The sequence below is a fragment of the Sulfitobacter sp. 1A15106 genome (genome assembly GCF_043556995.1).
Classification (GTDB): Bacteria; Pseudomonadota; Alphaproteobacteria; order Rhodobacterales; family Rhodobacteraceae; genus Sulfitobacter; species Sulfitobacter faviae.
In genome coordinates this window covers 57,139-112,882 of the sequence record NZ_JBIFFM010000005.1, presented here as the reverse complement: position 1 = coordinate 112,882, position 55,744 = coordinate 57,139, and the positions used below count along the sequence as shown (strand labels likewise).

Sequence of the window (55,744 nt, the reverse complement as noted above, 5' to 3'; positions counted from 1 at the left end):
TGCCGCGCATGGCGCAGCCCGCGCCAGATCAGCCAAAGCCCGATGAGGGCAATCGCGCCATAGCTTGCCGGGGCCATGATGTCTTCGGTCACGCCGACCAGCGCCTCCCGCCCAAGACCCAAGAGGAGGATACCCGCATAGACCAGAACCACGGCGGTCACCGCTTGGCCCAAGGACGCCGCGAGCGCGATCAGCGAGAGCCGCAGCACCGGCACCGCGCGCGCCAACCCATAGCCGCCGATCACGATCTTGCCGTGCCCCGGCCCCGCCGCATGGACGACGCCATAGGCAAAAGACGCCAAAAGCACCGTCCAGAACGCCGCCGCATCGCCGCCCCGCGTGGCGCGCAGCCCGCTGGCAATGCTGTTTTGAAATCCGCGCTGCTGTCCCGCGGCCCAATGGGCAAGGGCGTTGAATCCGCCCGACCACCACAGCGCCGCCAGCGCCAAAAGGGTCGCCAATGCCGCCAGCGCTATGATGCGTCGCATGTGATCACCACTTCATTGGCCAAGGCCTCGCCGATCTCCGGCAGGCCGACATCGCTTGGATCGGTATTCGCGTCCAACGCGCTCAAGTCCTGCTGAAGAGCGCGCAGATCGGCATTCATATCCGGCATCTTGACCCGCGCGCGGCAGGCATCGCTGCCTTGGATGGTCACTTTCTGGGTCACCTCATAGGCGGTGTAATAGGTCGGATCATAGGGTTTGATGACCAGCCTATCCGCCGCCGGCGCCGGGTCTTCGACCGCGCGCAGATGGCTGGTGATGATCCGACCGTCGGCAAAGCGGGTTTCCACGTCCTGCGGCCCCGACAGCGCGACCTCTTCGTCCCCGTCCAGCAAGACCGTATCGCCGTTGAACCCTTCGATCCACTGCATGTCGAACCCGTTGAGAGAGGCGACTTCCGCCTGCGTCAACACGCCATCGTAATCGGGGTCGAGGCCGCGATCCTCGGTCACCAAGAGAGAGTAGAATTCGTCATAGGCCCATGTGATCCGCAGATGGGTCAACCGCCCCTCGGCATCGACGATCACTTCGAACCCGGTATCGACGAAGATATGCGGATGCGCGCCAAGCGGTGTGGCGCAGGCGAGGAGAGCGGCGGAGACGAGCGGGTATTTCATGGCGCTAGGTCTACGCCCCTTCGCCAAGCGCGGCAATCGCCCGGCGGGCGGCGCACGGCGGGAAGGCGCGCATCGCCGCCCCGCCTGCGGGTCAGTTCGACGGATAGGGCCGGACAAAGACCGGACGCTCAGGCGTGGAGGCATCGGGCTGATAGGCATAGCCGCCGCTGTCGAAATCCTGCAAACCTTCCGGGTCGTTCACCCGGTGCTGCACGATGTAGCGGGCCATGGCACCGCGGGCTTTCTTGGCGAAGAAGCTGACGATCTTCGGCCCCTTGCCATCGCCCTTATCTTCCATGAACTGCGGGGTGATCACCCGCAGTTTCAGCGCCTTGAGGTCCACCGCGCCAAAGTATTCCTGACTGGCGCAGTTCACCAGAACATCGCTGCCGGTCGCCTCGGCCTGTGCGTTCAACGCCTTTGACAGGCTGTCGCGCCAATAGTCATAAAGGTTGCCGCCACGGCGGGTTTTCAGCTTGCTGCCCATCTCCAGCCGGTAGGCTTGGATTGCGTCAAGCGGGCGCAGTACGCCGTAGAGACCCGACAGGATGCGCAGGTGATCTTGGGCATAGGTCATCTCATCGGCATCAAGGCTCGTGGCCTCCAGCCCCTGATAGGTGTCGCCGGCAAAGGCCAGCGCGGCGGGGCGGGTAACCTCGGCTGTGGGCTCAGCCTCGAACGCCTGAAAGCGGTCACGGTTGAGCCGCGCCAGATCGTCACTCAGCCCCATCAGGCTTTTAAGATCGCCCAAGCTGAGATTGCGCGCGGTCGTCGCCAGCCGCACGGCGTCTTCCTGAAAATCAGGCTGGGTGACGGCGACATTGCGCTCGGCCCAATCAAGGCGTTTGGCGGGGGAAATAACGACGAGCATGGCAGTCTCCTTGGGGGCGTTTCGGGGTGATCTAGCCCGCGTCGCGCAGAACGTCCAGAAAGGCGGGGCCAAAGCGTTCGGCGCGTTTGTCGCCGAGCAAGCGTTCAATCGCGGAACTGTCGGCGCTGCGCAGTTGCGCCACTTTCGCCAGCATCGCGGCAGAACAGCTTAGCGGCTTTTCGGTGCCCTGCGCGCCGCGCGCGAGGTCGGCTTGCACCTGCAAGAGTTGGTCATAGACATTGCCCGCCTCGCGCCCCGCCAGCTTGCGCCGCGCCTTATGCATCGGCTGCGCCTCGCCGTTGATGACCTCGAGAAAGGCCGCGCCGTAATTTTCCAGCTTCTTGGCCCCCACGCCGCCGATCCGCGCCATGGCGTCGAGGTCTTGCGGCCGCGCCTCGGCCATCTCGATCAACGTCCGGTCGGTGAAGATGATATAGGCGGGCACGCGGGCCGCCTCGGCCAGCGCGCGACGCTTGGCCTTCAGCGCCGAGAGCAGCGGTGCGTCCTCGTCGCTGACCATGGCCTTGACCGCGGGCCGCCGGTTCGCGCCCGCCGCCTTGATCGTGTCGCGGCGCAGGTTGATGCTGGCCTCGCCACGCAGGATCGGCAGGGCCGCGTCGGTCATGCGCAGGGCGCCGTGACGCTCGGCATCTGGGCGCACGAGGTCATGGCCCATCATCTGCCGGAACACCGCTTGCCATTCGTTGCGGCTATATTCGCCGCCCACGCCGTAGGTCGGCAGCGATTGGTGACCGCGCTGGCGTACCTTCTCGGTCTCGTTGCCCAGCAGGATGTCGATGAGATGGCCCGCGCCGAACCATTCGTCGGTGCGCAGCATGGCCGAGAGCGCCTTGCGCACCGCCGTGGTGCCGTCGAAAACCTCCGCCGGAGTGTCGCACAGATCGCAACGCCCGCAGGTGACCTCGGTCTCGTCGAAATAGCCCAGCAGGGTTTTGCGGCGGCACTCCAGCGCCTCGGCCAAACCCAAAAGCGCGTTGAGCCGCCCGTGGTCGGCGGCGCGACGCTCGGGCGGGGCGAGGCCTTCGTCGATCTGGGCGCGGCGCAGGCGGATGTCGTCGGGGCCAAAAAGCGTCAGCGTCTCGGCCGGGGCACCATCGCGCCCGGCGCGGCCGATCTCTTGATAATAGGCCTCGATCGACTTGGGCAGATCGGCATGGGCGACCCAGCGGATGTCGGGCTTGTCGACACCCATGCCGAAGGCGACGGTGGCGCAGACGATCAGCCCGTCCTCTTGCTGAAAGCGGCGCTCGGCGATGCGGCGGTCCTCGGCCTCCATCCCGCCGTGGTAATGCAGCGCCTCCTGCCCCTGATCGCGCAGCGCCTTGGCCAGCCCCTCGGTCTTGGCGCGGGTGCCGCAATAGACGATGCCCGACTGACCGCGTCGCGCCCCGGCGAAGGCAAGGATCTGGTCGCGCGGCTTGTTCTTGGCGGCGAAGGCGAGGTGGATGTTGGGCCGGTCAAAGCCGCGCAGGAAGGCGCGCGGCGGGGCGCCGTCGAAGAGCTTCTCGACAATCTCGGCCTGCGTTTCGGCATCCGCCGTGGCGGTGAAGGCCGCCAGTGGCACGTCGAGCGTGCGGCGCAATTCACCGATGCGAAGGTAGTCGGGGCGGAAATCATGGCCCCATTGGCTGACACAATGCGCCTCATCCACGGCAATCAGATTGACGCCAACGCGCCGCAGCATCCCCATGGCGGAGCCTGCCGCCAACCGTTCGGGTGCCATATAGAGCAATTTGAGCGTGCCAGCTTCCAACGCCTCCCAAACCGCGTCGGTCTCTTCGGGCGTGTTGCCGGAGGTCAGCGCGCCCGCCGCGACGCCTGCTTCTTGCAGGCTGCGGACCTGATCGCGCATCAGGGCAATCAGCGGCGAGATCACCACCGTCACCCCCTCGCGCATCAGGGCAGGCAGTTGGAAACATAGGGATTTGCCGCCGCCCGTGGGCATGATGGCGAGCACGTTCTCGCCCTCGGTCACGGCCTCAACAATCTCTTGCTGGCCGGGGCGAAACCCGTCGAAACCGAAAACATCACGAAGAAGCGTGGCAGCGCCTGTCATGGAGAACCTGTAAGATTGTCTGCTCTTTTTATGCAGACTCCCACACTAACAAAGCGTGAACAAGGCCAGATGCCCGCGGCATCGGCGCGCGGGCGGGCCCGGGGCACGGGTCAGTAGAAGGCCGCTGCGTTGTTGGTCAGCACGATCCGCGCCATGGCAACGGCGATCAGCACGATCAGGGGGGCGAGGTCCAGACCGCCCATCGGCGGAATCACATTGCGCACGCGGCTATAGACCGGCTCTAGAATGCGGTTCAGCCCGTCCCAGATCTGCGCCACCAGCGGTTGGCGCAGGTTCAGCACCTGAAAGTTTATCAACCAAGACATGATGACATGGGCGATGACGATGAACCAAACGATGTTCAAAAGCAGCATCAGGATCTGGAACAGTGACGTCATGGAATATCCCCTTGGTTTGACGCAAGACAGTTAAGCGCCCCGCCCTCAAAGGGCAAGAGTGCCGCGACGTATATGCTTGACCGCGCAGCGCTTCCGCCGCAGATCCGCGGCGTCACGACAAAGGAAAGCCTCATGTTCCCGATCATCCGCATGGCCAAAGACGTCATCGTCGCCGCGCGGCAGGCGCCGCTGGACAATCTGACCGACACCCATGTCAGCCACCACATCTGCTGGCCGCATGACCTCGATATCTGGATGGAATTGAACAACGGGCGGGCGCTGTCGCTCTATGATCTGGGCCGCACCGCCATGGCGCAGCGCGCCGGGTTGATCACGCTGCTGCGGCAAAACAAATGGGCGATCACCATCGCAGGCTCCAGCACGCGGTTCCGCCGCCGCATCCGCATGTTCGAGAAGTTCGAGATGCGCAGCCGGACACTGTGTTGGGACGACAAGTTCATCTATCTTGAGCAATCCATGTGGAAGAAGAACGGCGAATGCGCGAGCCATGTGCTCTACCGTTCCGCCGTGACCGATCGTAACGGGCTGATCCCGCCGGAAAAGGTCTTGCAAGCGATGGGACGGCAGCAAGCCTCGCCTGAGGTGCCGGGCTGGGTGGCCGAATGGATCCGCGCTGATGCGCACCGCCCCTGGCCGCCGATGCAGGACGCGGCCCCGGCCCCCGATGCGGCAGGGCCGCTTTCAGCCTGAGCCGACCGCCCTCCTCTGCCTCACCCCCGCCCTTACTGACGCTTGCGCCTTGCGCCCTGCCCTGCTCTAACTTGAAAAAGGGCAGGCCGCGAAAGGGCGCAACATGGCACAGACAGGCGGGCGCAAGCGCATCTGGGGATGGTATTTCTTTGACTGGGCCAGCCAGCCTTACAACACCCTGCTTCTGACTTTCATCTTCGGCCCCTATTTTGCCCAGACCGCGACCAATGCGCTGGTCGAGGGCGGGATGGAGCTTGGCGCCGCCAAAGCCCAAGCGCAGGCATACTGGGGCTATGGTCTGGCATTGGCGGGCGTCGCGATTGCGGTGCTGGCGCCGATCTTGGGCGCTGTGGCGGATTCCTCGGGGCGGCGGATGCCTTGGATCAGGCTCTTCTCGGCCATGTATGTGGTCGGCGCGGGCGCGCTGTGGTGGACGGCCCCGGCGGATTTCTCTCTGCTTTGGGCGCTGTTCTTTTTCGGCATCGGCTTGGTCGGGATGGAGTTCGCGACGATCTTTACCAATGCTTATCTGCCCGAACTGCACCCCGACGCGGATGAGCGGGGGCGCATTTCCGGCGATGGCTGGGCCTTTGGCTATGCGGGCGGGGTGCTGGCGCTGATCGCGATGATCGCCCTGTTTCAAAGCGGCGCGAATGGGCGCACCATGGCGGGGCTGACGCCGCTTTTCGGGCTGGACCCGGCGACAAAGGCCGACACCCGCATCGTCGGGCCGCTGACGGCCATCTGGTACGCGGTCTTTATGATCCCCTTCTTTCTCTATGTGCGCGACAGGCCGAAACCCGGCGCTGTGCGCTATCGCGTGGGCGCGGGTCTTGCGGATTTGGCGCGCACCCTGCGGGGGCTGCCGAAGCATCCGTCTCTGCTGGCCTATCTCGGCTCTTCGATGTTCTACCGCGACGCGCTGAACGGGATGTATACCTTTGGCGGGGTCTATGCGCTTGGGGTGCTGGATTGGTCGATCCAAGAGATCGGCATCTTCGGCATCCTCGCCGCCATCTCGGGCGCGGTGTTCTGCGTGTTGGGCGGGCGGATCGACCGGCGCATCGGGCCGATGCCGGTGATCGTGGCCTGCTGCGTCATCCTCATCGCCACCGCCTGCCTGATCATCTCTCTGGGGCCAAATTCGGTCATGGGCGTTTCTTTGCCCGAAGGCTCCGCCATGCCCGATATTCTGTTCTACGTCGCCGGTGCCTCTATCGGCGCGGCGGGCGGGGCGCTCCAGGCGTCATCGCGTAACATGCTGACCAGACAGGGAAACCCCGAGCGGATGACCGAGGCGTTTGGCCTTTACGCCCTCTCGGGCAAGGCCACCTCCTTTCTCGCACCGGCGCTGATTGCCCTGACCAGCGACCTCACCGGCAGCCAACGGCTTGGCATCACCCCCGTCGTGGGGCTTTTCATCGTCGGTTTGATCCTGTTAGCCTGGGTCAAACCCAAGGGAGATTTCGCCACATGACGCTGCTTCGCACCCTCACCTCCGTGGCGCTGGCCTTTGCGCTTGCCTCTTGCGGGGGCGGCCGGACCGAGACCGACATCAGCGGTGAGAAGGTCGCCCTGCCGACCATCGGCTCTTCGGGCGGCGCATTGAGCACGGTTGAGGCCAAGCGGCTTTTCGGGGCCAAGAGCTTTGCCTCCGCGCAACCTCCGGCGGCTTTCGGCAGCTATTCCAAAGGCTGCCTTGCCGGGGCCGAGCAATTGCCCGAGACAGGACCGACCTGGCAGGCCATGCGCCTGTCGCGCAACCGCAACTGGGCCCACCCCGAGATGATCGACATGGTTAAAAAGCTCAGCCGGAAGGCCGCGCAGCAGCCCGGTTGGGAAGGCGTCTATGTCGGCGATATGAGCCAGCCGCGGGGCGGGCCGATGCTGACCGGTCACGCCAGCCACCAGATCGGGCTTGATGCCGACATCTGGATGCTGCCGCCCAAATCCCTGAACCTCAGCCGGGCGCAGCGCGAGAATATCTCCTCGATCTCCATGCGCCGGGCCAGCGGGGCCTATGTGAATTCCTCTTGGACCCCTGCGCATCACGAGGTGATCAAAGCCGCGGCCCAAGACCCCCGCACCGCGCGTATCTTCGTCTTCCCCGGCGCCAAGGTGCAGATGTGCGCCGATGAGAAAGGCGACCGCAGCTATCTGCGCAAAATCCGGCCTTGGTACGGGCATCACTATCATTTCCACATCCGCATCAGCTGCCCCAAAGGCGCGCGCGGCTGTGTGGATCAGGCCCCGCCCCCGCCCGGTGACGGCTGCGCCGATGCGCGCCAGTGGCAGGCCAATATCCTGAACCCGCCAAAGCCCGACCCGAGCGCGCCCAAAGTGAAACCCAAGCCCAAGCGCGACATCCTGCTTGCGGACCTGCCTGCCCAATGCAACGCCGTTTTAAACGCAAACTGATCCGCGCCTGCCTCCCGTTCTTCCTGCTCATCGCCTGCGTGGCCCCCGCCGCGCAGACAGGGCCGGTGGTGCAAGTGGACAGCGTGCTGACATGGCGCCATCCGGCGCCGTGGTTCGGCGGCTTTTCGGGCGTCGAGGTGAATGCCGATGGCACCCGCCTCACGGCGGTGTCGGACCGGGGCCGCGTTGTGCAAGCGCGCATGCTGCGCGAGGCAGGCCGTCTGGTGTCGCTTGAGATTGAGGAGGATGCGCCGCTCAAAGATGCCGATGGCAAGCCCCTGCGCGACAAGATGCGCGATGCCGAAGCGCTGGCGCGTGACGGCAGCGGGCAACTCTACGTCTCATTCGAACACGACCACCATGTCGCGCGGCTGTCACCCGAGAGCGGCGTCACCACCCCGCTGCCCAGACATGACGACTTCGCCAAATTTAAGCCAAACGCGGGGATGGAGACACTGGCCGCCCACCCCGATGGGCGGCTCTTTGCGACCCCCGAAGGCGGCGGCCCGGCCTCGGATGATTTCCCGCTCTATGCCTTTGACGGCAGCAGTTGGACGATCACCGCAGAGATCCCGCGCCGGGGGCCGTTCCTGCCGGTGGATGCCGATTTTGCCCAGGACGGTACGCTTTATCTACTGGAGCGGACGATCACGCCGCTGGGGTTTCGCAGCCGCATCCGCAGCTTCGACCTCACCGCGCCCGGGCTTGGCGAAGAGACACTGCTGACCTCCGGCCCCGGTCAATACGACAACCTCGAAGCGCTCAGCACTTGGCAGGACGCGGCGGGGCAAACCCGGCTGACTCTGCTGTCGGACGACAACTTCTTCGTCATGCAGCGCAGTGAGGTGGTCGAGCTGATCCTTGCCAAACCGGGTGTTGAGGGCTAAAGACCGTTCCGTCTGCGATCCCCGCAGGCCAAGTCGCCGCACCCTTGCACAAAACGGTTCACATATGACACGCACCTATCTTCCCGGCATTCTTGCCATGGCCGCCATCGTCGTGGCCTCGAATATCCTTGTTCAGTTTCTCTTTGGCCAATGGCTGACCTGGGGGGCTTTCACCTATCCGCTGGCCTTCCTCGTCACCGATGTGATGAACCGTCTCTACGGGGCCTCCGCCGCGCGCCGGGTCGTATTGGTGGGCTTTGTCGTGGGCCTGATCTGCTCGCTCATTGGGACGCAGATCATGGGCGAATTCGGCCCGCTGGTCACGATCCGCATCGCCGTGGCTTCGGGCACTGCCTTCCTCGTGGCGCAGCTGTTGGACGTGACGATCTTTAACCGTTTCCGCGATGGCGCATGGTGGCGCGCGCCCTTGGTCAGCACCTTGATCAGCAGCGCGATCGACACAGCGCTGTTTTTCTCCATCGCCTTTTCGGCCAGCCTGTCGTTCATCCACCCCGCCACCGATGTGGCTTGGGCCGCTGAGACGCTGCCGCTTTTGGGCACGGGCCCGCTCGCGCCGCTTTGGGTCTCGCTCGCCGTGGCGGACTGGTCGGTCAAACTGGCCATCGCGCTGATCGCGCTGATCCCCTTCCGGCTGCTGACCGCACGGCTGACCGCCCGCGCATGATACCGGCGCAGGGGGCCACCCCCTGCCGCCGCACCCCTTCAAAAAAAACGCTTTGCGAATTTCAAAACCTGTGCAACGCTCAGGGTGAGTTCAACAAATGTAAAGGAGGTGATCCAGTGTCAAGAAAGGTATTGGAGCGAGGTGTCGGAACAGCCAGCGGGGTTTCCTGCTAGGGCAGCCCCTGGCAATGCAACCACCTGGTGGACGTCGGTCTAACCGATCCCCCTCCTGAAACCATTCGATTGGGCCGCTCCGCAAGGGGCGGCCCATTTCGCATTCCCCCTTCACCCTCACCGTGCGGGCTGGCATGTTGCGGGGCAAGGAGAGCCCATGCTGCACATCAACGATGACATCGCCATTCAGGATTGGGAGCTGACGGAAAGCTTCATGCGTGCCTCCGGCCCCGGCGGGCAGAATGTGAACAAGGTCTCCTCGGCGGTGGAATTGCGGTTCGAAGCCGCCACCTCGCCCTCCCTGCCGCAACCGGTGAAAAACCGCCTGCGCCGTCTGGCCGGGCGGCGCTGGACCACCGAAGGCGCATTGGTGCTGCAATGTGACGAGACCCGCAGTCAGGCCCGCAACCGCGAGTTGGTGCGCGAGCGTCTGGCCGAGTTGATCCGCCGCGCCCTCACCCCGCCGAAACGCCGCATCGCGACCCGCCCGACGCTGGGGTCGAAAAAGCGCCGCCTCAAGGCCAAGAAGGTGCGCGGCGAGGTCAAGGCGATGCGCGGCAAGGTCGATCCCGACGGTTAAGGATCAGCCGCGCCGGAGCAGGTAGATGTCCATAATCCAGCCATGCGCCGCACGGGCGGCGGCACGGGTGGCGATGATGTCTTCGGCAACCTCGGCCAGCGGGCCATGGCGGATGATCTCTTCGGCCATGCCGACATAGGCGCCCCACCAGATCGTCACGCCTTCCGCGTCCAACGCCTGAAAGGCGCAATCGCCATCGAGCATGATCACCAGCGTATCGACCCCTTCGGGCCAACCGTGATCGCGCAATTGCCGCCCGGTGGTCACCATGAAGGGTGCGCCGATTTCATTCAGCGGGATCGCATGAGCCGCCGTCAGCCCTTGCAATGAGGTGATGCCGGGGATCACGGTGATACGCGGCGCAGGTTCCAGCCGCGCGGCGATGCGCAGGGTGCTGTCATAAAGCGATGGGTCGCCCCAGACCAGCAGCGCCACCCGCCGGGCGGTCGGATGCTGGGCCATCGCCCCGCGCCATGCCTCTGCAATCGCATCATGCCAGTGGTCGACGCGCGCCCGGTAATCTTCGATCGCCGGGTCACGCACGGGCAGATCGAAGCCGACGATCTGCACCGCCTCATTGGTCAGCACCTCGTCGCAAATGCTGCGCCGCAGGCCCGCCAGATCGTCCTTGCCCGCGCCCTTTTGCGGGATCAAGATCAGGTCCTGCGCGTTCATCGCCCGGATCGCTTGCAGGGTCAGATGCTCAGGGTTGCCGGTGCCGATGCCGATCAAATTGAGTTCAAGCGCGCTCATCCCGGTATCCTCGCAATCGCTTTCAACCGCAGCCCGCCGAGCACCCGCGCATCAGAAAATTTGCCATCCGGCGACGCGCGGTAGAGGGTCACGAAACGGCGCAGGTCATCCATATCCGCTTCGGTGATCTCTCCAAACAGATAGGCCACCTTGCCCGGCGCGCGAAAGGCGATGGTCTGGCCCCGCGTGCAGCCTGACATACAGTCGATGCCCTCGACCTCCACCTCGGACAGACCCGCGCGGACCACATCCAGAAAGCCGCCATCAGCGGTGCAGGAGGTGCAGACAAACGCCTTCACGTCTCGAACTCGGCCAATGGTCCGTAAAAGATCAGCGCGGGCGTGGTGCTGCTGGTGCTCTCCAGATGGCGCGCCAGCGTTTCGATGGTAAAGCGCTGCACCTTCTCCGCCGGGGTCGAGACCGCCTCGGCCAGCAGCGCGGGCGTGTGGCCTGGCAGCCCGTGTTCGACCAATCTTGCGGCAAGGCCCGCAAAGGTGCGTTTGCCCATATAGACCACGGTGGTCGCCATCGGATCGGCCAAGGCGGCCATGTTCACGTCGCGCGGCAATTCGCCGGTCACATCCGCGCCGGTGATGAATTGCACGCGCCGCGCGGTCATGCGGCGGGTCAGCGGGATGCCTGCGGTGGCGGCGGCGGCAGAAGCGGCGGTGACACCCGGCACGATCTCGAAAGGGATATCCGCCGCGCGCAGGGCGATGATCTCTTCCTCCAGCCGTCCGAACATGCCGCTGTCACCGGATTTCAACCGCACGACCTTCAGCCCGGCTTCCGCATGATCGACCAGAACGCGGCTCACATGGTCTTGCTTGGGCGAGGCGCGCCCGGCCCGTTTGCCGACCCCGATCAGGTCCGCATCGGGCCGCGCGTGCTCCAAAATCGGGCCCGCGCTGAGGTCATCGAAGAACACCACATCCGCCGCCTGCAACCGCGCCACGGCTTTGACCGTCAGCAGCTCCGGGTCGCCGGGGCCGGAGGAGACGAAGGAAACAAAGCCCCGCATCACAGCGCCGCGATCATGTGAAAGAAGGTGCCCGTGGCACGCCCGCCCCCCGCGAAATCGCGGACCGAGCCGGTCTCGGGCACTTCAAGGTCATTGGCATCGGTGATCCGCGCCAGCGGGGCGTCTGGCTCGGCAAGGATCGTGGCATAGTGGAACTCATGCCCGCGCAATTCGGCCCGCGCGGAATGGCCGGGGATCGGCGCGTTTAGGTCGGCTTGACGGTAGCCCAGATGCATCTTGCGTTTGGCGAAAGAGGTCTCCAGCCCCAAAAGCCCCGCCATCTCGTGCCGGGCGCCCTCTTTGTCGATGAGGCCCGCGCCCATCGCCATATAGCCCCCGCATTCGCCGTGCACGGGGCGGGTCTCGGCAAAGGCGCGCAGCCCGTCGCGGAATTGTGCGGCGGCGGCGAGCCTGCCGGCGTGAAGTTCTGGGTAGCCGCCCGGCAGCCAGCAGCAATCGGCGCTGTCGTCCGGCGCTTCATTGGCCAGCGGGGAGAAGGGCAGAACCTCTGCCCCCGCCGCGCGCCATCCGGCCAAAAGATGTGGATAGACAAAGGCGAAAGCGTTGTCCTGCGCCAGCGCGATGCGCTGCCCGGGCGGCGTGATCTGCGCCGGAGCGGGCGGGTTCTGCAACGTGCCCCGCGCGGCGTCCCGCAGGGCGGGGACATCAACATGGGCCGCGACGAAGGCCGCCGCCTGCCCCAACAGATCGGGCAGGTTTTCCTGCTCTCCGGCCTGCACCAGCCCGAGGTGACGCTCAGGCATTTCGATCTCGACCCGGCGCGGCAGCGCGCCGAAGACTTTGATCCCGACAGCCTCCATCCCCGCGCGCACCAGCGTCTCATGCCGGGGGGAGGCGACGCGGTTCAACACCACGCCCGCCAATTCCACATCGGGCCGCATCTCGCGAAAGCCGAGCGCCGTGGCCGCCACCGATTGCGCCGCCCCCGATACGTCGAGCACCAGCACCACCGGCCAGCCCATCAGCGCCGCGACATCGGCGCTGGCGCCATTGCCACAGGCCCCCGGTTTGGCCACCCCGTCAAACAGCCCCATCGACCCCTCGCCAAGGATCAACTCGGCCCCATCGGCATTGCCCACCAGCCCTTCGATCCGCGCGCGGTCCATCGACCAACTGTCGAGGTTGAAAGACGCCCGGCCCGAGGCCGCCGTGTGAAAGGCAGGGTCGATGTAATCAGGGCCGCTTTTGAACGGCTGCACCGCGACACCTTCGGCGCGCAGCGCGGCCAATAGCCCCAGCATCAAGGTCGTCTTGCCCGTGCCGGAAGCGGGGGCGGAAATCAGCAGGCCGGGCGGGATCATGAGGAGGTCTCCGGAAAGCGCGGCTCGGCCCCGACGGGGCGGAAGCGGCGGTCATAATCGGCGGCGTAAAGGCGGCTCTCGCCGAAATCCTCGGCCCCGATGGCATGGCCCACGAGGATCAGCGCGGTGCGGGCCATTTCCTCGCCCACTTCGGTGCGCAGGGTCGCAAGCGTCGCTTTGACGATGCGCTGATCGGGCCAGCTTGCACGCCAGACCACGGCGACGGGGCAATCGGCACCGTAATGCGGGGTCAGTTCTTCGACGACTTTATCGAGCACATGCACCGAGAGATGGATGGCCAGCGTCGCCCCGGTGCGGGCGAAATTGGCCAGCGTCTCGCCTTCGGGCATCGCCGTGGCGCGGCCCGAGGTGCGGGTCAGGATCACCGACTGCGCCACGCCCGGCAGGGTCAGCTCGGCCCCCAGTTCCGCGGCAGCGGCGGCAAAGGATGGCACCCCCGGCGTCACGTCATAGGCGATGCCCATCTCGCGCAGGCGGCGCAGCTGTTCGCCCATCGCCGACCAGACCGACAGGTCGCCCGAATGCAGGCGCGCCACGTCATGACCTGCGGCATCGGCGGCGGCGATTTCCTCTATGATGTCATCCAGCGACAGCCGTGCGGTATTGACGATCCGCGCCCCTTCGGGGCAGTGGCTCAGCAACGCCTCGGGCACCAGCGACCCGGCATAGAGGCAGACCGGGCAGGCCGCGATCAGGTCGCGTCCGCGCAGGGTGATGAGATCCGCCGCCCCCGGCCCGGCCCCGATGAAATGTACAGTCACGGTATCTATCCTTTCCTCTCGGCAATCGCCGCAGTGGCCATGGCATCGCCCGAAACGACGCGTTCGGCAACCAATACCGCCCCCGGTCCGGCGGCGGCCAATGCCGCGGCCTCGGACAGGGAGCCGGTGCCGAAACTGTCTTCGATCCGAACCGATTGCGTGGGGGTTATCATGCGGGCCAAGTCTTCGGTGGTGATGCCAAGCCCCGGCACGCCCAACTCTTGCGCGAATTCGCGGAAGACGGTGGCGCGGGCCTTGGCGGCTTCGGTCACCAACGCGTCGATCTTAACGCCATCGGGGTTGGCCCGCGCCAGCGCATCGCGCAGTGAGGCGACGCTTGCCGCGCCCCGAAATCCGATCCCGGCCATCCTCATAAAGTCACGCTCCATTGTACCACGGGCCGCAGCGGCTGCCAGCCGCGCATCCGGCCCAAAGGCGCCGCCTGCGCCAGTTCGATCCGCAACAGGGTGCCGCCATGCTCCGTTTGCAACTGCGCCAAAAGCGCCTCGGTTTCCAGCGTCACACCGTTGGCGACCAGCCGCGTGCCCGCTGGTAGCGCAGGCAGGAGGGCATCGTAAAGCGCCGCGTTCCCGCCGCCGCCGACAAAGACGACATTAGGCAAAGGCTGCCCCGCCCAGACATTTGGTGCGCGGCCATGAAACGCTTGCATACGCGCGTTCAGGCCGAAATCTGCGATGTTGCGGGTGATATTCTCGACCCGCGTGGCGTGCTGCTCAAAGGCGATGGCGCGCCCACCGGCAAGGCAGAACTCGACCGAGACCGAGCCGCTGCCCGCGCCGATGTCCCACAGCAACTCACCGGGCCGGGGGGCGAGGGCCGAAAGTGTCAGCGCCCGCACCGGCGCTTTGGTGATTTGGCCATCGCTTGCAAAGCTGTCATCCGGCAGACCGGGGGTGCGCGGCAGGCCGATGCCTTCGGGTAGTTCTACGCCAACGGCCACGGGGGCTTGCACATCCGTCAGATCAAACCCATCGGCCTGCACCGCCCGCAGCCGCGCATCGGGGCCGCCCAGCCGTTCGGCCACATGCAACATCGCCGTGCCCGCGCCCTGTTCGCAGAGGAACTGCGCCAGTGCTGCGGGCGCATCCCCATCACGCAGCAGGCAAATCATCCGCCCCTTGGGACGCATCGCACCGCGCAACTGCGCCAGCGGTGCGGCGTGGAGCCCGTGGCAGGTGACCTCCTCCAGCCGCCAGCCAAGCGCATTGGCCACTAGCGAGAATGTCGAAGGCGCGGGCAGGCTGCGCCATTCGCTAGGGTCTAGAGCACCGACGATGCTGCCGCCCGCGCCGAACCAGAAGGGATCGCCCGACACCAGCATCACCACGCGCTTGCCGCGCTCGGCCAACACCGGCTCGACCGAGAAGGGCACGGGCCAAGCCCGCCCGCGCGCGCCTGCGCCTGCCCGCTCCAGATGACGCGGCCCGCCAAAGATCACCTCGGCCTCTGCCAGCGCCGCGCGGCTTGCCGCGGGCAAGGCATCCGCGCTATCGTCGGGCATTCCGATGATGCTGAGCCAAGGATCACCCATCATGCGCGTCCTTCTTTTGGGTGGCACCACCGAAGCCAGCGCCCTGGCCCGCGCCTTGGCCAAAGCCGGGATCGACGCGGTGTTTTCCTATGCCGGGCGCACAGACAGCCCCGTGGCCCAGCCCCTGCCCACCCGCGTCGGCGGCTTCGGGGGCGTGGCGGGGCTGGTGGCCTATCTCGAAGCCGAAGCGATCACCCATGTTGTCGACGCCACCCATCCCTTCGCCGCGGGGATGAGCAATAATGCCTTCGTCGCCTGCGCCCGGCAAGACCTGCCGCTGGTGCGGTTCGAGCGCCCCGCGTGGGAGCCGCAGGAGGGGGACAACTGGACCTTCGTGCCCGACCTCACCGCGCTGCCTGCCGCCCTGCCCGACAGCCCGGCGCGGGTGTTTCTGGCCATCGGCAAACAACAACTGGCGCTTTTCGCCGCGAAACCGCAGCACCGCTACCTCCTGCGCCTCGTCGATCCGCCACGCGACCCGCTGCCGCTGCCGCGGGCGACGGTCGTGCTGGCGCGCGGGCCTTTCGACGTGGCCGGGGATACCGCGCTGATGCAGACCCATGCGATCACCCATGTGGTCGCCAAGAACGCCGGAGGCGCTGGCGCGCGGGCCAAGCTGGATGCCGCCCGCAGCCTTGGCCTGCCGGTGATCTTGGCCGAGCGGCCGAAACTGCCGGGCGAGGTGGCCGCCAATGATGTGACCGAAGTGATGCATTGGCTACATCATACCGCGCTGCGCGGCGTATAGACATAGCGCCCGACCCGCCGCGTCGCGGAATTGCCGACAATCACCACGGTGCGCATATCCGCCATCTCGGGCGTCGCCTCGCCCAATGTGACGGTGTTGAACGCCTCTTCCGGCGTGGTCACGGCGCGGGCGAAGGTGATCAGCCGCTCCGGCCCGCATTCGGCGCGCAAAATCTCCAACGCCTCGGCGAATTGATGCGGGCGGGATTTGCTGCGGGGGTTGTAGAAGGCCATGGCGAAATCCGCCCGCGCGGCCATCCGCAAACGGTGCTCCACCATCGCCCAGGGCTTGAGGTTGTCGCTGAGGTTGATCGCGCAGAAATCATGACCCAAAGGCGCCCCAAGCCGCGCCGCCGCCGCCAGCATCGCCGTGATACCGGGCAGCACGCGGACGTCGACGCTTTCAAACGCCGGTTCCCGCTCCACCGCTTCGAACACGGCTGAGGCCATGGCAAAAACACCCGGATCACCCGAAGAGACCACCACCACCCGCGCGCCCGCCTGCGCCAGTTGCAGGGCATGGGTCGCGCGGTCCAACTCCACCCGGTTGTCGCTGGGGTGCAGGGTCAGCCCGTCGCGCGGGGCGACGCGGGCGACGTAAGGGATATAGCCGATAACGTCAGTGGCCTGCGCCAAGGCCTCGGTCACCTCGGGCGTGACAAGCGCGTCGTCACCGGGGCCGAGGCCCGCGATATGAAGGATGCCGCTCATGTCTCCGCCTCCGGTCTGCGGCCTTGGCCATGGACCAAGACGATCGCGAAATAGGGGCAGTCGTCATCCGCCACGTCAGAAAGCCTTGCCACCCGCTGGTCGGGCATGGTTCCGCGTTCGACCAGCCAAGCGTCCTCCAACTTGCCCGCCGCCGCCAGCGCGCGGCGCACGCTGGGCAGGTTGCGGCCCGTCTTCATCACCACCAGCGCATCGGCGCGCTTCATGTGATCGGTCAACTCGGCCTCGGGCAGCGTGCCCATCAAAACGGTTACCACGTCGTCACCCCAAGTGAAGGGCGTATCGAGCGCATTCCAGCAGCCCACCATGCCGGGGATCGCGGGCAGCACCTCAACCTCGGCGCGGCCCTGAAGCCGCGTGTGCAGATGCATGAAGGAGCCGTAGAAGAAAGGGTCACCCTCGCAGAGCACGACGACCTCGTGATCTTGGGCCAAGGCTTCTAGCCGGTCGGCCCATTCCTCGTAAAAGGCGACCATCTGGGCGCGATACTCGGGCGAATCAAAGCGCAACTCGGTGGTGACGGGATATTCCATCGCATATTCCACCACATCGTCGCGCAGCATCCCCTCAACGATCCGGCGTGCTTGGCCCGCGCGGCCTTTCTTGCGAAAATAGGCCAGATGCCGCGCACCGCGAATGGCACGGTCGGATTTCACACTCATCAGTTCGGGGTCGCCGGGGCCAAGGCCCGCGCAGATTACCTTGCCCATCGTCATTCCACCCTGCTGGCCAAGGCGTTCACCGCCGCCACGGTGATCGCCGAGCCGCCCAAACGTCCCTGCACGATCATCGAGGGCACCGGCAGATCCTGCATCAAAGCCTCTTTTGATTCCGCCGCACCGATAAAGCCCACCGGGCAGCCGATGATTGCCGCCGGGCGCGGGCAATCGGGGTCTTCGAGCATGTTGAGCAGGTGAAACAGCGCCGTGGGCGCATTGCCGATGGCCACCACGGCGCCTTGCAGATGGGGCCGCCACAGTTCCAGCGCGGCAGCAGAGCGGGTGTTGCTCATCTTCGCGGCCAGTGCTGGCACCGAAGGGTCGCGCAGGGTGCAGATCACCTCATTCTCGCGCGGCAGGCGTTTGCGGGTGATGCCTTCGCTGACCATATAGGCGTCGCAGAGGATCGGCGCGCCGTCCTCCAGTGCCGCCCGCGCGGCCACGGCCATGCCTTCGGAAAAGCGGATGTGCTCCTCCAGCCCGACCATGCCCGCGGCGTGGATCATGCGCACGGCGACGATCTCTTCCTCCGGGGTGAAACGCGCCAGCGCCGCTTCGGCGCGGATGGTGGCAAAGGACTGGCGGTAAATCTCGGCACCGTCGGTGATATAGCTATGGGGCATCGGCGGACTTTCTAAGGTGAGAGGCGATGGCGGCGGGGGTCAGCCCGCGCAGATCAGGGATGGCATCGGCGCGGCCATCGTGAATGAAGTCATAGCGCTCTGGCGCGGTGGCGGTCAGGGTGAGGTCGGTAGCGCGCGGCGCGGCGCAGCCCTTGGCGCAGCCGGAGACGTGCAGGCGTTGCCCCTTCGGCACCATGGCGGCAAGTTGCCGGGCCAGCCGCCGCGCCTCACCCCGGCCCTGTGCGCAGCCTGGCGCGCCGATACACGCAACCACGCGCAACAGCGGGTCATCGGCGGCGGTGATGAGACCGGACAGATCAGGCAGGCGCGGGGCACCTTCGATCAGCACCCTCCGCCACGGGGTCAGGCGCAGCGGGCCAAGCTCGGCGAGCGCGGCAAGCGTCTCGGCCTCCATCTGCCCGAAAGCACAGGCGACAAGCGCCCCGGCTGGGTAGAGGCCGGGGGCGGGTGTGCCCTGCCCTGTCTGACGCGGGCAGTCAAAACCGGCGGGAAGCGGTGCCCCCGTGGCGGTGGCGCGCGCGGCGCGGGTCACCCCCTGCGCGCGCACCCATTCGGCCAGCGCGATGGCTTCGGTCACCGCAGTCGCACGGGTCACGGGCTTGGCCCGCGTTGCCCCTTCAATGCAGAGCAGTAGTTGCCCCTCCGCCGAGCGCTCGAACCGGATGTCGGCGGGATCGGCCTGCAACATCGGCTGCAACCCTGCATCGACCGCATAGCCGAATTTGGCCGAGACTTCCGGCAGCGCATGGGCCTGCGCGGCGGCTGAGAGGGCTTGGCAAAGGAAATCCGTATCATCGCCCGCCTGCCAAAAGGGGCTGACCATGATGTTGCGCCGCCGCTCCGTCCGCTCATCCACGTCGATCAGTGCCAGCGCGCGCAGCGCGTCGATCAGACCTTCGTGCCGCGCGGAATCGACGCCGCGCAGTTGCAGATTTCCCCGGTTCGACAGGTCAAGCATGCCGTTGCCATAGCGCGTGGCCAGCCCCGCCACGCCGCGGGCTTGGGCCGGGGTCAAGCGCCCCTGTGGCACCCGCAGACGCACCACCAGCCCATCGCCCGAGAGCATCGGACGCAGCGCCCCGGGGCACCAGCCCTTGATCGCCGGGGCCGCGCTCACGTCACCCCGTCCAATGTGGCCGAGATCGAGTTGCGGCGGGTCTGCCAGAGGCCCGACTCGCGCAGCGCCGCGAAACGGTCGCGCATGGCTTGCAAGGCCGCGGGGTTCTCGGCCTCCATAAAGGCGACCAGATCATCGCGCCCCAGCGTGGCGTCGAAGTAGAGGTCGAAGAGATGCGCAGGCACCTCGCGCGTCAGATGCGCAAAGGCAGCAAGGTTGTCGAGTGTCGCTGCCACCTCTGCCGCGCCGCGAAAACCATGGCGCATCATGCCGCTGGCCCAATTGGGATTGGCCGCACGGGCGCGGACGACGCGGGCGATCTCTTCGGGCATGGAGCGCGCCCGCGGGCTGCCTGCGCCGGTGTGGTCAAGGTGGTACATCGCCGGTTTCTGCGCGCCCAGATGCGCCATCGCGGCGGCAAAGCCGCCTTCGTGGCTGGCATAGTCCGAGGCCAGCAGGATATCGCTTTCGGCCAAGTCCTGCACATGAGCAAAGCCATCGGCGCGCTGCAACTGCGCCTCCAGCGCGGCGCGGTCCTGATGCGCCTCGCCTTGGGCGTTGATCGCCCATTCCGACCCCGCGAGCCACGCCTCTCCCGCCGCGGCGCGACCCGCGTCGGAGTAGTCTTGCAAGGCCGCTTCCATATTCACGCCGTAAAGGCCCGGCTTGGGGCCAAAGACACGGGGGGTTCGGGTGAGGTACGGGTTCATATCCGGCGCTTCTTCGCGTTCGGCCAAAGCCGCCGCCCCGGCTTCGAAAAGCTGCGCGAGACCGGGAAAGACATCGCGGAACAGGCCCGAGATGCGCAAGGTCACGTCGATGCGCGGACGGTCCAGCAGGGTCAGCGGGATCACCTCAAAGCCCGAAACCCGCTCACTGCCCTCATCCCATTTCGGCGCGATCCCGGCGAGATGCATCGCCATGGCGACCTCTTCGCCCGCCGTGCGCATGGTGGCCGAGCCCCAAAGGTCGATCACCAGCCCGCGCGGCCAGTCGCCATTGTCTTGCAGATGCCGCCTGAGCAATTCCTCGGCCAATTTCACCCCCTGCGCATGGGCGGCCCGGCTGGGCACCCCGCGCGGATCGACGGCATAGAGGTTGCGCCCCGTCGGCAGCACGTCGGACCGCCCGCGATAGGGCGAGCCGGAAGGCCCGGAGGTGACGCGCCGCCCCGCCAGTGCGGTCAGCAGCCCGTCCCATTCGCCCTCCCCCGCGCCGAAGATGTGCAGACCATCGCCGTATTGGCTTTCCTTGATGTCGCAAACGAAGGCGTCGATCCGGGTTAGCGCCTCGGCCGAGGAACTGGCGGCGTCGAGGCCGAGGTCATCTTCCACCCCCGCCGCCTGCGCCTCGGCCCGGATCGTGTCGACCAGCCGGTCGCGGCGCGCGGGGTCGAGCCCGTCGGCGGTGGAATATTCGTCCAACAACCGTTCCAGCCGCAACAGCCCATCGGGCGTTTCACTGTCTTTCAGCGGGGGCGGCAGATGGCCAAGCGTCACCGCCCCGATGCGCCGCTTGGCCTGTGCCGCTTCGCCGGGATCGTTGACGATAAAGGGGTAGATCACCGGCAGATCGCCGGTCAGCGCCTCGGGCCAGCAATCGCCCGAGAGGGCCACCGCCTTGCCCGGCAGCCATTCCAGCGTACCATGCGCGCCGATATGCACCAGCGCGTGATGCCCCTGCGCCCGCAGCCAGAGGTAGAAGGCCACATAGGAATGCCGCGGCGTGCGGGCGAGGTCGTGATAGCTGTCTTCGCGGTCTTGCAGATCGCCCCGCTCGGGTTGCAGGGCGACCAGCGCGTTGCCGCAGGTTTGGGCCGCGAAGTGAAAGGCGCCGTCCTGCACCAGCGGATCATCCTCAGCCTGCCCCCATGCCTGCGCGAGGTCATCGCGCAGCGCCTGCGGCAGGCTGGCCAGAGCGGCACGGTAGTCAGCCAACGGCCATGAGATGCGCTGCTCGGTCAGGCTCCGGCCAAAACCGATCTGCGGCGTGACGCCATAGCCCTCACCCGCCAGCCGCATCAACATGTCTTCGACGCTGGCCAACGCATCAAGGCCAACCGCATGGGCCAGTTGATCGTCCCGCCCCGGATAGGTCGAGAGCACCAGTGCCAGCTTGCGCGTGGCCGCCGGGGTCTGCGCCAGCCGATGCCAGCCCAGCACGCGGGCGACGACAGCCTCGATCCGCGCCTCTTCGGCGCGGTGGGCAAAGCGGGAATATTGCAGATCGGGGTCGCGCTTTCCGGGGCTCTTGAAGCTGACGACGCCACCGAAGATGCGGCCATCGACCTCGGGCAGGACCACATGCATCGCCAGATCGGCGGGGGAAAGGCCGCGCTCGCTTTCGTCCCAGTCGCGCCGCCGGGCGGTGGAGAGGGCCACCTGAAACACCGGGCAGCCCGGCGCGTCGAGCGGGGAGGTGCCATCATCCCCGCGCCCCGAAAAGGCGGTGGCGTTGACGATGGCCACGGGTTTCATCGCCGCCAAGGCATCGTCCAGAAAGCCCCGCGCAGGATCGGATTTGAGCGAGGGTACGAAAAGCCCGATGGCGTTCAGCCCCGCCGCCCGCAACGCCCGGATCAGCGCATCGACAGGCGCGGTATCGGCGGCCAGAAGATAGCTGCGGTAAAAGGTAACCGCGACAGTCTCCCCCGCCGCGTCGGCGAGGGGGAGCACCCCTTGATCGGGGTCGTAATAGCCGCAATCGGGCACCGTTTTCGTGCCCATGACCGGCCCGGCGTAAAAGCCCGCCGCCAGCGCCATCTGCGCCAGCGCGGCCTGCGCCGCCACGGGCCCGCCCGCGTCACAAAGATGCGCAAGACGGCGCAGCGTGGAAACCGGCAAAGTCGAATGCGCGTCGAGCCCCGGATCCTCGCGCCCATCGGCGGGCAAGACGGCCAGCGCGATATCATGGCGGCGGGCGAAGTCTTGGACCTGCATGATGCCGTATGGCCAGTAATTCTCCCCCCCGATGAGGCGGATCAGAATGCCCTTGGCCCCGGTCAGCGTCTGTTCGATGTAGTTGTCGACCGAGGCCGGGTGCCGCAGCGCCACGAGGTTGCACAGCCGCAGCGAGGGCAGCTTGCCCTCCTTGCCGCCGCCGCGATGCCAGCCTGCCGCGAAAGCGCCGAGGTCACTGTCGGAAAACGACAGCACCACCAGATCGGCGGGGGTTTGCCCCGGATCATAGGGGGTGTCGGTATCCTCCAACCCGTGGCTTTCGCGAAAGACGACATGCATGGGCGGTCAGGCTCCCAAAGTCTCGCGGATTTTGGCAAGGTCGATGTCGTCATGCTCGGCGATCACCACCAGATGCCCGGCGCGCGTGTCGCTGCCCCAAGGACGGTCGAACTGCTGGCGCACCCGCGCGCCCACGGCCTGCACCAACAGGCGCATCGGCTTGCCCTCGACCGCGACATAGCCCTTCACGCGCAGGATGTTCTGCTCACGCGCGAGCCGCTCGATCGAGGCCACCAACGCATCGACATCCGACACTTCCGGCATCGGGATCACCACGGTTTCGAAATCGTCATGCTCGTGATCGTCGTGGCCGTCATGATGCGAAGGGCGCGCGGCGAGGTCGTCTTCGGCGGCGGCGTTGAGTCCCAGCACGACCTTGGGGTCGATCACGCCTTCGGTCATCTCAAGGATCGGAATCTCACGCGGGCTTTCCTCTTCGATCACCGCGCGGGCTTTGGCGAGGCCATCGGGACCGGCCAGATCGGCTTTGGACATCAGCACGATATCGGCGCAGGAAATCTGATCTTCGAACACTTCGGAGAGCGGCGTTTCGTGGTCGAGGCTGTCATCGGCCAGACGCTGCGCGTCCACGGCGGCGACATCAGCGGCGAAAGTGCCAGCCGCCACGGCCTCGGCATCGGCCAGCGCGATGACGCCGTCGACGGTGATCTTGGACCGGATCGCGGGCCAGTCGAAGGCCTTGAGCAGCGGTTTTGGCAGGGCCAGCCCAGAGGTTTCGATCAGGATGTGATCGGGGCGCGTGGGCAGGGCCATCAACGCTTCGATGGTGGGGATGAAATCATCGGCCACGGTGCAACAGATGCAGCCATTGGCCAGCTCGACGATATTCTCCGCCGGGCAGTCGTCGATGGCGCAGGATTTCAGGATGTCACCATCCACCCCCACGGTGCCGAATTCATTGACCAGAACCGCAAGGCGACGCCCGCCGGCATTGGTCATCAGGTGGCGGATCAACGTGGTCTTGCCCGCGCCGAGAAAGCCGGTGATGACGGTAACGGGGATTTTAGCGAGATCGCTCATGCGGTAGGCTCCTGCGGCAGGGTCAAAGGGGGGATACGCGCAAGGCTTTGCTTGCGAAAGATGACCGGGCGTTCGCGCCATGGCACCAGCCCATCTTGGGTGGCGGCATAGGCGGCGGCTCCGGCAAGGATGTCGGCGGCGTCTTCCTTGGTCAAGCGGCCATAGACATAGGACCATTTGCCCGGCGCAGACAGCGCCACGGCGGCCCCCTGCGAACAGGCGGAAAGACATTGCACCGGCACGATGGTCACGCCCTCGGGCGCGCCTGCGGCGTCGAGGGCGGCATGAAGCTGCGCGCCGGGGCGCGGGGCGTCTTCCTCCAGCACCTCACCGGCGCGGCAGGTTATGCAGACATGTAGGGTTGCGCTCATTGATCTGGTCCCATCGGGTTATGCGTGCCGGGTATGCGCTCCGGCGCGCTATGAAAAGGGGAGGCGGCGCGATTATTCAACCGTCAGCACCTCACGGGCCGTAATCGGCGCACCGTTCACCGCCAAGGGGCGGTGGTCATTGGCGTTGAGCGTGACCTCCACCGTGACCTCGCCCTTGGGCAGATCGGCCAGATGCAGCCACGGGCCATAAAGCCGCCCGATCTTGGCACCGTTGACATAGACATGGGCATGGCCCTCGCCTGGTTGGTTGTCCCCGCTGGCATTCTGCGGGGCAAAGGCGAAGCCTTCGGTCTCAACAAAAAGGTTATGGCCCGCCATCGGGTCGGGGGTCACGCGGATGGCAAGGCTGGGGGCCTCCTCAGGGGCCAGCGCGATGGGCTGGCCGTGCATCCGCGCGTGATCCGGACCGCCGTGATCCATGGCCACATGCCCGCCGCCGCCATGGGCGGCAGGGTCGCCGTGATCATGGCCGTCGAAGGTCACCCCGTTGCTTGCGGCGATGGCAAAACCAATGCCACCGCCAAAGACCAATCCAATGGCGAATAGCGCCAGTGATCTGTCCATTTCGACCTCCCTCAGGCGCTCTGCGCGCCTTCACGTTGCCAAAAGAACCCGGCGAAACTGCCCAGCAACACCCAGGCGGCCAAGCCGATGCCAAGCGCACGGGCGGCGAAAAGCGCGCCGATCTCGGTCGGCACCGGGCCGCTGAAGCTGTCAGGTTCGGGTGCGCCGATGACATGGGGGGCCATCAGCAGTACCGCCGCGCCGATCCATGCGCCCCAACCTTTGCCGAAGGCGAGCAGCCACATCGCCACCAGCGCTGCCGCTGCGGTGGCAAACCACCAGATTTGCCGCGCGGTGATATCTGCGGCGGCGACGCCGGGCACTTCGGGCGCAAGGCTGAACCCCGGCGCGAGGTGGAAGGCCACGAAACCGGCGACACCCCAAAGGATGCCCCAGCGGCCATCGATCACCGCGCCGCGCTCTTCGCCAAGGCTCATCGCGGCCAGAAGGATCAGCGCATAGGCGGTATAGGTCAGCATGGTGAAGATCAGGCTCAGCCCATCGCGGACGGCATCGAAACCGGGCAAATCGGGATGCGCGCTGACGGAGTCGGCCCCGAAATGCACCAGCGCGCCGGTCTCATAAAGCTCGGCATGGAGCAGCACGGGCTGCACGAAATAGAGTTGCAGCAAACCGGTCAACAGGCCGGCAGAGGCCCCGGCAAAGAGGGCGGAAGTCAGAAAACGTGAAAACATCGCAATGATCCTTAGATGCGAAATGATACTCAGCGCCGCGCGAAACGCGGGCCGAGGACATACCCAGCCTCAAGATGTGCCAAAGCCCTCCCGACGCAGCGAACGGCGGGCGCGGGCAAAACAGCGAAAGGCAGGCATTGATAAATGGCAGAATCACAGACAGCCGGACTGCGGCATGGCAGCCCGGACCCCTGTGATACCGAACGCGGCGCTTAGTGGCAGGGAAAGCCTGTCGCGTGGCGCACGTCATGGGCGGCATCATGCAGTGCTGCGGCCTGCACATGGCCGGTCAGCGCCATCAGAGCCACACCCAATACGGCGGCAAACAGCGCCGGTACGAGTTTGCTGCGCGTGGCACCGGCGGTCTTAATCATCGTCGTCATCTTCAATCTCCTTACCGTCACACCCGACGGCATCTAGCGTTTCACTCGCCTGGCAGGTCTCCTGGCTCGCGGGTCGTGGCCTTTGCCCGCCTTCCCCGTCCGAAAGGACAAGTGGCACGAGGGGCATTGGCTTACCGCTTACAGTCGCGGGGGCGGCTTCGGCTTCAGGGTCGGGCGACCCCTTACTGAATTCCCTTTTCGGTCCCACACTCAAAGGCGCTTTTCGGGACACCAAGCGCCCTCAATTACGCATTTTAGGCCCTTCCTGACAAGCCGCATTTATCGAACCTCGCGGAACCTTATGGCGCATACAGCATTTAGTAGATAAATATGGCCCAACCCCCAGTATGCGGGTTGACCCAAAAGCCACGTGCAGGGCACATTGACGGCCAGTTTTGATCAAAGGGCGGGAATTCATGAACGACAACACGGTCTCCGCCGCTCGGCAGACCCTGACCGAAGACGTTCTAGGCAAGGTCGTGCGCTATGCCCGCCTGCCGCTGTGCATCACCGACCCGACCCTGCCGGACAATCCCATCGTCTATGTGAATGACGCTTTCACCGATCTCACCGGCTATGGTTTGGATGAGATCGTGGGCCAGAACTGCCGCTTCCTGCAAGGTCCGGAAACCACGCGCGAAAGCGTCGATGCGGTGCGCGAAACCCTACTGGCGCGCCGGGTCGATACGGTGGAGATCGTGAACTACCGCAAGGATGGCAGCCGCTTCCTGAACGCCCTGCAACTGGGGCCGATCAATGACGAAGATGGCAATCTGATCTACTTCTTCGGCTCGCAACTCGACGTTTCCGAACGCCGCCGGGCGGAGCGGGAGCACCGGCAATTGGCCGATGACGAATTGCTGCACCGGCTGCGCAATATCGTCAACGTCATGACCGCCATGGTCCGCCTGACCGCCCGTGAGGAGCCGAGCCCCGCGGCCTTTGCCGACAAGGTGATCGAGCGGCTGGCCGCCTTGGGCGCGGCGCATTTCGACACGATTGGCCGCAGTGACCAGCATGAGGTGGATTTCGAGACGCTGATGGGGCCGATCATGCGGGCCTACACCTCGGCCACCGAGGATCAGATCAACCTCACCGGGGCGAATCCGCTGATCTCGCACCGCCTCGTTTCCCCCCTGACGCTGGCCTTGCACGAGCTGGCGACGAATGCGGTGAAACACGGCTCGCTCAGTTCCGATACCGGGCGGGTATCGCTGGATATCACCATCCTTCAGGAGCCTGCGCGCATGCGGTTTGTCTGGCGCGAAACAGGTGGGCCAGAGGTCATCAAATCTCCGCGCAACAGCGGCTCGCGGATCATCCAGTCCTTGACCCGCGCAGTCGGTGGCACCCTGCACTACGATTGGCAGCCCGAAGGGTTGATTGCCACGGCGGAGTTCCCCGTGGCCGCCCTTGGCGAAGGCTGACCGTCAAACGATCACCTGCTGCGCGGCCTGCTCTCCGACCCCGAAAACACGCTTGTAACGCGCGATTTCATCCGCCGGCCCCATCGCCTTGTTCGGGTTGTCCGAGAGTTTGACCGTGGGCCGCCCATTGGCGCTGACCGCTTTGCAGACCAAACTAAAGGGCGCCAGCGCATCATTCGGCACCAGCCCGCGGAAGTCATTGGTCAGCAACGTCCCCCAACCGAAAGAGACCTTGGCCTTGCCCGCAAACTGCGCGTGCAACTCCTTGATCTTGTCCACATCCAGCCCATCGCTGAAGATCACCCGCTTGGTCGTCGGGTCCTCGCCGCGGGCGCGCCACCAGTCAATGGCCGTCTGCGCCGCCGTGGCCGGATCGCCGCTGTCGACGCGGATGCCGGTCCAGCCCGCCAGCCAATCCGGCGCGTGATCGAGAAAGCCCTTAGTGCCGTAGGTATCGGGCAGGATGATCCGCAGATTGCCCTCATGCTCATCATGCCAATCCGACAGCACGTCATAGGGCGCGCGGGCAAGGGCGGCGTCATCCTCGGCCAAAGCGGCATAGACCATGGGCAATTCATGGGCATTGGTGCCAATCGCCTCAAGCTCGCGCATCATGGCGATGCGACAGTTGGAGGTGCCGGTAAAGGCATCGCCCAGCCCCTCATGCATCGCCTGCACGCACCAATCCTGCCAAAGGTAGGAATGCCGCCGCCGGGTGCCAAAATCCGCGATTGAAAGGTTGTCGACCTCGCGCAGCGCTTCGATCTTTTCCCAGACGCGGGTCATGGCACGGGCGTAAAGCACCTGAAGCTCGAACTTGCCCATCGGGTCGAGCGCGGCGCGGCTGCGCAGCTCCATCAGCACCGCCAGCGCGGGAATTTCCCAAAGCATGACCTCATGCCACTTGCCCTCGAAGGTCAGCTCATACTGATCGCCCTTCCGCTCCAGATGATAGGGCGGCAGGCGCATGCCCTCGAACCACTCCATGAAATCGGGGCGGAACATCTGGCGTTTGCCGTAGAAGGTATTGCCGCGCAGCCATGTGCTCTCCCCCCGGCTGAGGCTGAGCGAGCGGATGTGATCGAGTTGCTCGCGCAACTCCCCCTCGTCGATCAGCTTGGCCAGCGGGATATGGGTGGAGCGGTTGATCAGGCTAAAGGTGACCTGCGTGTCCGGCTTGTTGCGAAACACCGACTGGCACATCAAGAGCTTGTAGAAATCCGTGTCGATCAGCGACCGCACGATGGGGTCGATCTTCCACTTATGATTATAGACGCGGGTGGCGATGTCGACCATGGGAGGTTCCTTATTGCGTGCCCCTTCATGCCAAGGGGGCGGACAGATGGGCAAGGGGAAAGCGGCGGATCAGGCCAGCGTCACCCCCGCCGCGCGCATGCCGTCGCGGGACTTGGCAAGCGATCCGTCCAGATCGATCGCGCGGCACAGGTCTTCGCGCACATCGACCTTGAACCCCAGCTTCGCCGCGTCCACCGCCGAGAAGTTCACGCAGAAATCCAGCGCCAGCCCCACCATCGTCAGCCGTTCGATCCCCCGCGTGCGCAGGTAGCCTTCGAGCCCCGTGGGCGTACGGTGGTCATTCTCGAAAAACGCCGAATAGCTGTCGATGTCGGGGTTATAGCCCTTGCGGATGATCAGATCGGCGCGGTCGGTTTGCAACTCGGGGTGGAACTGCGCGCCAATGCTGCCTTGGATGCAGTGATCTGGCCAAAGCACCTGCGGGCCGTAGGGCATGGTGATGACCTCGTAAGGCCCGTTGTCCTTATGCGATGAGGCAAAAGACGAATGCGCCGCCGGATGCCAGTCCTGCGTCAGGACCACGGCGTCAAACTCGGGCATCAGCGCGTTGATGCCGCGCAGAATCTCATCGCCCTGCGGCACTTCCAGCGCGCCGCCGGGGCAGAAATCATTTTGAACGTCGATCACGATCAGGGCATGGGTCATGGGCATTCTCCTTACCAAAAGGGGTAGGGCTGCGGATGGGGTAGGTCAATGGCACGCGCCGGATTGAGCTTTGCCGCCGAAGCGCTTATTTGACGCTCATGTATACCATCGCCGCCTTATATCACTTCACCCGCTTCGACGATCCCGCCGCGCTTAAACCCGCGCTTTTGGCGCTTTGCGAGGCGCAATCAGTCATGGGCACGCTGCTGTTGGCCCCCGAAGGGGTAAACGGCACCATCGCCGGGCCGCGCGCCGGGATCGACGCGGTGATCGCCCATCTGCGCGCCCTGCCCGGCTGCGCGGATCTGGAGTGGAAAGAGGCCACCAGCGACAAGCCGCCCTTCGGCAAGATGAAGGTGCGCATCAAGCGCGAGATCGTGACGATGGGCCAGCCCGATGTAGATCCCCGCGCCAAGGTGGGCCACTACGTCGACCCGAAGGACTGGAACGAGTTGATCCGCTCCCCCGATGTGGCGGTGATCGACACGCGCAACAGCTACGAAGTGGCGATTGGCTCCTTCGAAGGCGCGGTCGACCCCGAGACCGAGAGCTTCGGTGAATTCCCCGCGTGGTGGGAGGCGAACAAAGACCGCTTCCACAACAAGAAAATCGCGATGTTCTGCACCGGCGGCATCCGTTGCGAAAAATCGACCAACTATCTGATCGGTCAGGGGGTCGAGGATGTCTTCCACCTCAAAGGCGGCATCCTGAAATACCTCGAAGAGGTGCCCGAACAGGAAAGCACATGGGAAGGCGACTGTTTCGTCTTCGACAACCGCGTCAGCGTCGGCCATGGGCTGCGCGAGGGGCCGCATATGCTTTGCCACGGATGCCGCCGCCCGATCCTGCCCGAGGATACGCAGCACCCCGCCTATGAGGCCGGGGTGTCCTGTCATCAATGTGTGGATGAGACCTCGGAAGAAGATAAGGAACGGTTCCGCGAACGCCAGCGCCAGATCACGCTGGCCAAGGAACGCGCGGCGCGGGAAGAGGGCTGACCGCCCCCTTCAGCGATCCGACAGCGCGAAGCCTGCATAGGCAAAGGGCATGACCGCCCGGCGAAAACGGCCCAATTCGAACCGTGCAAGCGGGGCGCGCATGGGGGCGGGATAGGGCCGCTCGGGCGTGATGCCGCGAACCAGATCGGCCAAAATGGCGCCGGAATAGCTGGCCATCGCCACGCCATTGCCGTGGTAGCACAGCCCTGCGAAGATCCCCGGCTGATCCGGCACCTGCCCCACGAAGGGCATGCGATTGCGCGCGATACAGACCATGCCGGACCAGCCATGCGGCGTTTCGACATGACGCCACGCGGGGAACATCGCCTCGAAATCCGCGCGGGCCCGGGCCAGCGCCCGCCGCTCGGAATTGGGGTTGGACATCAGCCCGCCGCGCACGCCGAACAACATACGATTGTCAGGCATCAGCCGGAAGTAATGCAGCAGATGGCGGCTGTCATAGCAGGCCTGTTGGCTGGTCCAACCTTGGGCGGAAAGCTCTGCCTCGGTCATCGGGCGGGTCACGATCACGCTGGATTGCGTCGGCATGTAGCGCGCGGCCAGCCATGGCGGCAGGTCTTCGGAGGAATAGCCGTTGGTGGCAATGATCACCCGCTCGGCCCGAATGCAGCCCTGCGGCGTCGTGACCTCGAACGCGCCCTCGCGCCCCGTCACCCCGGTGGCCGGGCTGTTGTGATAGATCGCGGCCCCCGCCTCTTCCGCGGCCTGTGCGAGGTCGGTCACATATTTGCGGGGGTTGAGGCCAAAGCCAATCGGCACCGTGATCGCGCCCTCGAAGCCTGCGTTCAGCCCCTCGGCGGCCAGATCGGCCTTTTCGGTCAACCGGGCCGTGACGCCGTAATTCTCCGCGTAGTACTCCAGCCTGCCGCGCATCTCTTCGAAATCGCGCGGGCGGTGGGCCAGCTGGGTTTCCCCTCGAGAATGCCGATCAACATTGATGCCGCGGGCGGCGATGAAATCCTCCACCTGTCGGATCGCCGCCACCTCGGCCTGCCGCCAGCCAAGCCGCTCTGCCGGCCCGAATTTCCGGTCAAGCGTCGCGTCGTCCAGCATCCCGCCGCCCAAGCAGCAAAAGCCCCCGTTGCGGCCCGAAGCGCCAAAGCCCACCCGCTCGGCCTCCAGCACCGTGGCCCCGACCCCGGCCCGCGCCAGATGCAGCGCGGCATTGAGGCCAGTGAAACCGCCGCCGATGATCACCACATCGGCCTGCGCGTCGCCTTGCAGCGCCGGACGCTCCGGCGCGCCATGGGTCTGATCCCACCAGCAGCCCGCACGCGGCGCTTCGGAATAGGCGAAATCCGCGTAGATACGCTTCATCCGGCGGGCCGCTCCGCCGCGCGGGCCTCCTCCTGCGCGCGCAGGCTTGAGCGTTTGCTGACCAGCGATGCGGTGATGACACCCACGGTCACGATGGCGATCATGATCGTCGAGAGCGCGTTGATCTCGGGCGAGACGCCCAAACGCACGGCGCTGAAGATCTTGATCGGCAGCGTTGTGGCCGATGGCCCGGCGGTGAAGGAGGCGATGACCAGATCATCAAGGCTGAGCGTGAAGGCCAGAAGCCAGCCCGAGATCACCGCAGGCGCGATAATGGGCAGTGTCACGAGGCGGAAGGCCTCCCATGGCGAGGACCCGAGGTCGAGCGCGGCCTCTTCCAGCGAACGGTCAAAGGACACGAGCCGCGAGGAGACCACGACCGAGACATAGCACATCGAAAAAGTCGTATGCGCCAGCACGATGGTCAGCACGCCCCGGTCGAGACCGATGCCGATGAAAAGCAAGAGGAGCGACAGGCCGGTGATCACCTCGGGCATCACCAGCGGCGCGTAGATCATGCCGGAGAACAATGTCCGCCCCATGAACCGCCCGCCGCGCACCAGCACATAGGCCGCCATCGTGCCCAGCAGCGTGGCGATGGAGGATGAGATCACGGCGACCTTCAGCGTGACCCAAGCGGCGTTCAGGAAGGCTTCGTTCTGCAACAGCTCGCCATACCAGCGGGTCGAGAATCCGGCCCAGACCGTCACCAGTTTCGAGGCGTTGAAACTGTAGATCACCAGAATGATCATCGGCAGGTAGAGAAAGGCGAACCCCAGCGTCAGCGAGGTCACGTTGAACCATGTCATCCGCTTCATTGTTCGGCCTCCGCCTGTTTCTGCTGGTTGCGTTGGAAGAGGATGATCGGAATGATCAGGATCAGCAGCAGGATCACCGCCACCGCACTCGCAACCGGCCAGTCGCGGTTGTTGAAGAACTCCTCCCACAGCACCTTGCCGATCATCAGCGTGCCCGACCCGCCCAAAAGCGAGGGGATCACGAATTCACCCAAAGCCGGGATGAAGACAAGGAAGCTGCCCGCCACAATGCCGTTGCGCGACAGCGGGATCGTCACCAGCCAGAAGGCTTGCAAACGCGAGCAGCCCAAATCCTCAGCCGCCTCGTTGAGCGACTCGTCGAGCCGGTCGAGCGCGGCATAGATGGGCAGGATCATGAACGGCAGGTAGGTATAGACGATGCCGATGTAGACTGCCGTATTGGTATTAAGGATCTGTAAAGGCTCTGCCGTTAGACCCAACCCCATCAAAAGTTGGTTCAGCAGCCCTTCGTTGCTGAGAATGCCCATCCACGCATAGACGCGGATCAGGAAGGAGGTCCAGAACGGCAGGATCACCAACATCATCAAAGTGGCGCGCCACTCTTCGGGGGCGCGGGCCATGCCGTAGGCGATGGGATAGCCGACCAAGAGCGTCAGCGCGGTCGATACAACGGCGATGCGCAGGGAGCTAAGGTAGGCTTTCCAATAAAGATCGTCGGAGGCGAGGAAGGTAAAATTCTCGAAATCCAACTGGGCGATCAGGACGCTGATGCCGTCTTTGATCGTCGGCGTATAGGGCGGGATCGCCAGCGCCGTATCGGAGAGGGAGATTTTGAAAACGATCAGGAAAGGCACCAGAAACAGCGCCAACAGCCAGAGGTACGGGACCGCGATCAGGGCGAAACGACGCATGTTCATTGCGCCAACAAAACGCCTGCGGTGGCGCTCCATGAAATCCAGACCGGGTCTTCCCATGTGATGTCACGGCGCGCGATGCGCCGGGTGTTGGCCGTCTGCGCCTTGATCACCTGCCCGCCGGGCAGTTCGACGTGATAGGTGGAAAGGTTCCCCAGATACGCGATGTCGAGCACTTTGCCCTGAAGCGCATTTGGCGCATCCTCGGGCCGCTCGGTCGAAATGCGGATTTTCTCGGGCCGGATCGCCAGATGGGCCTGCTGCCCTTCGCTGAACGGCGCGGCAGAGGTGGCGATCAGCGGCGGCTGCCCCTCGATCCAGTTCAGATGGTATTGATCTTGGCCAATGGCCTTGGTGCTGGCTTCGATGATGTTCACGTCACCGATGAAGTCGGCGACATAGACGGAATTCGGCGCTTCATAGATCTCGGCCGGGGTGGCCACCTGAATCACGCGCCCCTCGTCCATCACCGCCACGCGAGAGGCGACGGTCATCGCCTCTTCTTGGTCGTGGGTCACGATGACAAAGGTGGTGCCGGTGGATTCTTGGATGTCCATCAGCTCGAACTGGGTGTCTTGCCGCAGCTTCTTGTCCAGCGCGCCCAAGGGTTCATCAAGCAGCAGAAGCTTCGGCGCTTTGGCTAGCGAGCGCGCCAGCGCCACACGCTGCCGTTGGCCGCCGGAGATCTGATGCGGTTTGCGGCGGGCGAATTTCTCTAGCCGGGTGAGCTTCAGCATCTCGGCCACGCGGGCGGCGATGGCGTCCTTCTCCATCTTGTCGCGGCGCAGGCCGAAGGCGATGTTGTCCCAGATGCTGAGATGCGGAAACAGCGCGTAGGATTGGAACATCATGTTCACCGCGCGTTTGTTCGGGGGCACCGGGGCGATGTCCTGCCCCGCTAATTCGATGCGCCCGGTGGTGGGGCTTTCGAACCCGGCCAGCATCCGCATCATCGTCGTTTTGCCACAGCCCGAAGGCCCAAGAAGGGCAAAGAATTCCTGCGCGTAAATATCCAAAGACAGATCGTCGATGGCGACGAATTCGCCGAATTTCTTGGTCACATTCTTAAAGCGAATGAGCGGCTTTTCGTCGGGGTCGTTCCAGGGGGCGAAGACGGTTGGGCTCACGGTTGAGACATCCTTTGATCGGGCTTTGCTCGGGCTTTGATCGGGTCGCGGGGCAAGAAAAAGGGGCGCGACCAGACTGGCCGCACCCCCTGTCTCAGATCAGGTACCGGACTTGATCTTGGTCCAGAGCCGGGTCACCACGCGCTGCACTTTCGGCGGGTAAGGTGTGGTGGTGAACAGGTTGTTCAGCGCCGCCTCAGAGGGGTAGATCGCCGGGTCGCCGATCACATCCTCGACCAGATGCTCTTGCGAGGCTTTGTTGCCGTTGGCGTAGTACACATAGTTCGACGCGGCGGCCATATTCTCGGCATCCATGATGAAGTTCAGGAACTTATGCGCGCCCTCAGGGTTCGGCGCGTCGACCGGAATGGCCATCTGGTCAAACCACATCTGCGCGCCTTCGGAGGGGGCGTTATAGGCGATTTCGACACCGTTGTCGGCTTCATCCGCGCGGTCACGGGCCTGCAAGATATCGCCCGACCAGCCCACCGCGACGCAGACGTCACCGTTGGCCAAAGCGTTGATATATTCCGAAGAGTGGAACTTCTGGATGTAGGGGCGGACCGGCATGAAGACCTCTTCGGCCTTGGCGATCACATCGGGGTCATGGCTGTTGGGGTCTTCGCCGATGTAGTTCAGCGCGGCGGGGATCATCTCTGCCGGGGCATCAAGGAAATGCACGCCGCAGTCGGCCAGTTTTTCCATATTGGCCGGGTCGAAAACCAAGTCCCAGGAGTCGATCGGGGCATCTTCGCCCAGGATCTCTTTCACCTTGCCGACATTCACACCGATGCCGGTGGTGCCCCACATATAATTGATCGAATGGGCGTTATCGGGATCATATTGTTCGGTTCGCGAGGATACCACGTCCCACATGTTTTCGAGATTGGGCAGTTTGGACGTGTCCAGCGGCTGGAATGCACCTGCCGTGATCTGGCGCTGCAGGAAGGTGCCCGAGGGGACGACCACGTCATAGCCGGACCCACCGGCGAGCATTTTGGTCTCCAGCACCTCGTTGCTGTCGAACACATCGTAGACCAATTCGATGCCGGTCTCTTCTTCGAATTTATCCAGCAGGGATTCGTCGATATAGTCGGACCAGTTGTAGACCCGGACTGTTTCGGCAGTGGCGGCACCTGCCATCAAGGTGGCACCGGCGACGCTGCTTAGTAGCACATGTTTCATTTCATACTCCCGTTAGACAGGTCGGGTTGATCCCCACCTTTCGTCAATTTGATCAAGTTTTGCCTCTTCGGGCAAGATGGTTTATGCTTTCATGCAGAATGAAATGCTGCAAGACACGGCGAAACAAGACGGAAAGACCGCTCCCATGGGTTCAGAAAAAACCGATCCGAGATTGCTTCCCGCCGCCGATGCGGCGGCCAAGACCCCGATCCATCAGCATGTTTACGAACGCCTGCGCAAGATGATTCTCTTCGGCGATCTGGCCCCCGGACAGGGGGTCACGATCCAAGGTCTGACCGCCGCTTTGGATGCGGGCATGACGCCGGTGCGCGAAGCCATCCGCCGCCTGATCTCGGAAGGGGCGCTGACCCATTTGGGCAACCGCCGGGTCACCGTGCCGGAACTGACCCATGCAGGGCTGGAAGAGCTCGGATTCATGCGGGAAACGCTAGAGCCGGAACTGACCAAACGCGCCGCAAACCGCATGACGGATGAGCGTTTGAACGCATTGAAAGCCTGTGACAACGCGTTGAACCATGCCATCGACCGGGGCGATGTCGGCGGCTATTTGATGCAGAACTACAGCTTTCACCGGATGATTTACGACCTTGCCGAAGCGGCGATCATGGCCGCGACGGTGGACCGTCTTTGGCTGCGTTTCGGCCCCTCGCTTCGGGTGGTTTGCGGGCGCTATGGCACCAGCAATCTGCCCGATAAACATGCCGAACTTTTGGCGGCCTTTGCCGAGGGCAATGCCGCGCTGGCGGGTGAGGTCATGGCGGGCGATGTTGCCCAAGGAATGACCCAAATTCGCGCAGCCCTTGATGGTCTGCCCGTTCCGCGTTGATTCGATTGACATGCTATAATTTGATCATATTCTGCGGCGAAGCTCATTTTTCATGCAAATAGAAGGTGCACACCCATGCCGCCCATCACGAATCACTTCCCCACCGCGGACCTTCAGGCGCTGGATGCGGCGCATCACATGCACCCTTTCACCACAAATGATGAGTTGAGCGACAAGGGTGCGCGCATCATCACGCGGGCCAAGGGCATCTATCTGACCGATAGCGAGGGGAATGAGATTCTCGATGCGATGGCCGGGTTGTGGTGCGTGAACCTCGGCTATGGCCGCGAAGAGATGGGCAATGTCGCCGCGCGACAGATGAACGAACTGCCCTATTACAACACCTTCTTCCAAACCACCCATGTGCCCGCCATCGCGCTGGCTAAGGAACTGGCCGATCTGGCCCCCGGTGATCTGAACCACGTCTTCTTCGCCGGGTCGGGGTCAGAGGCGAATGACACCAATCTGCGCATGGTCCGCACCTATTGGGCGCAAAAGGGCAAGCCTGAGAAAAGCCATATCATCAGCCGCAAGAACGCCTATCACGGCTCTTCGGTCGGCTCGGCCAGTCTCGGCGGCATGACCTATATGCATGAGCAAGGCGGGCTGCCGATCCCCGGCATCCACCACATCGGCCAGCCCGATTGGTATGCCGAAGGCGGGGATATGTCGCCCGAAGACTTCGGTCTGAAACGCGCACAGGAGCTGGAAGCGAAGATTGTCGAGCTGGGCGCGGACAAGGTCGCGGCCTTCATCGCCGAACCCGTTCAGGGCGCGGGCGGGGTCGTCGTGCCGCCCAGCACCTATTGGCCCGAAATTCAGCGCATCTGCGACAAACACGATATTCTGCTGATCGCTGACGAGGTGATCTGCGGCTTTGGTCGGACGGGCAATTGGTTTGGCTCGCAAACCATGGGCATCAAGCCGCATATCATGACCATCGCCAAGGGGCTGAGCTCGGGCTACGCGCCCATCGGCGGGTCGATCGTTTGCGACGAGGTGGCCGAGGTCATCAACGCCTGCGAGTTCAACCACGGCTACACCTACTCCGGCCACCCGGTCTGCGCCGCCGTGGCTTTGGAAAACCTGCGGATCATGCAGGAAGAGAACATCGTCGCCCATGTGCAAAACATCGCCGCCCCCGCGCTGAAAGAGGCGCTGGACAAGCTGGGAGAGCATCCGCTGGTGGGCGGGGTGAACGTATCGGGCCTGATGGCCTCCCTCCCCCTGACGCCGCATAAGGAAAGCCGCGCGAAATTCGCCGATAGCGGCACCGCCGGGTACATTTGCCGCGAACATTGCTTTGCCAACAATCTGGTGATGCGCCATGTCGGCGACCGGATGATCATCTCTCCGCCGCTGATCATTACCCCGGAAGAGATAAAGATCTTCGCCGAACGGGCGACCAAGGCACTGGATGCGACCTATGCCGATCTGAAAGACAAGGACATGCTCAAAGCCGCGTCCTAAAACATCGGGCTGCCCCCAATCGGGGGCGGCCCCTCACTCTGCGCGCAGTCGGGCCAGCAGCCGGGGTGAGGCATAGCCATCAGGCGCGATCCCCTCGGCCTTTTGATAGGCGCGCACGGCATTGACGGTCAGCGGCCCGATCTTGGCGTCGATCTTTTGCGTGTCAAAGCCCGCTTCGGTCAGCAGGGTCTGCAATTCGATCCGCTCATCAAAGCTCAGCGCACGGTCTTCGCGGGGCCAGTCCTGCTGTATCTCGCCCGCGCCGCCGATGCGGTCGGCCAGATGGCCCACACCGATGACATAGGCATCCGCCGTATTATAGCGCTCGATCACCGCGAAATTGGGGAAGATCATAAAGGCGGCCCCCTCTGCGCCCGCGGGCAGCAAGATCGACGCCGGGCCATGATCCGCCACCGCCCCACCATCGAGCGCGGTGACGCCAAGATCGGCCCATTCCGCCGGGGTCTTGGTCACCGCGCGGTCGGCCAGCAGATAGTCGAACCCCTCGGGCAGAGCCACTTCGACCCCCCAGGGCTGCCCTTCGGTCCAGCCAAAATGCTTGAGATAGGCGGCGGTAGAGGCCAGCGCATCGCTGGGGTCATCGCCCCAGATGTCGCGCCGCCCGTCGCCATCCCAATCGACCGCATGGGCGTGGAAGGACGAGGGCATGAACTGCGTATGCCCCATCGCGCCCGCCCAAGAGCCGCGTAATTGATCGGCATCGGTATCGCCCGCCTGAAGGATGCGCAGGGCGTCGAGGAGCTCGCCTTCGAAAAATTCCGCCCGCCGCGCGTCATAGGCAAGGGTGGCCAGTGAATCCAGCACCCGATCCCCGCCCCGGAAGCTGCCATAGGCGCTCTCAAGCCCCCAGATCGCGGTGACGATCTCTTTCTCGACACCGTACTTCACTTCGATCTCTTCCAGCGTGCGTTGCCATTGGGCGAGCGCCTTCTGCCCGTTCTGCACCCTCAGATCCGAGGTGGCGGTGTCGAGGTAATCCCAAATCGTTTTGGTGAATTCCGATTGGTTGCGGTCGCGGCGGATCACCTCCGGGTCATAGCTGACCGTATCCAGTGCCCGGCCAAAGACATCCGGGTCGATGCCCTGTTGCAGTGCGCGGGGGCGGAAGTCTTTCACCCAAGCGCGCAGCCCGGTGTCGTCGCCGCTGGCCTCTGCCGCGGGTTCCTGCGCTACTGGCGCCACGGCGGCCAGCACGGCCTGCGGCGCGCGCGGCGCGGGGCGCAGGGATTCAGTCGGGCCTAACGCGAAGGCCGGAGCCCCCATGCCAGCTGTCGCCAGAATGCCTGAAATCATCGCGTAGTGCCGGATCATAATCGCCTCACCTCATAGAGTTACGGCAAATCCTATGCCCGCCCCGCCCCGGTGGAAAGGGAGGGGGGCGGGCATCCGCGAAGCTCCGCCGGTTTGCCGCATCAGCGGCGGGTGCGGGTCACTTTGCGTTTGATCTTGTCCTTCTTGCGCTTGGCCTTCACGGCCTTGCCGCGCGGCTTGCTACGACCCGCCGGGTTGCGGCGGCCCCCACCTCCGCCTTGCTTGACCTTTTGGTCTTCGATCTCAAGCAATTCCAGCGCGATGCCCCCGGTCACGGGGACCGCCTCGGCCAGCCGCACGGTGACACGCTGGCCAATGCCGATCATCATGCCGGTGTCCGAGCCCATCAGCGTCTGCGCCTCGGCGTCGTGGTGGAAATACTCCCGCCCGAGCGAGCGCATCGGCACCAGACCGTCCGCGCCCGTCTCGTCCAACTTCACAAAGGCACCAAAACGCGCGATGCCGCTGATCCGCCCGGTGAACTCATTGCCGACACGCTCCGACAGGAAAGCCGCGAGGTAGCGGTCGGTCGTGTCACGCTCAGCCACCATCGAGCGCCGCTCGGTGTCGGAGATATGCGCGCCGGTCTGCTCCAGCCCCTCAATCTCTTCGGGCGTCAGCCCATCCTTGCCCCAGCCATGCGCCGTGATCAGCGCGCGGTGCACGATGAGGTCAGCATAGCGGCGGATGGGCGAGGTGAAATGCGCGTAGGAGCGCAGGGCAAGGCCGAAGTGCCCGATATGCGCCGGGCCATAATAGGCCTGCGTCATCGAGCGTAGGGTGCTGAGATTGATCAGCTCCGCGTCATTGGTCCCCGCCGCCTGATCCAGCAGGCGGTTCAGATGCGCGGTTTGCAGCACCTGCCCCTTGGCCAGCGTGAAACCCGCCGCCTGTGCGGTTTCACGCAGGGATTCGAGCTTCTCTGGCGAGGGTTCCTCGTGGATGCGGAACAGCAGCGGGGTTTTCTTTTTGATCAGCGTCTCGGCAGCGGCGACATTGGCCAAGACCATGAACTCTTCGATCAGCCGATGCGCGTCGAGCCGCTCGCGGAAGTTCACCGACTTCACCTTGCCATCCTCGCCCAATTCGATGCGGCGTTCGGGCAGGTCCAACTCCAGCGGCTGCCGCTCGGCGCGGGCGGTCTTCAGCGCGTCATAGGCGGCGTAAAGCGGCTTCAACACCGGCTCCAACAGCGGGCCGGTGCGGTCGTTCGGGTTGCCGTCGATGGCGTCCTGCACCTCTTCGTAATGCAACGACGCGGGCGAGCGCATCAAGCCACGGTGGAACGTATGGCCGATCTTGTTGCCCTTGGCATCCAGCACCATGCGCACGGCGATACAGGCACGCGGCACGCCCTCGTGCAGAGAGCAGAGGTCACCCGAAAGCCGGTCCGGCAGCATCGGCACCACGCGGTCGGGGAAATAGGTGGAGTTGCCGCGCTTGCGCGCCTCGCGGTCCAACGCCGAGCCCGGCGTCACATAGGCGGCCACATCGGCAATGGCGACCCAAACGACATGGCCACCCTCGTTCTTGGGGTCGTCGTCGGCATGGGCATAGCAGGCGTCATCATGGTCCCGCGCATCGGAGGGGTCGATGGTGACCAACGGCAGGTCGCGCAGGTCTTCGCGACCCTTGAGGCCTTGTGGTTTGGCCGCATCGGCCTGTGCGATCACATCGTCGGGGAAGTCGTCGGGGATGCCGTGCTGGTGGATCGCGATGAGCGAGACGGCGCGCGGCTCGGACGGGTCGCCCAGCCGTTCGACGATGCGGGCGCGGGGCGATCCCATGCGCGCCTTCGGTCCGGCCTGCTCGGCCTCGACCAGTTCACCGTCTTTCGCGCCATGGGTATGGTCGGCACCAACGCGCCATTCCCGATCCGTGCCCTTGTCGATCGGGACGATCCGCCCGCCTTCGGCCGCTTTGCGGAAAATGCCCAGCACCTTGCGCGGGTTGGAGCCGATGCGGCGAATGAGCCGGGCCTCATAGTGGTGATCTTCGCCTTTCACCAGCGTCAGCCGCGCCAGAATGCGGTCACCTTCGCCAAGCGCCGGGTCACTCTCGCGCGGGATCAGCAGAACGATGGGTTCTTTCCCCTCGCCATGCCACTCCATCGGCTTGGCAAAAAGATCGCCATCGCTGTCCGGCCCCGTGACCAGCAAGACCGAGACCGGCGGCAGGCGGTCAGGGTCCTGATAGCTGCGCTTGCGCTTTTCCAGATGGCCCTCGGCCTCCAGCTCTTTCAGCACGCGCTTCAGGTCGATCCGGGCCGCGCCCTTGATGCCAAAGGCTTTGGCGATGTCGCGCTTGGCGGTCAGCGTTGGGTTCTGTTCGATCCAGTCGAGGATCTCGGATTTGCTGGGTATCTTACTCATACCTCAGCAGGTAGCACGCAGCCCCCCTGTCGTCATGGCAAATCGTGAATTTCGTCCACGTCGCGCAGGGTAGAGACTTCGGCGATGCGGTAGCCCGGCAGGGTCGCGCGGCTGTCAGCCAGCGCATGCGGGCCGGACCAGCGCACCCCGTCAAAGAGCGTGGGCGGCGCGCGGCGGGGGTGTTTCAGCCCAACGAGCCAATAGCCGCCATCGGGCGCCGGGCCAAACACCGCGTCATGGTTGCCAAGCGCATCGAATGCCCGCGCCAGTTCCTTGCGGTTGATGCCCGGAATGTCCGCCCCGATCACACAGGCCGGACCCGGCGCGCTGCGCAGCATCCGCGCCATACGGTCGCCCAGATTGCCCCTGCCCTGCGGCCAACGCGGCAGATGCGCGGGCCAGACGCGGCTTTGCAGCCCTTCCACGTCCGGGGCCACGGCCAGCACCACCTGCCAACGGGGGCCTTCGATCCGACGCAACAGGCGGCGGGTCTGATGGCGAAACCACCAAGCCGCGCCGACCATGCCGATGTCGCGGCCCAGACGGGTTTTTACCCGACCGGGGCGCGGCTCTTTCACCATGACGATGAGCGTTGGTTTCACGTGAAATAATTCCGCAGCACGCGCGCGTAGATGGATTTGAGCTGTTCGATATGTTCGACCCGCACATGCTCATCAACTTGGTGCATGGACTGGCCCACCAGACCGAACTCCACCACCGGGCAATGCGCCTTGACGAAACGCGCGTCCGAAGTGCCGCCGGTGGTGGAAAGCTCGGGCTGCACGCCCGTCTCAGCCTCAACCGCGCCCGCGACCAGATCGGACAGGGCGCCCGGCGGGGTGATGAAACTCTCGCCGGAGATCGTGATCTCTACATCCACTTGCAGGCCGAATTCCTCGGCGATCTTATCCGCCTCGCCCCGCAGCCAGTCGCTGAGGCTCGCGCCCGAATGGTGGTCATTAAACCGGATGTTGACCGCGCCGCGGCATTGCGCCGGGATCACATTGGTTGCCTTATTGCCGGTATCCACGGTGACCACGGCCAGCGTCGAAGGGTCGAAGTGATCGCTGCCCTGATCCAACTCATGGCTGGCCAAACGATCCATCAGCCGCACCATCGCGGGCAGCGGGTTGTTCGCGCGGTGCGGATAGGCCGCATGGCCCTGTTTGCCCGTCACCTTGAAATGCGCGTTCATCGAGCCGCGCCGCCCGATCTTGATCATATCGCCCATGGTCTCGGGGCATGTCGGCTCCCCCACAAGGCAGACATCCATCCGCTCGCCGTTCTCGGCCATGTAGTCCAAAAGCGCGGTGGTCCCGTCGAGGGCATCGCCCTCCTCATCCCCGGTGATCGCCAGTACGATGGAGCCGTCGGGCGGCGTGTCCTTCACGAAATCCACCGCCGCTGCGACGAAAGCCGCCACGCCCGATTTCATATCCGTGGTGCCGCGGCCATACATGATGCCGTCCTTGATCTCGGCCCCGAAGGGGGGCATCGACCAATCCGCCTCATCCCCGATGGGCACGACATCGGTATGACCGTTAAAGCCGAAGGACTTGGTGTTGCCCTTGTTGCCCCAGCGGGCAAAGAGGTTGCAGATGCCGCCCCGGTCGACGCGCGTACAGTCGAAACCCGCCGCGTCCAACACCTCTTCGAGCACTTCCAGCGCCCCATCGTTCGCGGGGGTGACAGAGGCGCAGCGCACCAGTTTCGCGGTGAGATCAACAGGGTCGAGACCGGACATATCGGCTCCTTTTCAGGGGTTATCGCTTGTCCGGTAACTTGTGTGGGCAAATCGCGCCGATGCCAAGGGGGCGCATTGCAATTCCCCGTGTGGGGCGTGGGTCAGTCGTAAAACGGGGTCATTTGCGCGACGATGACCGAGTTTTCTTCCAAAGCGCGCTGCATCAGGGCGCGTTCCTCGGCGTCGATCTCCTGACCTTCGGCTTCGCGCTCTTCCAGCGTGCCGTAACCCGTCACGTCAAGCGGGTTGGTATCTGCCTGTTTGAGGATCGCCACCGTCTCGCGCACGGCTTCGGCCTCATCAATGCCGGAGGCGAAACACATCAGCGCAGCACCGGTGGCCTTGTCGGGCAGACCGTCACCGTCCTTGCGGCCAATCTGAACCAAAAGGGTAAAGACCTGCTGGCGCGAAGGTTTCTTGGTTTTCTTGGGTTCAGACATGATAAGGGCCGCCGATTGCTTTCGGCAGCCCTAACCTTTTCACTTGGATTTGGAAAGGGGCCGCGCCCCTGCCCTTAAGTCTTGCCGCGGACCATCCGTGTGACCCAGATCAGCAGGCAGGCACCGATGACACCCACCACCAACTGACCGAACCAACCGCCCAGCGTGCTGCCGACGATCAGCATCAAGAGCCAGTTCGCGACCAAGGCACCCAGAATGCCGAGGATGATGTTCATGATCAGACCCATGTCCGATTTCATGATCTTTTCCGCGATCCAGCCCGCAAGGCCGCCCACGATGATTGCGGCAAACCAACCGATACCCGTCATGTCGTCAATCTCCTTTAAATTCAGGTCTCAACGCCATGACGGGGTATTTGGTTCCGTTCAGTCGCGCAGCAGCTCGTTGATCGAGGTTTTGGAGCGGGTCTTGGCGTCCACCCGTTTCACGATCACGGCGCAGTAGAGGTTCACGTTGTTCTTCGACGGCATGGTGCCCGCCACGACGACCGAGCCTGCAGGCACTTCGCCATACATGATCTCACCGGTCTCGCGGTCGACGATCTTGGTCGACTGGCCGATAAAGACGCCCATGCCCAGCACCGAGCCTTCGCGCACGATGCAGCCTTCGACGACTTCCGACCGCGCGCCGATAAAGCAGTTGTCTTCGATGATGGTCGGACCGGCCTGCATCGGTTCCAACACGCCGCCGATGCCGACGCCGCCCGAAAGGTGCACGTTCTTACCGATCTGGGCGCAGGAGCCGACGGTCGCCCATGTATCGACCATGGTGCCAGAGTCGACATAAGCGCCGATGTTGACGAAAGACGGCATCAGCACCACGCCCGGCGCGATATAGGCCGAGCGGCGCACGACGCAGTTCGGCACGGCGCGGAAGCCGGCCTCTTTCCACTCGGCGTCGCCCCAGCCTTTGAACTTGCTGTCGACCTTGTCCCACCAGCCAGCGCCCTGCGGGCCGCCTTCTTGATGTTCCATGTCCTTGATGCGGAAGCCCAGCAGCACGGCCTTCTTGGCCCACTGGTTGACGTGCCACTGACCGTCGTCCTGCTTTTCCGCCACGCGCAGCTTGCCGCTGTCGAGCGTGTTCAGCGTCTCTTCGATGGCGTCGCGCACTTCGCCAGTGGTGGCGGATGTAATCTGATCGCGGGTATCCCAAGCGGCTTCGATGGCGGTTTCAAGTTGGGCGTTGGACATGGGGCAAGTCTCCGAATGATGAAAAGGCCTTTTGAGGGCTATAGCCTTGCACTGCCTAGGGTGCAATTGCCGGGCGATGAGGGGCGTGGTCATTCGCCGAACAACAGGGCATCTTGACCTAAGCGGCCATCGCGCCACCTGAGCCAAGCCCCAGACCAAGGAAAGACCCGAGGATGACCGACGAACACCGCCACCCCCTGCGCCGTGCCAATGTGGACCGCGCCAAAGCCCAAGACGCCCCCGACACGCCGCAAACCCGCGCGCCTGCCTATCGTCTGGCCTTTACCGACGATGACTTCATGTGCCGTGATGAGCTGCGCCCGGTGCGTCTGCAACTGGAGCTTCTCAAGCCAGAACTGCTGCTGGACGCCCATGGCATCCAATCGACCATCGTGCTCTTTGGCGGCGCGCGCATTCCTGAACCAGCCGAAAAACACACCGCCCGGACCAAGACGCTGGCCGATCTGTCGCGTTTTTATGACGAGACGCGCACCTTTGCCCGGCTGATGACCGAAAAGTCGAGGGAAAGCGGCGGCACCGAGAACGTCATCGTGACCGGCGGCGGGCCGGGTGTGATGGAGGCGGGCAACCGCGGCGCGCTGGACGCGGGCGGCCATTCCATCGGCCTCAACATCGTGCTGCCGTTCGAGCAGTCGCCCAACGAATATGTCACGCCGGAGCTTTGCTTCAACTTCCACTACTTCGCGATCCGCAAGATGCACTTCCTAATGCGCGCCCGCGCGATCTGCGTCTTCCCCGGTGGTTTCGGCACGATGGACGAACTCTTTGAGGCGCTGACGCTGATCCAAACGGGCCGCATGAACCGGGTGCCCTTCTTGCTGTTTGGCCGTGAGTTCTGGGAAAAGATCATCAACTGGGACGCGCTGGCCGATGCGGGCACGATCTCAGCCGAAGACCTCGACCTGTTCCGCTTTGTCGAAAGCGCGGATGAAGCGATGGAGGTGATCGAGAATTGGGAGACCGCCCCCGCCCGCGAACATGTGCCGGGCCGCGAAGAGGTCGAAGATCACGGCTAAGCCGCCTTGGCCCACCTCCGCCCCGTCACCGGGTGAAGGTTTGGCCTAAGGCCGCTTCGGCTCCTTGGACGATATCGCGCAGGATATCGGCAGCAGGGCTGATCGCACCGATTAGCCCTGCCACCTCTCCGACAAAGGCGTTGGCGGTGCGGGCATCCCCCGCTGCCACCGCCGCCTGCCAGCGTGGCAGCTCCTGCGCCAGCGCGGCGCGTAGCCCGTCGGGGTCGTCATGCCAGCGGTCGGTGAAATCGTTGCGCAAGACACGGCCCGTATAGCGTTTGGGCCAATCATAGCCGCGCATGATGTCGGTCACGGTGCTACGCAGCGTGTCATCACCGCTGGCCTTGAGCGCGGCCTCTCGCATCGCGGGGTGCACCAGCGCCTCTTCCGAAGCCCAGAAGCGCGAGCCGACGACCACACCATCGGCCCCCAGCATTAGCGCCGCTGCCAACCCGCGCCCATCCGCCACGCCGCCTGCGGCGCAAAGCAGCACCTCGGGCGCATGGCGGGCGATGTGATCCGCGACTTCGGGCACGAGGGTAAAGGTCGCGCGTTTCTCGCCGTGGCCGCCAGCCTCGGCCCCTTGGGCGACGATGATCTCGGCCCCCAGATCAATCGCATGGGCGGCGTCGCGCAGGGTTTGCACCTGACAGATCAACGGCACCTTTGCCGCGCGGATCGCGGGGAGAAACTCTGCCGGGTCGCCGAAGGAAAGAAAGATCGCCGCCGGATCACGGTCGAGCGCTTGTTCCAGCGCCTGCGGATGCTCGCGCAGCTTCCAAGTGATGAAACCGCAGCCGACCGATTGGTTGCCCGCCAGTTCCTGCTGCTCAGCGATCCATTCGCCGGAATCGTAAGCCCCGCCGATCATGCCCAAGCCCCCGGCACCTGAGACCGCTGCCGCCAGCCGCCCGCCTGCGGCAAAGGCCATCGGCGCTTGGATAATCGGGTGGTCGATCCCCAGCCGCTCGGTCAATCGCGTGCTTAACATACCGTCACCGTCCCGCCAGAATTGCGTCGGCAGCCTTTTCGGCGATCATCACCGTTGGCGAGGCCGTGTTGCCCGAGACGATCTTGGGCATGATCGACGCGTCCACCACGCGCAGACCGCCTAAGCCATGCACCCGCAGATCGCTATCGACCACCGCCATCGGATCGCTGCCCATCTTGCAGGTGCCGACGGGGTGGAAAATCGTCGTAGCGATGTCGCGCGCCTTGTCGAGCAGGTCTTCGTCGCTCTGCACGGCGGGGCCGGGCAGGATTTCCTCGGGCGCATAGGGGTGCAGCGCCTTGGCCGTCATGATGTGACGCGCCTGTTTCATCGCCGTGACCGCCACGCGCTTGTCATTCTCGGCAGAAAGATAGTTCAGCCGGATATCGGGCTGCACCGCGCTGTCGCGGCTGGTGAGATGGCAACTGCCGATGCTTTCGGGCCGCAGGTTACAGACCGAGACGGTGATCGCCGGGAAAGGGTGCAGCGGATCCCCCAGCTTGTCAGTCGACAGGGGCTGCACGTGATACTCCAGATCCGGTGTCTCAAGCGCGGGGTCGGACTTGGTGAACATGCCGAACTGGCTGGGCGCCATCGCCAAGGGACCGCTGCGGCGCAGGAGGTATTCCAGCCCCATCCGACCCTTGCCCCAGATCGAATGGGTCATCGTGTTGAGCGTTTTGGTGTTCTGCACCTTATAGACAGTGCGGATTTGCAAATGGTCCTGAAGGTTCTCCCCAACGCCGGGCAGATCGTGCAGCGTGTTGATCCCCATGCCGCCTAAAAGGTCACCTTGCCCGATCCCCGACAGCTCAAGGATCTTGGGCGAATTGATCGCCCCTGCTGAAAGCAACACTTCGCCCTCGGCCTCGGCGCGCATCGCGCGGCCCTTATGGGTGAATCGAACGCCGGTCACGCGCTTGCCGTCCAAAACCAACCCATCGGTATGGGCATGGGTGATCACCCGCAGGTTGGGGCGCTTCATCGCAGGGCGCAGGAAGCCGCGCGCCGTGTTCCAACGCACGCCGCCCTTCTGGTTCACCTCGAAAAAGCCCGAACCTTCGTTGTTGCCATCGTTGAAATCGGCCCGCGGCTCAATCCCGAACTCACGCGCGCCGTCTTGCACGGCCTCCAGAATGTCCCACCGCAGGCGCTGCTTGCTGACCTTCCACTCGCCCCCCGCGCGGTGCATCTCGCTGCCGCCCGCATGGTGATCCTCGGATTTCAGGAAATAGGGCAGCACGTCGTCCCAGCTCCACCCGGCATTGCCCAGTTGCCGCCAATGGTCATAGTCCGCCGCCTGCCCGCGCATGTAAATCATGCCGTTCACCGAAGAGCAGCCGCCCAGCACCTTGCCCCGCGGATAGGCCAAAGAGCGCCCGTTCAACCCCGCCTCAGGCGCGGTTTTCATCATCCAATCCGTGCGCGGGTTGCCGATACAGTAAAGATACCCCACCGGCACCTTTACCCAGTGATAGTTGTCATCCCCCCCGGCTTCGAGCAGCAGAACCCGATTGGCCGGATCGGCGCTGAGACGGTTGGCCAAGACACAGCCCGCGGTGCCCGCACCGACAATGATATAGTCATAGCGGCCCTCTAGCTGCGTCTCGTCGTTCATGGCGCTCTCTCCCGATATTCTGTCCCGCCTCCCCGGCCCGTCATTGGTAGAGCGCGCGGTGACGGGTCACAATCCCTGCCGTAAATCGCCCGGCCTCCCGCGGCTTTTGCCGCAAAGCCACATTCCCCGTGCTTTGCATGCGCGGCGAATCCGTTTGTTGATTTTTTCGACCCATGGGTGAATATGACCGGATTGGACATACCCCTCCCGCGATGCGCGACGTTCATTTCGGGGAAAGATTTTGCCGCCAATTGGTGGCCAGAAACAAAGGCTTGAACTGGTGCGGCGACCCGAATTCATACTCTTTCTCGGATGCCTTGCCATCACCTTTGGGGTGTTCCTCTACAGCAGTCGCAGCAATGATGCCGCCGCCGACCGGGCCTTTGATCGCATCGCCGAGGAAAGCCTGCAAAGCCTTGATGCGCGGATGCATACCTATCTGCAAAGCCTCAATGGCATCGCCGCCTTCATGAACGCCTCGGACGAGGTGACAGCCAGCGACTTCGCGCATTATGTCGATACGCTGGAGATCGACAGCTTCCTGCCCGGCATCAACGGCATCGGCTTTGTTGCCCCCGTCGCCAGAGGCACCGAAGAGGCGTTCATCGAAAAGGTCACCGCCCTCGGGATCAAGGATTTCCGCATTCACCCCGACACCGGCAATGCCGAGAAGATGGTGATCCAGTATATCTACCCCCAAGGGCCGAATGCAGAGGCCGTGGGCCTTGATATCAGCTTTAACGAAGACCGCCGCCGCGCCGCCCTGCGCGCCCGCGAGACGCGAGAGCCGAAGCTGACGCCGCGCATCCTGCTGGTGCAGGACAAGACGCGCCAGCCCGGCTTCCTGCTGCTGCGCCCGGTCTTTGCCGCCGACAACAGCCCGGCGCAGGAAACCGCCGGTTTCATCGGTTGGGTCTATGCGCCTTTTGTGGGGGCGAACCTGTTGTCCGGGCTGACCCCGGCTCAGGGAGAGTCCTATGACATCCAAGTCTACGATGGGCTGACCACGGCCCCCGAAAACCGGATTTTCGACAGCACGCCCGAAGGCATCGCCACCGGCCACCACAGCATCACCCAGACCATCGAACGCTTTGGCCGCCCCTGGACCGTTGTTCATGTCAGCACCGCCAGCTTTGACCGCGCCACCCATAGCGCGGTGCCGGAAATCCTGCTGGTCTCTGGCATCCTTCTGGCGATCCTGTTCTTCGTGGCCTTCCGCAGCCTGCGCCAGCGCAGCGCCGCACTGAGCGAGCTTGCCGTGCTGCGCGAACGCCAGATCGACGCCCATGAAGAGGAAAACCGCGCCGTTATCGAGAACGCGGTAACGCCCATCTTCTTGCTCGACAGCAATGACCGGGTGCTCTTCGCCAACCAAGCGGCGCTGGTCTGCTTTGGCTATGGGCATGAGGCGCTCAAAGGAATGGAGTTCAGCGAACTCGTCACCGATCTGGTTAAGGATCACGACCACGAACAGGTCAACGCGGCGGGCAAAACCTGCTTTGGCCAAGACCTCAAGCTTGATCTGCAACGCAACAATTGGACCACCCACACCGGCGAACGGCGGGTGACTGCAATCGTGCGTGACCTGACCTCGGAACTGGCGGTGCAGGATGAGCTGGCGCGGAACAAGGCGCTCTATGACCTCGCCCTCGAAGGCGCGCAGATCGGGGTTTTCGACATCGACCTGCGCACCGGCAAATCCGAGGTGTCCGACACATGGCGGCGCATTCTGGGAATGGCGGATTTCGAGCGGCTGCCCGACCCACAGGGGGAATTCCTCAAACGCGTTCACCCCGATGACCTGCCTCTACTGACCCAGACTGATCAGGCCTGCATCTCGGGGCAGCAACAACGTTCCGTCACCGAATACCGGCTGAAGATCGGCACCGGTGAGTGGCGTTGGATGCGCTCTGACGCGGTGGTGACCGAACGCGATGAGAACGGCACCGCCCTGCGGATGGTCGGCACCCAAACCGATGTGACCGACATCGTCCACGCCCGCAACGCGCTTGAAACCAGCGAGCGGCGGTTTCGCCAAGTGCTGGCCGCGGCCCCGGTGGGCATGGCGATCTTGGGCGAAGGCGGGGTTTTCAACAGCGTCAACAGCGCGCTTTGCACCCTTTGCGGCTATAGCGAAGAAGAGCTTCTGTCGAATACCAAACTCGGCGATCTGATGCCCGAGGGCGATCTGCAAAAGCTCTACGGTGAGGTGCGCGGGCTGGTCGATTCCCGCAGTTCGCAGAACTATCAGGCCGAATACCGCATTACCCACAAGCTGGGCTATGAACGCTGGGGCCTGTTCAACGTCTCTTGGACCTATGACAAGAACGCCCGCGGCTATGTCTTTATCGTGCAGATCAACGACATCACCGACCAAAAGAAGCTGGAACATATCAAGAGCGAGTTCGTCTCGACCGTCAGCCATGAGCTGCGCACGCCGCTGACCTCGATCAAAGGCGCTTTGGGGCTGATCGACACCACGGACAACAGCCGCTTCCTCCCCGCGCATATCCGCCTGATCGACATTGCCCGCAGCAATGCCGACCGCCTGTCGCATATCGTGAACGACATTCTCGACCTTGAGAAGATTTCATCGGGCGAAGTGCAGTTCGACTTCCATGATGTCGACCTGAACAAGGTGATCACCGACTCGGTCAACGAAATGTCGCCCTTTGCGATCACCCATAACAATACCCTGGGCCTGCAACTGCCCGACAAGCCGCTGACGGTTCGGGTGGATGAAAGCCGCACCCGGCAGGTGCTGGCCAATCTAATCTCGAACGCCTGCAAATACTCCGATGCCGAGAGCGAGGTGCAAATCCGCGCCGAGCGGCTGGGGGACCGGGCCATCGTCTTTATCCAGAACACCGGCCCCGGCGTGCCGGAGAACTTCCGCCCGCGGATCTTTCAGGCGTTCTCGCAGGCCGATGGGTCCGACACCCGCGCCAAGGGCGGCACCGGGCTAGGGCTCAACATCACGCGGCAGATCATCAAACGCCAAGGCGGCACCATCGGGTTCGAAAGCATCCCCAACGGCGTCACCGTCTTTTGGTTCACCTGCCCCATCGCCGAGGCGCAGACCGCGCAAACGCCCGCCACACCCGACGCGGAAGCGGAGGAGCGGGACACTAAGCTGCGCGTGTTGCATATCGAAGACGACATCGACTTCGCCGAGGTGATCCGCACCGGGTTGGACAGCGTGGCGGAGGTGACCAATGTCACCAACCTTGCCCAAGCGCGGAAGTTGATCGGCCAGGATGAACTCGACGTCGTGATCCTTGATTGGTCCCTGCCCGACGGCGATGCACGCTCTTTGTTGGAAGATATCACCCGCCTGCATCCCGCGGCCAAGATCATCAGCCTTTCCGCGGACAACAACCGCGAACCCGACCCCCGCGTGGGGGTCAACCTTGTCAAATCACGGAGCGGGATCAGCTCGGTGGTCAACTCAATTACGGGGACAACCGCCCGCGCCTCTTAACCGGCGCATTATAAACCGTGGCATTTCAGCGGAGTGACGCTAAAGTGCGACATGCCATATTATTGCCAATATGCTCTGGCATTTTGATTAAATTACAATGCACAAGTCATGCTATAGTTTTAAGCATGTCCGCTTCGGGGCGAGGAATTCCAAGTGTCGTCAAAGCCATTTACCAAGCGTACCGCGGCCACATTTTTTCTGGGCACTGCCATTTCCGGCAGCTGGTACACCGCAACATCCGCAATTTTCGCGGGCCAAATGGGGGAGGTTATCCCCGTCGTCGGTGCGATCATTCTGGCGGGGCTCACGCCCTTTGCCGCGACCGCACTGCAAGCAAACCCGCAGGCTCCTGCCGATAACTCAGATATGGAACAAAGGCTTAAGGCGTTCGACAGCCATGCCATTGTGAACATCGTTGATACGGGCGGGATGCTGGAACAGGTCAACGACCGTTTCATCGAACTGACGGGCTACACCCGCGATCAATTGATCGGCCAGCCTGTGTCGATGCTTTACCAAGAAGAGTTTCGCGAACTTGCCGAAGAGATCCGCGCCACCCTGATGGCAGGCAAGACGTGGCAGGGCGAAACCCCGCTGCGCTGCGCCGATGGTCGGGTGATCCAGACGCAGTGCACCGTGATGCCACTTTTCGACAAAAAGGGCGCTTGGGCCGGGTCGATTTCGGCCCGTACCGATGTAACCCACGCCAACGAACTTTTGGCCGAACGCGACACGGCGGAAACGCTCTATGAATTGCGCGATGACATCTGGATCGTCGACGCCGAGACAGAGCGCTTCAGCTATATGAACCGCGTCGCCATGAGCCGCACCGGCTGGAGCAAGGACAGCTACCGCTCGCAAACGCTCGAAACCCTGACCGCGGAAAGCGACAACCCGGCCCTGCTGGATGCCTGCCGCGCGCTGAAAAAGTCGGGCAAAGCGATGACGCAGTTCGACACGCAACTGTTTGGCAACCATTTCCAAGTTACGATCAAGCTGCTGCCCACCGGCGGGGCGGCGGGGCGGTTCCTGATCATGCTGCATGACATTTCGGATATCATCAACGAAGAGCGGATGAAGTCGGAGTTCATCTCGATGGTCAGTCACGAGCTACGTTCGCCCCTGACCTCGATAAAAGGCTCCATGGGGCTGCTCTTGTCGCGGGCGGCAGGCGAATTGCCCAGCAAGGCGCGTGCCTTGCTGGAGATCTCTCACCGCAACGCCGACCGGCTTGTGCTGATCATCAACGACATCCTCGATCTTGAGAAAATCGCCAACGGGCGGTTGGAATTCAATCTTGAAGAAGTCGATATTGCGGAACTACTTCACGAAACCAGCGCCGCCAATGCCTCACTCGAACAGCGCCATGGCGTGCGCATTCAGGTCGAGGGGACGGAGGACTTGAACAAGGTCACCACGGACCCGAACCGGGTCATTCAGGTGCTGACGAACTTCCTGTCGAACGCCGCCAAATTTTCCAAACCTGGGGAGCGTGTGACCATCCGCGCCGAAGAGAATGACGACGAATTGCGCATCTCCGTGGCGGACCGTGGCCCCGGCATTCCGGCTTCCGAGCAGCACAAGGTGTTCCAGCGGTTTGCCGATCTGTCCAATTCCAACCGGGCCGACAAAGGCGGCACCGGGCTGGGCCTTAGCGTTTGCAAAGCCATCGTCGAGAATCTCGGCGGTAAAATAGGTTTTGACAGCCGTGAGGGATTTGGTACGACATTTTACTTTACCCTGCCGAAGAAAAATTCTCAGGTAGCGGCAGAGGAACCGGCCGCGTTGCTGCGCGAAGCCTCCTAGAGAGAGTATGGAATGATCAAACTGCTGCACGTCGAGGATGACGCCGATATTCGTGAAATCGCGCTGATGGCGCTTGAGCTGAGCGGCGATTTTGACGTCGTCCAATGCGAGACCGGGGAAGCGGCGCTGAATCAGGTTCAGTCCTACACGCCCGATGTGATCCTGCTCGATATGATGATGCCCGGCATGACCGGTCGCCAGACGCTTGAGAAGATGCGCGAGATGGAGAGCCTGCGCGACGTGCCCGCGATCTTCATGACCGCCCGCGCCCAGCATAATGAGATCGAAGAGCTTCGCGATCTGGGGGCGGCTGACGTGATCAGCAAACCCTTCGATCCAATCTCGCTGGCGGATCAGGTCAAGGCGGCGATGCAAGCAGGCTAAGCCGACTTGCCTTTGGCCTGCCCTTGCGGGCGGGTTTGCGATGAATTGTCAGTAAGTTTTGGACCGGCTCAATACCGGTGGCCGCGCCCTTAGGCGTGGGCGTCGATTTCCTGCCGGCAATGGGCGACGAACCCATCCAGTTCCGAGATGATCTCGATCGGGCAATCTGCGTGATTGGCGCGCGGCCCGGCCAGATGCTCGACAATCTGCGTTTCGCATTTGCGCGCCAGACGGCCCAGCTCTTCGAAGCCGAGCGACCCGGCGCTGCCCGCGATCTGGTGCAGAATGGCCTGCGCGCTGGCCAGATTGCTTTTGATTTCGTCTACGGTGGTCCCGTCCCAGGCGGCCAACCCATGGGTTGCGATCAGCGTCTGACGCTCGTCCAGCATTTCGACAAAGCGCTGCCTGATGCGCTCTATGCCGGGAAGTTCCGCTAACATTTTAGTCATGCCTGTTGATCATTCTGCCAAAAATCATTGAGCGATCTCGTATGCGCCTCACTGGCGGCTTCTGCACTCGCATGGGCCTGCGCCAGCGCATCCATGACGGAATTGCCGCTCTTCCAGATCAGCCGCACGGCCTCTCCCGCGCTGACACGCGGGTGAACACGCTCGCCATTATTGTCGAACAATTCGGTTTGAGACAACTCAAAGTTAACCGCATCCATCAAACCGCCCATATTCGGGCGCCAGCCGCTCTCCGTGACACATACGAAAGTGCCATTGCCCGCGTAGGACATCAGCACCTGATGATCGACGAGCGTATCGGACAGGATTTCGGCCACATCTGAGACAAGGCTATAGAACTCGAAAGAGGTCATCGTCGCGTGGAAGGCATCGACCTCGCGGATGGTGAAGGCAAAGGCGGTGGAGCCGAAAAGCGCGCTGCGCGACAGTTGGGCGACGTAGTTCTCCATCGCGGTATAGTCGATCACATTGTCCACGTCATAGATCGGGACCGGCTCGAACAGCTCCATATGCGTCGCCTGATCGGCGATTGTCTTGGCGGCGAAAATCTTCTTGGTCCGCTGCTGACGTTCTTTCACCATGCCTTCGACCAGCCCGATGCGGGCTTTCAGTTCGGCAATCTCGAAAGGCTTGGTCACATAGTCGGTCGCCCCGGCGGCAAAGGCCGCGTCGATATAGCGCTTGTCGGACATCGCGGTGAGCATCAGGATCGGCGTATCGGCATGGCGCGCCGAATTGCGAATGTGCTGCGCCAGTTCGATCCCATCCATGCCCGGCATCTGAATATCCAGCATGAAGCAATCAATCGGCCCGAGGTTGGGATCGCCCAACATATCAACCGCATGCAGAGCCGATGGGGCGGTCGTCAGGTCATGCGCGCCGATGATCTCTACAAATTGCCCAAGCAATTCGAGGATAATCGGATCGTCATCCACCGCCAAAATTCTCATTACATCTCTCCACAGATAAAAATCTTTGGGCCCCAAACTGGACGGACCGCTGCTTTCTTCTAATTTCTCTGGGAACTGTGGCCTAATTTTGGCGAATTCTTAGTAAATAGGCGACAAACCGGGGCACTGTTTCCATATCGGGAGAATCTGGCCCGATGAACGGCCCTGTTTACCGTTTTTTCATTTCTGATCGGTCTAGCTGCGGCACCTCTCGCGGGGTGTGATTCCCTCCAATGCA

At 63.9% G+C, this 55,744-nt stretch carries 55 protein-coding genes and 1 riboswitch (1 of these 56 cut by a window edge); of the genes, 15 read left to right on the top strand and 40 right to left on the bottom strand.

The genetic code is table 11. The features are described 5' to 3' along the window. The 5 genes from ACGYKA_RS09420 to ACGYKA_RS09400 form a co-directional block, all read right to left on the bottom strand. On the bottom strand, positions 1-488 hold the 5' portion of the coding sequence (locus ACGYKA_RS09420; protein ID WP_394410956.1) for a nickel/cobalt transporter. It extends 394 nt beyond the left edge of the window; 488 of the gene's 882 nt are visible here — the first part of the coding sequence; its start codon is at positions 486-488; the stop codon falls past the left edge of the window. Then, entirely contained in the window at positions 473-1,123 is a 651-nt protein-coding gene (locus ACGYKA_RS09415; protein ID WP_394411990.1) for a DUF1007 family protein, read from the bottom strand. The genes ACGYKA_RS09420 and ACGYKA_RS09415 overlap by 16 nt, the downstream gene beginning before the upstream one ends. Positions 1,124-1,214: 91 nt before the next feature. Next, the gene (gene yaaA / locus ACGYKA_RS09410; RefSeq protein ID WP_394411987.1) at positions 1,215-1,994 is read right to left on the bottom strand and encodes a peroxide stress protein YaaA; all 780 of its coding nucleotides are present in this window, start codon (positions 1,992-1,994) and stop codon (positions 1,215-1,217) included. Between the two features lie 31 nt (positions 1,995-2,025). Beyond that, positions 2,026-4,071, bottom strand: coding sequence for a DNA helicase RecQ (gene recQ, locus ACGYKA_RS09405; RefSeq protein ID WP_394438654.1), 2,046 nt, complete (start codon positions 4,069-4,071; stop codon positions 2,026-2,028). A 110-nt stretch (positions 4,072-4,181) separates the two neighbouring features. Then, entirely contained in the window at positions 4,182-4,469 is a 288-nt protein-coding gene (locus tag ACGYKA_RS09400; RefSeq protein WP_067267829.1) for a YggT family protein, read from the bottom strand. A 132-nt stretch (positions 4,470-4,601) separates the two neighbouring features. Here ACGYKA_RS09400 and ACGYKA_RS09395 point away from each other — a divergent pair, with 132 nt between their 5' ends. The 6 genes from ACGYKA_RS09395 to arfB all read left to right on the top strand — a co-directional run bounded on the left by ACGYKA_RS09395 (position 4,602) and on the right by arfB (position 9,923). After that, positions 4,602-5,180: an acyl-CoA thioesterase gene (locus ACGYKA_RS09395; RefSeq protein ID WP_394411981.1), complete on the top strand. Its 579-nt coding sequence runs from the start codon at positions 4,602-4,604 to the stop codon at positions 5,178-5,180. Positions 5,181-5,283: 103 nt separating this feature from the next. Next, positions 5,284-6,657, top strand: coding sequence for an MFS transporter (locus ACGYKA_RS09390; protein ID WP_394411978.1), 1,374 nt, complete (start codon positions 5,284-5,286; stop codon positions 6,655-6,657). Beyond that, entirely contained in the window at positions 6,654-7,598 is a 945-nt protein-coding gene (gene mepA, locus ACGYKA_RS09385; RefSeq protein WP_394411975.1) for a penicillin-insensitive murein endopeptidase, read from the top strand. The genes ACGYKA_RS09390 and mepA overlap by 4 nt, the downstream gene beginning before the upstream one ends. Next, the gene (locus ACGYKA_RS09380; RefSeq protein WP_394411972.1) at positions 7,571-8,485 is read left to right on the top strand and encodes an esterase-like activity of phytase family protein; all 915 of its coding nucleotides are present in this window, start codon (positions 7,571-7,573) and stop codon (positions 8,483-8,485) included. The genes mepA and ACGYKA_RS09380 overlap by 28 nt, the downstream gene beginning before the upstream one ends. Positions 8,486-8,549: 64 nt before the next feature. Next, on the top strand, positions 8,550-9,170 hold the full coding sequence (locus ACGYKA_RS09375) for a queuosine precursor transporter (protein ID WP_271688480.1): 621 nt from the start codon (positions 8,550-8,552) through the stop codon (positions 9,168-9,170). A gap of 330 nt (positions 9,171-9,500) precedes the next feature. Next, positions 9,501-9,923: an alternative ribosome rescue aminoacyl-tRNA hydrolase ArfB gene (gene arfB, locus ACGYKA_RS09370; protein WP_067267837.1), complete on the top strand. Its 423-nt coding sequence runs from the start codon at positions 9,501-9,503 to the stop codon at positions 9,921-9,923. A 3-nt stretch (positions 9,924-9,926) separates the two neighbouring features. On the opposite strand, the gene cobF is transcribed toward arfB, so the two are convergent. From cobF to ACGYKA_RS09335, 7 genes are read right to left on the bottom strand one after another with little or no spacing between them, the layout of a single operon-like run. Continuing rightward, the gene (gene cobF / locus ACGYKA_RS09365) at positions 9,927-10,676 is read right to left on the bottom strand and encodes a precorrin-6A synthase (deacetylating) (protein ID WP_394411969.1); all 750 of its coding nucleotides are present in this window, start codon (positions 10,674-10,676) and stop codon (positions 9,927-9,929) included. Next, positions 10,673-10,975 (bottom strand): DUF1636 family protein, encoded by a 303-nt coding sequence (locus tag ACGYKA_RS09360; protein WP_394411967.1) that lies wholly within the window; start codon positions 10,973-10,975, stop codon positions 10,673-10,675. Before ACGYKA_RS09360 ends, cobF begins: the two co-directional genes overlap by 4 nt. Continuing rightward, positions 10,972-11,697, bottom strand: a complete 726-nt coding sequence (gene cobA, locus ACGYKA_RS09355) for a uroporphyrinogen-III C-methyltransferase (protein ID WP_394411964.1) — start codon at positions 11,695-11,697, stop codon at positions 10,972-10,974. Before cobA ends, ACGYKA_RS09360 begins: the two co-directional genes overlap by 4 nt. Next, positions 11,697-13,019, bottom strand: coding sequence for a cobyrinate a,c-diamide synthase (locus tag ACGYKA_RS09350; protein WP_394411961.1), 1,323 nt, complete (start codon positions 13,017-13,019; stop codon positions 11,697-11,699). Before ACGYKA_RS09350 ends, cobA begins: the two co-directional genes overlap by 1 nt. Further along, positions 13,016-13,801 (bottom strand): precorrin-4 C(11)-methyltransferase, encoded by a 786-nt coding sequence (gene cobM / locus ACGYKA_RS09345; protein WP_271692560.1) that lies wholly within the window; start codon positions 13,799-13,801, stop codon positions 13,016-13,018. Before cobM ends, ACGYKA_RS09350 begins: the two co-directional genes overlap by 4 nt. Positions 13,802-13,806: 5 nt before the next feature. Next, positions 13,807-14,175: a cobalamin biosynthesis protein gene (locus ACGYKA_RS09340; RefSeq protein ID WP_394411959.1), complete on the bottom strand. Its 369-nt coding sequence runs from the start codon at positions 14,173-14,175 to the stop codon at positions 13,807-13,809. Then, positions 14,172-15,353, bottom strand: coding sequence for a precorrin-6Y C5,15-methyltransferase (decarboxylating) subunit CbiT (locus ACGYKA_RS09335; RefSeq protein WP_394411956.1), 1,182 nt, complete (start codon positions 15,351-15,353; stop codon positions 14,172-14,174). The genes ACGYKA_RS09340 and ACGYKA_RS09335 overlap by 4 nt, the downstream gene beginning before the upstream one ends. Here ACGYKA_RS09335 and ACGYKA_RS09330 point away from each other — a divergent pair. Beyond that, entirely contained in the window at positions 15,352-16,101 is a 750-nt protein-coding gene (locus ACGYKA_RS09330; RefSeq protein ID WP_394412370.1) for a cobalt-precorrin-6A reductase, read from the top strand. The two genes, ACGYKA_RS09335 and ACGYKA_RS09330, sit on opposite strands and share 2 nt — an antisense overlap. Here ACGYKA_RS09330 and cobJ read toward each other — a convergent pair. The 10 genes from cobJ to ACGYKA_RS09280 form a co-directional block, all read right to left on the bottom strand. Beyond that, complete coding sequence (cobJ, locus tag ACGYKA_RS09325) at positions 16,077-16,811, bottom strand: precorrin-3B C(17)-methyltransferase (protein WP_271688490.1); 735 nt, start codon at positions 16,809-16,811, stop codon at positions 16,077-16,079. The genes ACGYKA_RS09330 and cobJ overlap by 25 nt on opposite strands. After that, positions 16,808-17,539, bottom strand: a complete 732-nt coding sequence (cobI, locus tag ACGYKA_RS09320) for a precorrin-2 C(20)-methyltransferase (RefSeq protein ID WP_394411953.1) — start codon at positions 17,537-17,539, stop codon at positions 16,808-16,810. The genes cobJ and cobI overlap by 4 nt, the downstream gene beginning before the upstream one ends. A 2-nt stretch (positions 17,540-17,541) precedes the next feature. Then, positions 17,542-18,171, bottom strand: a complete 630-nt coding sequence (locus ACGYKA_RS09315; RefSeq protein WP_067265689.1) for a precorrin-8X methylmutase — start codon at positions 18,169-18,171, stop codon at positions 17,542-17,544. After that, positions 18,161-19,309, bottom strand: a complete 1,149-nt coding sequence (gene cobG, locus ACGYKA_RS09310) for a precorrin-3B synthase (protein WP_394411950.1) — start codon at positions 19,307-19,309, stop codon at positions 18,161-18,163. Before cobG ends, ACGYKA_RS09315 begins: the two co-directional genes overlap by 11 nt. Next, positions 19,306-22,548, bottom strand: coding sequence for a cobaltochelatase subunit CobN (gene cobN / locus ACGYKA_RS09305; protein ID WP_394411947.1), 3,243 nt, complete (start codon positions 22,546-22,548; stop codon positions 19,306-19,308). Before cobN ends, cobG begins: the two co-directional genes overlap by 4 nt. Positions 22,549-22,554: 6 nt before the next feature. Further along, positions 22,555-23,589 carry a cobalamin biosynthesis protein CobW gene (cobW, locus tag ACGYKA_RS09300; protein WP_394411944.1) on the bottom strand — a complete coding sequence of 345 codons (1,035 nt, stop codon included), beginning with the start codon at positions 23,587-23,589 and terminating at the stop codon, positions 22,555-22,557. After that, positions 23,586-23,960, bottom strand: coding sequence for a DUF1636 family protein (locus ACGYKA_RS09295; protein ID WP_394411941.1), 375 nt, complete (start codon positions 23,958-23,960; stop codon positions 23,586-23,588). The genes cobW and ACGYKA_RS09295 overlap by 4 nt, the downstream gene beginning before the upstream one ends. A 72-nt stretch (positions 23,961-24,032) precedes the next feature. Further along, positions 24,033-24,545, bottom strand: coding sequence for a hypothetical protein (locus ACGYKA_RS09290; RefSeq protein ID WP_394411938.1), 513 nt, complete (start codon positions 24,543-24,545; stop codon positions 24,033-24,035). Positions 24,546-24,556: 11 nt separating this feature from the next. After that, positions 24,557-25,240, bottom strand: coding sequence for a CbtA family protein (locus ACGYKA_RS09285; protein ID WP_394411936.1), 684 nt, complete (start codon positions 25,238-25,240; stop codon positions 24,557-24,559). Between the two features lie 212 nt (positions 25,241-25,452). Then, complete coding sequence (locus tag ACGYKA_RS09280) at positions 25,453-25,623, bottom strand: CbtB-domain containing protein (RefSeq protein WP_082849519.1); 171 nt, start codon at positions 25,621-25,623, stop codon at positions 25,453-25,455. A gap of 33 nt (positions 25,624-25,656) precedes the next feature. After that, positions 25,657-25,874, bottom strand: a riboswitch (cobalamin riboswitch). 165 nt (positions 25,875-26,039) lie between these two features. On the opposite strand from ACGYKA_RS09280, the gene ACGYKA_RS09275 reads away from it, so the two are divergent. Beyond that, positions 26,040-27,050, top strand: a complete 1,011-nt coding sequence (locus ACGYKA_RS09275; RefSeq protein ID WP_394411933.1) for a PAS domain-containing protein — start codon at positions 26,040-26,042, stop codon at positions 27,048-27,050. Between the two features lie 3 nt (positions 27,051-27,053). Here the strand turns inward: ACGYKA_RS09275 and pncB are convergent, their stop codons facing one another. Together pncB and pncA are read right to left on the bottom strand one after the other, a co-directional pair. Then, positions 27,054-28,346: a nicotinate phosphoribosyltransferase gene (gene pncB / locus ACGYKA_RS09270; RefSeq protein WP_067265706.1), complete on the bottom strand. Its 1,293-nt coding sequence runs from the start codon at positions 28,344-28,346 to the stop codon at positions 27,054-27,056. 69 nt (positions 28,347-28,415) lie between these two features. After that, positions 28,416-29,012, bottom strand: a complete 597-nt coding sequence (pncA, locus tag ACGYKA_RS09265; protein WP_394411930.1) for a bifunctional nicotinamidase/pyrazinamidase — start codon at positions 29,010-29,012, stop codon at positions 28,416-28,418. A 98-nt stretch (positions 29,013-29,110) separates the two neighbouring features. Here pncA and ACGYKA_RS09260 point away from each other — a divergent pair, with 98 nt between their 5' ends. Beyond that, positions 29,111-30,010, top strand: coding sequence for a rhodanese-related sulfurtransferase (locus ACGYKA_RS09260; protein ID WP_394411927.1), 900 nt, complete (start codon positions 29,111-29,113; stop codon positions 30,008-30,010). Positions 30,011-30,019: 9 nt separating this feature from the next. Here the strand turns inward: ACGYKA_RS09260 and ACGYKA_RS09255 are convergent, their stop codons facing one another. The 5 genes from ACGYKA_RS09255 to ACGYKA_RS09235 all read right to left on the bottom strand — a co-directional run bounded on the left by ACGYKA_RS09255 (position 30,020) and on the right by ACGYKA_RS09235 (position 35,353). Then, complete coding sequence (locus ACGYKA_RS09255; protein ID WP_394411924.1) at positions 30,020-31,348, bottom strand: NAD(P)/FAD-dependent oxidoreductase; 1,329 nt, start codon at positions 31,346-31,348, stop codon at positions 30,020-30,022. Continuing rightward, positions 31,345-32,166, bottom strand: a complete 822-nt coding sequence (locus ACGYKA_RS09250) for an ABC transporter permease (RefSeq protein WP_394411921.1) — start codon at positions 32,164-32,166, stop codon at positions 31,345-31,347. Before ACGYKA_RS09250 ends, ACGYKA_RS09255 begins: the two co-directional genes overlap by 4 nt. After that, entirely contained in the window at positions 32,163-33,038 is an 876-nt protein-coding gene (locus ACGYKA_RS09245; protein ID WP_394412367.1) for an ABC transporter permease subunit, read from the bottom strand. Before ACGYKA_RS09245 ends, ACGYKA_RS09250 begins: the two co-directional genes overlap by 4 nt. A gap of 2 nt (positions 33,039-33,040) precedes the next feature. Further along, positions 33,041-34,168, bottom strand: coding sequence for an ABC transporter ATP-binding protein (locus ACGYKA_RS09240; RefSeq protein WP_394411918.1), 1,128 nt, complete (start codon positions 34,166-34,168; stop codon positions 33,041-33,043). 99 nt (positions 34,169-34,267) lie between these two features. Continuing rightward, positions 34,268-35,353 (bottom strand): polyamine ABC transporter substrate-binding protein, encoded by a 1,086-nt coding sequence (locus tag ACGYKA_RS09235; RefSeq protein WP_394411915.1) that lies wholly within the window; start codon positions 35,351-35,353, stop codon positions 34,268-34,270. 145 nt (positions 35,354-35,498) lie between these two features. On the opposite strand from ACGYKA_RS09235, the gene ACGYKA_RS09230 reads away from it, so the two are divergent. After that, entirely contained in the window at positions 35,499-36,200 is a 702-nt protein-coding gene (locus ACGYKA_RS09230) for a GntR family transcriptional regulator (RefSeq protein WP_394411912.1), read from the top strand. 75 nt (positions 36,201-36,275) lie between these two features. After that, entirely contained in the window at positions 36,276-37,670 is a 1,395-nt protein-coding gene (locus ACGYKA_RS09225) for an aspartate aminotransferase family protein (protein WP_394411909.1), read from the top strand. Positions 37,671-37,703: 33 nt separating this feature from the next. On the opposite strand, the gene ACGYKA_RS09220 is transcribed toward ACGYKA_RS09225, so the two are convergent. The 7 genes from ACGYKA_RS09220 to dapD all read right to left on the bottom strand — a co-directional run bounded on the left by ACGYKA_RS09220 (position 37,704) and on the right by dapD (position 44,772). Beyond that, entirely contained in the window at positions 37,704-39,002 is a 1,299-nt protein-coding gene (locus tag ACGYKA_RS09220; RefSeq protein ID WP_394411905.1) for a lytic murein transglycosylase, read from the bottom strand. Positions 39,003-39,103: 101 nt separating this feature from the next. Beyond that, entirely contained in the window at positions 39,104-41,374 is a 2,271-nt protein-coding gene (gene rnr / locus ACGYKA_RS09215) for a ribonuclease R (RefSeq protein WP_394438644.1), read from the bottom strand. 32 nt (positions 41,375-41,406) lie between these two features. Then, positions 41,407-41,976 (bottom strand): TIGR04282 family arsenosugar biosynthesis glycosyltransferase, encoded by a 570-nt coding sequence (locus ACGYKA_RS09210; protein ID WP_394411899.1) that lies wholly within the window; start codon positions 41,974-41,976, stop codon positions 41,407-41,409. Next, positions 41,973-43,118, bottom strand: a complete 1,146-nt coding sequence (gene dapE / locus ACGYKA_RS09205; protein ID WP_394411896.1) for a succinyl-diaminopimelate desuccinylase — start codon at positions 43,116-43,118, stop codon at positions 41,973-41,975. Before dapE ends, ACGYKA_RS09210 begins: the two co-directional genes overlap by 4 nt. A 101-nt stretch (positions 43,119-43,219) precedes the next feature. After that, positions 43,220-43,558: a hypothetical protein gene (locus tag ACGYKA_RS09200; protein ID WP_067261079.1), complete on the bottom strand. Its 339-nt coding sequence runs from the start codon at positions 43,556-43,558 to the stop codon at positions 43,220-43,222. Positions 43,559-43,632: 74 nt separating this feature from the next. Further along, on the bottom strand, positions 43,633-43,887 hold the full coding sequence (locus tag ACGYKA_RS09195; RefSeq protein WP_067261077.1) for a GlsB/YeaQ/YmgE family stress response membrane protein: 255 nt from the start codon (positions 43,885-43,887) through the stop codon (positions 43,633-43,635). Between the two features lie 57 nt (positions 43,888-43,944). Continuing rightward, positions 43,945-44,772, bottom strand: a complete 828-nt coding sequence (dapD, locus tag ACGYKA_RS09190) for a 2,3,4,5-tetrahydropyridine-2,6-dicarboxylate N-succinyltransferase (RefSeq protein ID WP_394411894.1) — start codon at positions 44,770-44,772, stop codon at positions 43,945-43,947. Between the two features lie 173 nt (positions 44,773-44,945). Between dapD and ACGYKA_RS09185 the strand changes: the two genes are divergently transcribed. Continuing rightward, positions 44,946-45,809, top strand: a complete 864-nt coding sequence (locus ACGYKA_RS09185; protein WP_394411891.1) for an LOG family protein — start codon at positions 44,946-44,948, stop codon at positions 45,807-45,809. A 25-nt stretch (positions 45,810-45,834) separates the two neighbouring features. Here the strand turns inward: ACGYKA_RS09185 and ACGYKA_RS09180 are convergent, their stop codons facing one another. Continuing rightward, a complete protein-coding gene (locus tag ACGYKA_RS09180) occupies positions 45,835-46,800 on the bottom strand; it encodes an NAD(P)H-dependent flavin oxidoreductase (protein WP_394411888.1) in 966 nt (321 codons plus the stop codon). A gap of 4 nt (positions 46,801-46,804) precedes the next feature. Continuing rightward, the gene (locus ACGYKA_RS09175; protein ID WP_394411885.1) at positions 46,805-48,418 is read right to left on the bottom strand and encodes a GMC family oxidoreductase; all 1,614 of its coding nucleotides are present in this window, start codon (positions 48,416-48,418) and stop codon (positions 46,805-46,807) included. Positions 48,419-48,698: 280 nt separating this feature from the next. On the opposite strand from ACGYKA_RS09175, the gene ACGYKA_RS09170 reads away from it, so the two are divergent. The 3 genes from ACGYKA_RS09170 (at position 48,699) to ACGYKA_RS09160 (ending at position 54,089) form a co-directional block, all read left to right on the top strand. Beyond that, on the top strand, positions 48,699-51,899 hold the full coding sequence (locus ACGYKA_RS09170) for a CHASE domain-containing protein (RefSeq protein WP_394411883.1): 3,201 nt from the start codon (positions 48,699-48,701) through the stop codon (positions 51,897-51,899). A gap of 153 nt (positions 51,900-52,052) precedes the next feature. Beyond that, positions 52,053-53,705: an ATP-binding protein gene (locus ACGYKA_RS09165; protein WP_394417385.1), complete on the top strand. Its 1,653-nt coding sequence runs from the start codon at positions 52,053-52,055 to the stop codon at positions 53,703-53,705. Between the two features lie 12 nt (positions 53,706-53,717). Then, the gene (locus ACGYKA_RS09160) at positions 53,718-54,089 is read left to right on the top strand and encodes a response regulator (protein WP_067261066.1); all 372 of its coding nucleotides are present in this window, start codon (positions 53,718-53,720) and stop codon (positions 54,087-54,089) included. A gap of 89 nt (positions 54,090-54,178) precedes the next feature. Here the strand turns inward: ACGYKA_RS09160 and ACGYKA_RS09155 are convergent, their stop codons facing one another. Together ACGYKA_RS09155 and ACGYKA_RS09150 are read right to left on the bottom strand one after the other, a co-directional pair. After that, positions 54,179-54,538: an Hpt domain-containing protein gene (locus ACGYKA_RS09155; protein WP_067261064.1), complete on the bottom strand. Its 360-nt coding sequence runs from the start codon at positions 54,536-54,538 to the stop codon at positions 54,179-54,181. Next, on the bottom strand, positions 54,535-55,506 hold the full coding sequence (locus tag ACGYKA_RS09150) for a PleD family two-component system response regulator (RefSeq protein ID WP_168612990.1): 972 nt from the start codon (positions 55,504-55,506) through the stop codon (positions 54,535-54,537). The genes ACGYKA_RS09155 and ACGYKA_RS09150 overlap by 4 nt, the downstream gene beginning before the upstream one ends. Between the last annotated feature and the right edge of the window lie 238 nt (positions 55,507-55,744).

Bases quoted from the DNA above. Each gene is read 5' to 3' on its own strand.
- ACGYKA_RS09415 (WP_394411990.1), bottom strand. From the start codon at position 1,123: ATGAAATACCCGCTCGTCTCCGCCGCTCTCCTCGCCTGCGCCACACCG.
- yaaA (WP_394411987.1), bottom strand. From the start codon at position 1,994: ATGCTCGTCGTTATTTCCCCCGCCAAACGCCTTGATTGGGCCGAGCGC.
- recQ (WP_394438654.1), bottom strand. From the start codon at position 4,071: ATGACAGGCGCTGCCACGCTTCTTCGTGATGTTTTCGGTTTCGACGGG.
- ACGYKA_RS09400 (WP_067267829.1), bottom strand. From the start codon at position 4,469: ATGACGTCACTGTTCCAGATCCTGATGCTGCTTTTGAACATCGTTTGG.
- ACGYKA_RS09395 (WP_394411981.1), top strand. From the start codon at position 4,602: ATGTTCCCGATCATCCGCATGGCCAAAGACGTCATCGTCGCCGCGCGG.
- ACGYKA_RS09390 (WP_394411978.1), top strand. From the start codon at position 5,284: ATGGCACAGACAGGCGGGCGCAAGCGCATCTGGGGATGGTATTTCTTT.
- mepA (WP_394411975.1), top strand. From the start codon at position 6,654: ATGACGCTGCTTCGCACCCTCACCTCCGTGGCGCTGGCCTTTGCGCTT.
- ACGYKA_RS09380 (WP_394411972.1), top strand. From the start codon at position 7,571: ATGCAACGCCGTTTTAAACGCAAACTGATCCGCGCCTGCCTCCCGTTC.
- ACGYKA_RS09375 (WP_271688480.1), top strand. From the start codon at position 8,550: ATGACACGCACCTATCTTCCCGGCATTCTTGCCATGGCCGCCATCGTC.
- arfB (WP_067267837.1), top strand. From the start codon at position 9,501: ATGCTGCACATCAACGATGACATCGCCATTCAGGATTGGGAGCTGACG.
- cobF (WP_394411969.1), bottom strand. From the start codon at position 10,676: ATGAGCGCGCTTGAACTCAATTTGATCGGCATCGGCACCGGCAACCCT.
- cobA (WP_394411964.1), bottom strand. From the start codon at position 11,697: ATGCGGGGCTTTGTTTCCTTCGTCTCCTCCGGCCCCGGCGACCCGGAG.
- ACGYKA_RS09350 (WP_394411961.1), bottom strand. From the start codon at position 13,019: ATGATCCCGCCCGGCCTGCTGATTTCCGCCCCCGCTTCCGGCACGGGC.
- ACGYKA_RS09340 (WP_394411959.1), bottom strand. From the start codon at position 14,175: ATGAGGATGGCCGGGATCGGATTTCGGGGCGCGGCAAGCGTCGCCTCA.
- ACGYKA_RS09335 (WP_394411956.1), bottom strand. From the start codon at position 15,353: ATGGGTGATCCTTGGCTCAGCATCATCGGAATGCCCGACGATAGCGCG.
- cobJ (WP_271688490.1), bottom strand. From the start codon at position 16,811: ATGAGCGGCATCCTTCATATCGCGGGCCTCGGCCCCGGTGACGACGCG.
- cobI (WP_394411953.1), bottom strand. From the start codon at position 17,539: ATGGGCAAGGTAATCTGCGCGGGCCTTGGCCCCGGCGACCCCGAACTG.
- ACGYKA_RS09315 (WP_067265689.1), bottom strand. From the start codon at position 18,171: ATGCCCCATAGCTATATCACCGACGGTGCCGAGATTTACCGCCAGTCC.
- cobN (WP_394411947.1), bottom strand. From the start codon at position 22,548: ATGCATGTCGTCTTTCGCGAAAGCCACGGGTTGGAGGATACCGACACC.
- cobW (WP_394411944.1), bottom strand. From the start codon at position 23,589: ATGAGCGATCTCGCTAAAATCCCCGTTACCGTCATCACCGGCTTTCTC.
- ACGYKA_RS09295 (WP_394411941.1), bottom strand. From the start codon at position 23,960: ATGAGCGCAACCCTACATGTCTGCATAACCTGCCGCGCCGGTGAGGTG.
- ACGYKA_RS09290 (WP_394411938.1), bottom strand. From the start codon at position 24,545: ATGGACAGATCACTGGCGCTATTCGCCATTGGATTGGTCTTTGGCGGT.
- ACGYKA_RS09285 (WP_394411936.1), bottom strand. From the start codon at position 25,240: ATGTTTTCACGTTTTCTGACTTCCGCCCTCTTTGCCGGGGCCTCTGCC.
- ACGYKA_RS09280 (WP_082849519.1), bottom strand. From the start codon at position 25,623: ATGACGACGATGATTAAGACCGCCGGTGCCACGCGCAGCAAACTCGTA.
- ACGYKA_RS09275 (WP_394411933.1), top strand. From the start codon at position 26,040: ATGAACGACAACACGGTCTCCGCCGCTCGGCAGACCCTGACCGAAGAC.
- pncB (WP_067265706.1), bottom strand. From the start codon at position 28,346: ATGGTCGACATCGCCACCCGCGTCTATAATCATAAGTGGAAGATCGAC.
- pncA (WP_394411930.1), bottom strand. From the start codon at position 29,012: ATGACCCATGCCCTGATCGTGATCGACGTTCAAAATGATTTCTGCCCC.
- ACGYKA_RS09260 (WP_394411927.1), top strand. From the start codon at position 29,111: ATGTATACCATCGCCGCCTTATATCACTTCACCCGCTTCGACGATCCC.
- ACGYKA_RS09255 (WP_394411924.1), bottom strand. From the start codon at position 31,348: ATGAAGCGTATCTACGCGGATTTCGCCTATTCCGAAGCGCCGCGTGCG.
- ACGYKA_RS09250 (WP_394411921.1), bottom strand. From the start codon at position 32,166: ATGAAGCGGATGACATGGTTCAACGTGACCTCGCTGACGCTGGGGTTC.
- ACGYKA_RS09245 (WP_394412367.1), bottom strand. From the start codon at position 33,038: ATGCGTCGTTTCGCCCTGATCGCGGTCCCGTACCTCTGGCTGTTGGCG.
- ACGYKA_RS09235 (WP_394411915.1), bottom strand. From the start codon at position 35,353: ATGAAACATGTGCTACTAAGCAGCGTCGCCGGTGCCACCTTGATGGCA.
- ACGYKA_RS09230 (WP_394411912.1), top strand. From the start codon at position 35,499: ATGGGTTCAGAAAAAACCGATCCGAGATTGCTTCCCGCCGCCGATGCG.
- ACGYKA_RS09225 (WP_394411909.1), top strand. From the start codon at position 36,276: ATGCCGCCCATCACGAATCACTTCCCCACCGCGGACCTTCAGGCGCTG.
- ACGYKA_RS09220 (WP_394411905.1), bottom strand. From the start codon at position 39,002: ATGATCCGGCACTACGCGATGATTTCAGGCATTCTGGCGACAGCTGGC.
- rnr (WP_394438644.1), bottom strand. From the start codon at position 41,374: ATGAGTAAGATACCCAGCAAATCCGAGATCCTCGACTGGATCGAACAG.
- dapE (WP_394411896.1), bottom strand. From the start codon at position 43,118: ATGTCCGGTCTCGACCCTGTTGATCTCACCGCGAAACTGGTGCGCTGC.
- ACGYKA_RS09200 (WP_067261079.1), bottom strand. From the start codon at position 43,558: ATGTCTGAACCCAAGAAAACCAAGAAACCTTCGCGCCAGCAGGTCTTT.
- ACGYKA_RS09195 (WP_067261077.1), bottom strand. From the start codon at position 43,887: ATGACGGGTATCGGTTGGTTTGCCGCAATCATCGTGGGCGGCCTTGCG.
- dapD (WP_394411894.1), bottom strand. From the start codon at position 44,772: ATGTCCAACGCCCAACTTGAAACCGCCATCGAAGCCGCTTGGGATACC.
- ACGYKA_RS09185 (WP_394411891.1), top strand. From the start codon at position 44,946: ATGACCGACGAACACCGCCACCCCCTGCGCCGTGCCAATGTGGACCGC.
- ACGYKA_RS09180 (WP_394411888.1), bottom strand. From the start codon at position 46,800: ATGTTAAGCACGCGATTGACCGAGCGGCTGGGGATCGACCACCCGATT.
- ACGYKA_RS09175 (WP_394411885.1), bottom strand. From the start codon at position 48,418: ATGAACGACGAGACGCAGCTAGAGGGCCGCTATGACTATATCATTGTC.
- ACGYKA_RS09160 (WP_067261066.1), top strand. From the start codon at position 53,718: ATGATCAAACTGCTGCACGTCGAGGATGACGCCGATATTCGTGAAATC.
- ACGYKA_RS09155 (WP_067261064.1), bottom strand. From the start codon at position 54,538: ATGACTAAAATGTTAGCGGAACTTCCCGGCATAGAGCGCATCAGGCAG.
- ACGYKA_RS09150 (WP_168612990.1), bottom strand. From the start codon at position 55,506: ATGAGAATTTTGGCGGTGGATGACGATCCGATTATCCTCGAATTGCTT.